Origin of the sequence: Alkalihalophilus lindianensis, assembly GCF_032843265.1 — a bacterium.
Classification (GTDB): domain Bacteria; phylum Bacillota; class Bacilli; order Bacillales; family Bacillaceae_D; genus Alkalihalophilus; species Alkalihalophilus lindianensis.
Genome location: NZ_JAWJBA010000001.1, coordinates 1,031,723 through 1,086,370 on the forward strand (window position 1 = coordinate 1,031,723; position 54,648 = coordinate 1,086,370).

The following is a 54,648-nucleotide window of genomic DNA, read 5'->3' on the forward strand; positions in this document are numbered from 1 at the left end:
AACCCTCTAACAAAAGCCTCTATCGCCATTGAAGCGTCTGTCTCGAATGCATCTTTAAATTCATTTGCAGACATCCCTGAAATTCTCGCGAAATCATTTAGCTTTTGTCCGCCTTCATCTACAGCTCCAGCCATTTCAATCATTACACGTGAAAATGCCGATCCGCCGGCTTCTGCATTGATCCCTACAGAAACTAATGCGGTAGATAACGCCAAGATATCTGCTTCAGTCAAGCCGACCTGATTACCTGCCCCTGCTAACCGTAGTCCCATTTCAGTTATCTCAGACTCTACAGCAGCAAAGTTATTACCTAAAGCAACTATTGTTGAGCCAAGTCGATCAAAGTCTTGTTGGTTCATACCAGTGATTGTAGCAAGCCTTGCTAAAGCCATAGCAGCTTGATCACTTGATAAATCTGTAGCGACTCCTAAATCTACCATCGTTCTTGTAAATCCAAGAATTGCTTCATTTTCAATACCTAGTTGTCCAGCTGCCTCTCCAACACGCGCTATTTCTGTTGCAGCAGCAGGTATTTCCAATGCCATATCCCTAATTCCTTGTTTCAAGACGGCAAATTCATCTTCAGTTGCATCCACTGTTTTACGAACCCCAGCAAATGCTGATTCAAATTTAATAGCTGCTGTTGCAGACGTCCCTGCAAGTGCAACAATTGGTGCAGTTATACCCGCTGTTAACCCTGTTCCTACACTTTGTAGGTTCCCCCCAAGCGACTGAGCTTTACCAGAGAAGTTTTCCAAAGCGTTTGAAGCTGTTGCCCATGAAGATTCTTGATAAGCTAACTCTTTGGAAACCTCCCCTATTTCGTTACCTAAGTTGTTGTAGGATCCAATGGCACTATTTAGCTTCGCTCCTGCTTTTAAAGCGGCATCTGATTCAGCTCCATGAGCAGTTACTAAAGCATCGTATTGGTTCCTTAATTGTTGTACACGCACCCCTTGAAGGTCATATTGTTTAGTCAATCCTTCTTGACGAGCTTTCAACCGGTCAGCCGCAGTTCCTAAAGTGCCAAAACTAGAGGTTGAAGCACGCATTTCACTTCTTGCCAATGATAGTCTTGCATTTACATTTTTTAATCCTTTATCTAATTCAGTCCCATCTAAACCTACACGGACCATTAAATTCCCTAAATCTTCACTGCCTAACAAGTTCATACGACCTCACCCCCTAAAACACCGCGTCTATAGGAACCACTTTCGCATTTTGCTTTTCTTTGTTCCGTTGGTATGATGGATCTTCTTGTTTATGTTGATGTCTTATTAAGTCATAAAAAAAATCGACATCCATATTGTCGATGTCGAACAATGACCATTTTTCCATTAAAATAATACAATCATCTTTTAACCGGTCTAGCCTTTGACTCACTGTTATTCTTGCGGATCCGTCACTTCTGTATGTTCCTTCATTTCCGCTAAGAACTTCCCCATTTCTTTTTCTTGTTTCTCTAATTCTTTTTTAGTGGGGTAACCAAGTAAACCAACGCCAATCACCTCGTACCAAATATCATTAATACCAATGGCATTTAACCCATTTTCTACCTGATCAGCTGTAAATTTATGATCAAAAGCTTCAACTAGAAGGGCTACTCTTAAATCAATCGCTTCGATTTGCCCAACTTCTTTTTCTTTAAATTCTTTTTCCATTTCAAGGGCTTTTCGGTGAATCTTGAGGGGGACAAAATGTTGTGTGAAAGTTTTTTCTTTTCCTTCGATAGTTAAAGTTAATTTCAATGCTCTTTTCATGATAATTCCTCCCAAAGTTAAAAGGCACCCGCGTTAATCGAGTGCCTTTGCTCTAAATTTAGTTTTCTGGTGTAGTGTTCAATAAAGAGAGATCAAAGACTTCCTCAAAGAATAGATCTTTAAAGTCTGCAAACTCTTCAGCATCGGTATCACCCGTAATTTTAAATACTTCATCATAATCTCTGCGAATAAAAGTACCTGTAATTGAGGCGTCTTGGAAATTAGGTTGCTGAGTTTTAGTGTTCAACTCATTAGATGGGATCGAAAAGCGACCTTTGGTTAACCAAACAAACTTCTCTTCTCCATTCGCTTTGGTGCCCTTAAACCCAAAAGCTACCCAAGGTGGCGTTACATCTTGCTTATAAGCAATAACGCCTTTTGTTAAAGTTTGACCAAGAATTTCAGCTAAGACTTCATCTATAATTTCATTTGTCCCCACAGTTAAAGTGGTTTCACCAGTTTGAGTGATTACATCGATAGGACCATTATCAGCATACTGAGTAGCTGATTCTTGACCTGTATTAACACTTGCAGAAATAGCTGGGGCAAACGGTTTAACTTCCCCGTAAGTAGCACCAGTCTTATCATCTGTATCAAGTACGGAATAAACAAGATCTCGCAAACCTACCATAGAACTTCCTTTTTTCATTACTCATTCCTCCTATAGTTCAAAAACGTTGTTGTATCGCAACGCTTTCCTTATCACTTTATTTTCTTCATCAAAAAACGAAGCCACTCCGCTACGTCCGTAACCAAGTGACTTCATTACTTCATCAATTTTTCTTTGTAGTGGGGCAGGGTCCCCTTTAGTCCAGAGGTCGATTTGAACAGGAATACTACTTGCAGTTGCTGAATTATTTGCAAAATGAACATCTGCATTATCTAATTCAATTACTCTAATATAAGGATAAGCTTCTGAATGACCACCAGGCACATAATATCGATGGATTTTCCACCACTCAGACGTAACTTCTAGCAACACAGCCAACTCTTGATCTTCTTCTAAAACATCAATAATATTTGCTTCCATGCTGATCATCGGAGTTTCAACCCCTTTTTCAGCTCGCTCATAATCGCAACTTTAACCAATAATCTCGAAAGAGAGGACGCCCTGCTTATAAAAGCGTTTGGTGGCATTTTGATGGTCCCAAATTCTAAAAACTTTGCTCTCCAAGCAGTTTTTTTCCCTGGTCCTACTAAGACTATCGCAGTCCCTTCTCTTACTCTTCTAATTCCTGACATGCCCAAATCGTCACGAATATGAACATAGCTTTCACCATTGATATCAGATACCGGCACCTCTTGTTTCATTCTTTCTAAAACAATTGTAGCTCCCGCCTTAACAGCACGTCCCTCTACACGCTTATAGCCATTACCAAAATCACTCAAGTTCTTTAAGACTTCTTCGAATCCCTCAACTTCATCACTATTATGATTCATTAATAACAACCCCTTTGCATTGCAAAACGGTTTCCCTTTTATATTGAAAATCAGGCTTTACTTCCTCTATTTCAAAATGTTTGTCTTTAAACGATACTAGCATCCCCGGCTTAATCCCCTCTACATATCGAATTTCAAAGAAGATTCTAGCCTCTGCCCTTTCAACCGCAACCTTAAAAGATTGCCAGTTTGTAGGTTCAACTACAGCAGACCAACACTCGTAAAAAGTAGAGAATTTCTTTTGAACTATCTTTGTAACAGGATTTCTAAAATTCTCAAACGACCCTATAGCAATTCGATTACGATATTTACTTGGATTCATCTGGGATCACTCTCATTTTTAAGACAAGGCTTTGGATACCATAAGGTAAATCTTTAGTAGTTGCATGGGATCCATCCTGAACTTGACCTCGATTTTCATACCAATGACTAACAAACATACCAATTAGTAACTTGTATCTATACTCATCAGAAAGAGAGATAGGCACTCCCATATCTTTTGTTTCCTCAACGGCAGAACCAATAAGACTTTTAAGGAATTCATCCTCAAAAGTCCCGTCGATTCGCAAGTGACTCTTTACAAACGGCAATGTGGAACTTATAACTTCTTCCAAGTTTATTCACCGCTTTCTGCTTGTGTTTCGTCCGTGGTCACCGAAACAGCTTCACTGAAGCTCGAGATCGCCCCATTTAAGGCTATTGCCCTCACTTGGTACTCATAGGTACTAGAAGGATTTAAACCGCTCTCTGAGAACGTCAGACCCTTACGCAAGCCTATAAGTTCTCCGTCCCTATAAATCTCGTACTTGTCAATACCCCCACTATACTCAACCGCTTCCCAAGATAAGCTCACGGAACTATCAGTCTTGGAAGTGACCGTTAAGCTTTGGGGAGCCTTAGGGCGTTTCTGTTTTAGCGATACGGAATGCCGATTTTAATTTGATTTGATGGTCCATCCAAGCTGTAATAACAAACTGTTCAATACCTGTTTTTACATCCTTGTCACGATCGTAAAGTACATTTAGATCATAGTTGTAGTGAGAATACGAGAAATCACCAACAACAGGATCTACTGCAGAATCTGAGAAGGTAACTGGCTTCCCTAGAATTTGCTCTGGTTGCGCTGTATATAAAGTTGCATTTCCATTCGCTAAAAACTCAATAATGTCAGAGTAATCTTGATAGGTCATAACAATCTTTGCATTCTCACGGTAATCTTCATGTAAATCCGCAATTGCTTTTCGAATAGCTTGATACATATTTGCACCATTCACAACTTTGATATTGTTTTGAGGATAATAAAAGGACATATGCTCTTCTCCTGATTTAGGAGTAGTAGCAAATGCAACTTTCTTTTCTTTAGCCGCTACACCTGATTGGAGCGCACGATCTACATGACTAACTAAATTAGTATGCGTACCATTCAATACAGTTTCTGAGATGCCGGCGAATACCTTGAATTTGTGACGACCAAATGAAACAGTATCACCAGTAGCCTTTAGCTCTTTGGCAGTCTCCTTATCAGCGATAAAGTCATCATCATCTAAAGCAAAATTCAATTTAGGAATTTCAAGGTTAGTGATTTGCGTAAATGTAGACAAGTCACGTAGTTGATTTTTCACGAATGGTTCAACGATGATATCTGATGAAACGGTTTTAGGAAGGAATTTACCTCCACCTGTTTGACCATCATCACCTAGCGCCTGATAAACCTCGTTGGAAACTGGTTGCTTATTCATAGTAGAGCGAATAAGTTCAGCCTTAGCTTGAAGTACTTTCTGTTTCGGATCTTCAGGATTATTTTTTTGTTGAAAAGCTTGTTGTTGAGAAAACTTAGCTTTTTGTTCAGCCTCTAGACTGTCATGTTGCTCCTTCACTACATCAAATCGCATTTTCAAATCATCACGAGATCTTTGCAAAGCAGTGATGTCATCCATTGTTGCGCTTGGATCAATAGCTTTTTGTGCCAGGTTATCTTCAGTCTTTTTTAACTGCTGACCAATCGTAGCCAAATTTTGTTTTAGTTCAAATAGAGTTTGTGCGCCAAAAAATTGTATTTTTGTTGGTAAATAAGATTTTTTACATGCCACTTTCTTTTCGATAGCTTTGATTTGTTTTCCCATTAGTACATTCCTCCAGAGATTAAATTCAATTCTTTAATATTCGCTTTTGCTTTTTCTGCTATTTTTTGACGCTGGGACATTTCTTCGGCTGAGATAGTTCTATCATTCTTAGCTTGTAAACTACTCGGTACATTTTTGTACTTAGCAAAAAGTTCTTGGTTGGTTGATGCTGCCATTTCATTCTCTTGTTCAACTACGTCACAAAGTCCGTACGTTTTAGCTTCTTCAGCCGACAACCATGTTTCATTATCAAGTAATTGTTTCAAAGTTTCTTCATCGAGTGAATCACCTGCCTTCGCTAAATAGCTTTGAATAGCAGAAACGCTAATGCGATCTAAATCTTCAGCGATTTTCCTTAACTCTTTTGCATTGCCCATAGCAAAAGTCCACGGATTATGAATCATCATCATGCTATTTTTAGGCATAAAAATAACGTCACCGCTCATGGCGATAACGCTTGCTATTGATGCTGCTAATGCATCGATGTGGACATTAACCTTTGCTTTATGCCTTTTTAGCATGTTATGAATGGCTACTCCTTCAAATACACTTCCACCCGGTGAATTAATATATAGATTTAATGTACTAACATCACCTAAACTATCAAGGTCTTCTTTAAAACTAGAAGCTGAAGTATCTTCTTCATCCCATTGGTATCGAACAATATCTCCATAAATAAAGATATCCGCAGACGCACTATTATCAGTAGACAATTTCATTTCCCAGAACTTTTTTTTGGTTACATTATTAAAATTATTTGCTGACATAAAATAATCATTCATCTTTTGCTCCTTCTGAACCTTTTTCATTGTCTCTCACCCCCTTTCTCTCACGTGGATCCATTTCTAGTGGATACATATCTCCACTAATCCATAACTCTGCTGCTTGGCCTCCTCTTGGCGGTAAATCCTCCCACCTTCTAACTTCATCACGGTCCATCCAGCCGTCTCTTAATGCGCCGTGATAAAAATCTTTTCGCGACTTTGAATCACCACGAAGAAGGCCTCCTACGTTAATCTTAAAATAGTGACCTCCCTGACGATCGCTTTGAGTTAGCAACTTACGATTGAATTCTTGTTCGTACTGCCTAACAATGGGGATCAATGTCATTTGTACAAATGTAAGCATTAATTGTTCATTACTTGAGTAGCTTTGACCCTCAGTGTCATTTAAAAAAGTGACTGGCATGTTGAAAACATTCGCAACACGGGATCTTGTAATACGTTCTGAAGTGAATGTATCAGCCGCAACATATTTCCGATCGATAGGATCGATTTCTACACCAGGCTCGGTAAACAGAATACCTCCATTGTCTTGGTAGAACCTCTTAAAATCAGCAATGACTTCTTTACGCTTCTCTGTATCAATATTAGCTGCATATTTTACAACAAAAGAGTTTGGAGCACTCTCCATTTCTTTCAAACTAAATTCACGTACTGCCCGGTCATAATCAATGGTGTTTTGTAGTACCTTTATTGGGTTAATCCCTTTTAACCCACTAGCACCTACGATGTGTTTTAAATGCAGTACGTCTAAATTATGAAAATAGTAAGTTTGTGATTCTCCAATAATTTTGTACCACAATTCTTGTGATTCAGATTCTAATATCGGTTCTACGGCCGAGGATTCTACAGGAGTTAATCGAGTTACTCCCCCTCTGATATCTCTCTCAATAACTGCGTACGCATTACCACTTTCATTTCTCCTAGTTTCCATTAATCTCAAAAATTCGAATGAAGTCATATTAGGATTTGGAGTAAGCGTTAGAATTTCAGAAGCTTGGTTCGTTACTAAATCATAATCTCTATGGAGCTTTATAGGCATTGACGCTAAGACATTTGATAAACGCGATACAACGCTAAAAATGGTTTCGTTTGTAGCTAATTTTGAGTTATCAATACCCCAAAAAGTACGACCGGCCCAATTGGAAAGATCGAAGGTCGCACCAGCCCATTTAACTGCAGCCATCGCTACTACACTTTTGAATTTGTTATACCATTTCAATTAATCACCCCCTTAATAGATCAGCCATTGAAATAACCTCAACTCTGTCTCCCTTTGGTTTGCTCACCAGGAGCTTCATAACCTCTGTGTGAGAGTTGATAAAAGCAGCAAAGCCATCAATCTTTCTATAACGGCTCTGTTTTTGTGGCAACTTGTTTCTATTGCTATCTTCTGCTAATTTGACATTATTCACATACCATCTAAAGAGACGATTCTTATTGAAGATAACATTCCCATCTATAAAAATTTCTTTAGCATTATCAACGGCTGGACCTAATGTTAAATAACCCTGTCTAACAACTAATGTGTTAAATCCATAATCTTTTAATGACTCGACTAAACCAAATGCTTTTGCGGGATCATACGTAATCAACTGAATGCTGTAGACCTTCGATTGTTCAACGAACCAATTAAAGATGTATTCTTTTTTGACATATTCACCAGGAATAATGGTTAACAGTCCCATTTCCTCGTATTCTCGATAAGGTATTTTTTCATTGTCTTCTATAACCTTTTTCTCTGGTATCCACGTGTGAGACAAAACAACCACTTCACCAGTTTCAATCACCGGAAACTCTAAACAGGCACTTGTAAAATCCTCTGAATCTGATAAATCAAAACCTCCAATGCACGTCTTTCCTTTTAATTGCTCCATATCTATCGATTTTTCATTGTTCTTGATAGTTTGGTAATCTAGAAAAGATTGTTGAGTGCTGTTCACAAAGAAATTGAATTGCTTTGCAATAAAATCACTTCGTTCTTGAGGTGTTCGTTTATCCTTTTTCCAATCTCCGATTAATATAGGCAAATCAAGTGAGACACCCATATTAGGGTTTGCTTTAATCCATTCCTCAGGTTGATCAAATTCGTTTTCGTCATCAAGCTCAGCCATAAAGTAAAAAGTACGATCGTCTTCTACAGCCCCATCTAGCACCTCATCAGCTTGACTGTAATAATCTACTAAAGGACCGTCTAATTGGTATCCAGCGGTGGTGATATAGAGAATCATTGGTTGTTTACGAGATCCGCGTGATTTTTTAATAACATTGATCAACTTATAGTCCACAAATTCGTGTATCTCATCAAAAATGCCTAAATGAGTATTAAGCCCATCTAGCTTCTTACTGTCTGAAGCTCTTGGTTCGATCCGTGATTTGGTCTTATCATAAAAAATACCTTTTTGATTTTCCCGATACCGTTTACGCAATTGGGGTGAACTCTGGACCATGGCTCGGCTTTCATCAAATAATTCTCCCGCTTGTTGCTTGGAGTTAGCTAAAACATAAACACGGGCGCCATTTTCTTTGTCTTTACTTACTGCATAATTAGCTAATCCACTGATCATCGTTGTTTTTCCGTTTTTCCGACCAATAAAAATAAGACCTTCGCGAAATCGTCGAACGCCTGTATCTCGATGGACCCATCCATATAGTGAACCCATAACAAAATGTTGCCATGGTTGCAGAACTAATTTCTTTATGTCGCCTTTTGATGGCTTGCAGTACTTTTCGTTAAAACGAATTGGCCTAAGTGCTTTTTCCTCATCAAAAACGTATGGAAAATCGTCTGTTCCTGCTCTTTTTAGATCATTTAAGTGTCTTTTGCAAGCCAAAACAACCTTTTTACTAGCCTTAATCCTTCTCCCGACGACCTCTTCTGCATACCAAGTTGTTAAAACGCGGTCAGACGATTCAACTAAGATATAACCGGATCTAATCTGTTGTTCTCGCCAATCTCCATACCATTTTTCTAGTTTGATCGGATTAAGACTAAGTAAATTAAATTCATTAGAAGTCGTCGAAGTCATCATCGTCGTCTCCGCTATTATTACTAAGTCCACTGTTTAACCTTTTTCTTTGAGCAGGTGTCAAACCTAGAGATTTTAATAGATTGTTTAATGTTTGAACAGTTTTAGTGAGTTCAATTGATAAGGGGTTTTTAACCAAATTCGTAGCCCCTGCTTTATTAGTATGCTCAAACATTAAATCACTTTTCTTGATTTCTTTCTGTAGTCTCCGATAGAACTGGTGAGTTTCAATATATAATTTTATGAGCTCTTCATCTGACTCTAAATAAGATTCACCCAGATATTCTCTAATTTTTACAGCAGTAGGTATGGCCATAGGATACCCCCCTTTCATAAAAAAATCACTAGCGCAACAAACGAAGCTCCCCAGTCGGTCTGTAAAATTATTTCTTCTCAGATTCAAAGCAGGGGGGCTAGTCTATTCTTTCATTATTTGCACTTATCTCCACCACTCTCACCCCTTTTCTCTTTTTGGTTGACTTCTTATTCATTCCTCTCTCTGGATGAAGCTTATTATGACATGCCAAACAGACACTAATAAGATTATCAATGTCTAGTGCAAGCTCTGGATACTCTTTAAAGTGTTTCATGTGATGAACAGTAGCAGCTGTTTGAATGATCCCTTTCTTCAAACATAGAACACAAAGAAAATCATCACGAATTAATACAACTTCTCTACACTTTCTCCATGCAGACGAATTATAGAATGCGGTAGCTTCCTTATCTCGTTTGTATCGATCATAGTAACGACGACTGCTCATGTAACCTTGAGTTGATCCCTGGCTTCTTTGATAAGTACTTTATATTTATCTTCAGGTAGACTACCTACGTTCTTGTATGCACAATCATAGTTCTCTTGTAAGTTTGACAAGGTGGATAACATTGTATCAAGAGTCCCCGCTTCATCGTTAAGTTGTGTTAGATACTCGTGTAAGGTTTCCGTATAAAGGCGAAGCATGGTTGCTTCCTGCTGGAATACCTTATCATTAGCTTCCTTAGCTATCATCTTCTTAATAAACTCCGTCTGCTGTTTAGTTACCTTTGGACGTTGTTTCTTGTTCATTTATCTTCTTCTCCTAAAAAGAAAATAGTCTAGCAGATTTCATTTGCTAGTTTTCTTTATATATTTTCTTTAATATTTTCTTTAGAGTTTGCGCTCTAATGAAGGAAAAAGTTTGTCTGTCCTCGGATTAGAGGGCAGTACTGTACCCTAATTAGAGGACAGTTCTATACCCTACGTAGAGGACAGTCGCACTATACTCTAATTAGAGGACAGTCAGAATGATCGACGTTTGATTGCTCCACCTGGACCACGCTTGTAAGTATCTCGGTATACACCCATTAATTCTTTGTAGTTAGGCTCTTGCTTCTTCTTTTTCCGACGTCTACGTTTCTTCTTTGCTAATTCACTGGATAGATTCACACGATCAGCTCCTAGCCTATTAGAATGTAGTTCCTTGTTCTTAACGGCAACTCAGTTACAGCATCATAAAAAGCACCACCGATGAAGATCAGTAGTGCTGCAGCTGTGTATTTAATTAGGCTTTTCTTTTTCATAAGCATCACCTCTAGGCATAATAAAAAGACCAACCCGAATGGATTAGTCTTAGCTTTTTAGCTACGAACCAAAGCATGGTATTTCTTATAGATTTCCTCTAATTCTTGAGAATCAGATACACCAAAATGGTTTATATGAATTGCAACTAACTCCATAATAAGATCATATCGGTTTCTGCCTGCAGTATTATTATTTTCCATTTTTTCACCACCTTCCACCTACCAATTCGACAAAAAGTATCAAACTCCTGCATAGTTATCTAGTTCAAAATAACCTATGCTGAATTATTTACTCCACATAAAAAAGCGCTACTTTAGCGCTTTTTTATTACACTGCGTATGTTCTCAGGGTAGTCTTATATTCTTCAAAAATAGACTTTGGTACATCACTAATATCCGTAAGCTTCCTTTTATCAACCTGTTTGTTTATTGCACGCTTCTTTCTCACTTTAGCAACTTCAGCATCATTGCTAATTTGATGAGCAATATCTTCCAACATCAATTCTATTAGTAATCCCACAGCGACAGGGTATTTTAAAATGAAAATACCCATTATAGATAAAGCTTTTTTGGGAGACTTTGAAAAAGAGTTTACCGCCCAAATAAAGTGGTAAAGAAATAATGCTAAAGGAAAGAATAGAGAGAAGTATTTAGCTCTTCCAATTAGATGAATATTATTATTTTGCAATTTTTTATAAGTACCCACTACCAAACCTATATAACATGCGGTCATTAGAGTAGGAATGGCGATACTCAACAAATTATTCATCTTATCACCCCTTCTAGTTATTTTCAGTACCAGTTTTACTTGGATGACTTTTACCAATCTCTTTATGGAACTGTACCCTCTCTGCCATAGGTTCAATCCTCTTCGTTCTACTGAGCGCTTTCAAACCATCTCTGTGTTCAATTTCTTCTTGAGAACTGTAACCCACCCAATCGTAAATTCCCATAACCACATAAACTGCACCAGAACAAGCTACTATAATTTGGAACAATGGATTTAAAGTTAAAAATTCGAGGTTTAAATTCGAGAATGAAAAGCCCATACACACCGCAGAAATGAATAACGCACTCCACAATCCTAACATCTTTCGTTTCTTATTCCCTTCAAGTAGAGGTGCATGACCGCTGTAATCTAGTGCAAGTGGAAGTAAGAAAAGGAGGATTGCGCCAAAAAATGTTGTTTCGCTTGTTGTGCTTGTTATAGTCCCAAAGAATGCTAACCATATTATAATAATCAACAAAGCCCGGAAACCATAATGATAATCATAGCTAGCCCTCAATATACCCAACACCTTTAATTATTGTTAGGTATATAATACCATATTCTAGTTAAGTATTAACAATTATAACAAATTTATTTCTTATTTTTAAATTTTATTTTTAAAAGAGCACCCGCTCAAAAGAGCAGATGCCAAACTCTGTACATAATGTACACTCATCAATTGATTTGTGGTCTTTCCCACCGTCAAGACTAAAACTTAGAAATGGACTTGCAGGATCCATTTGCTTATCGAATGATCAATAGCAGCTGCTTCTTGAACCATTTTCGATAATATAAATTTACCACGGTTAAATCCTAATGACATAAATGTCTTGTTTAATTTTTTCGCTTTTTTTGTTTAATTTCTTGATAGAAGTCGGCAACTTCTTAATTCACATTAAAATAAAAACCCTCATCCCATATGGGACAAGGGCTCAACCTAGTTTTTGTGACCTCTTATTAAGATCATACTTCGGGTCACATTTCAGGTCACATTTTGATTTAATTATTGCTAACTATCACGTAAAAAGTCACAAAAAAACGTAAATAGTTTTTAATAAACAGGATTATTCAGGAACTACCTGTTATCGATTGTCTCTGGATACATGTCATGATTCATTAATCTGTAGTCCGCAATCTCTTCATACTTTGTCCCTTTTCTCCCGTAGTTACAGTAAGGATCAATACTTATTCCACCTCGTGGAGTGAACTTAGCCCAAACTTCGATATACTTCGGATCCATTAAATCAATTAAATCGTTCATAATAATGTTGACACAATCTTCATGAAAGTCTCCGTGGTTTCTGAAGCTAAATAAGTAGAGCTTAAGTGATTTACTTTCGACCATTCGCTCACCGGGGATGTAGCTAATGTAAATTGTCGCGAAATCAGGCTGTCCTGTTTTTGGACACAACGACGTGAATTCTGGACAATTAAACTTTACAAAATAATCACGATTAGGATGCTGATTATCAAAAGCTTCCAGGATTTTAGGATTGTACTCAAAATCGTACGTCGTCCCTTGATTTCCTAACAATGTAACGCCCTCTAAATCTTCATCTTTACGACCACTCATTGAACATCCTCCTTATACCCCTCGCTTGTTGCCCCATACTAATGTATGCAACTGCGGAAGTACTTTTACGTCATTTAATTCAGGTGATTCGACTGCTTTATCAATTAACCATTCATACCGCTCAAGTAAACGTGAGAGAAGCGAATCATTCTCTACAGTATCCACTTCGTCATTTCCTACTTGAAGATACATTGGCACTTCAGGATACCTTTTGTGAACCTTCTCAGCATACTGAAGATCCTCTTCATTGAAAATAACAACTTTTAAACTGCTATTGTAATCTTTAAGACGCTCTATATAAGTATCTAACTTCTCAAAATCCGTTTCCATTTTAGAACTCGGTGGTTTTGGAGAGATCGTTACATCATCTACATCCTGCATCCAATCCTGCCAAATCGACCCTTGAGTTTCAACCGCGGTTTTAATGCCACGTTCTTTTAGCATGCTAACGAGTTCACCAATTCCTTGATGAATCGCTGGATTTCCTCCAGAGATAGTCACGTGAGAAAACCGGTCTCCACCAATTTCTTTTAGCTGGGATACGATATCGGCGGCCGATAACAGCGTACTTTTACCAGTCCCATCCCAAGTAAAGCTAGAGTCGCACCAAGAGCATCGATAATCACATCCTCCTGTGCGAACAAACATCGTCTTTTGACCAATCACCATTCCCTCACCTTGAATCGTGGGGCCAAAGACTTCCATTACCGGTATACGTTTCACTTTAAATCCTCCGGCTTCGGACGATAGACGACATAACTTGTAGGTGTTTCGCGCACAAGAACTTGCAAGCATGTAGGATTATTGGTCAACGTATTAAGGTGAGTTTGAACCGTTTCCCATATTTGCTTAGCTACGACTTCCGTAGTTGGGTTCACGTCTTTATATTCCGGATGCTCATTTAATAAAGAATGATCGTATCGTTTATGAATTAATGTTTTAATATCTTTAAAGTTAATCAAGAAACCGGTTGAGTCAAGCTCATCTCCGGCAATCGTTACATTTATAAAATACGTGTGTCCGTGCGTATATTGACAAGCTCCAGCATGTTCATCATTAATAAAATGAGCGGCTGCTAAATGCATATCTTTATTTAATTCAAAACGAAAGGTATGCGGCACTTGAGGATAGAATTGTTGAAGCATTACTCATCACCTGCTACTTTCGTTTGTAAATAATCATTTAACCCTTTATTCCGTAACACACAAGATGGACACTCTCCACATCCATCACCGATCACGCCATTGTAACAAGTGAGCGTTTTCTCTCTAATAAAAGAGAGCGCACCTAGGTCATCGGCTAGTTTCCATGTTTGTTCTTTGTTTAGCCACATTAACGGTGTATGAATGACAAATTGCTCATCCATCGATAAGTTTAACGTGACATTCAGTGATTTCACAAAAATATCGCGACAGTCCGGATACCCACTGAAGTCTGTTTCACACACACCAGTAATGACATGCTTTGCTCCAATTTGCTTGGCGTAGATCGCAGCAAAAGATAAGAATAATAAGTTACGCCCCTCCACAAAAGTAGAAGGTAATTCACCATCTTCTCCTTCTTTTACTTCAATATCAGAACGTGTAAGAGCATTTGCGGATAATTGATTAATCAGCCCCATGTCTAACACATGAAATGAAACGCCTAGTTCAGCAGCAATCTCTCTAGCACATTCAATTTCCTTTGAATGTCTTTGACCATAATCAAACGTTACGGTTGCTACTTCTTTAAATTCTTTTAGGGCCCAAAATAAACACGTTGTGCTATCTTGTCCACCACTAAATACAACGACTGCTTTATCTTGTTTCATTACTCTAGTTCCCCCTTCATGATTGAAGAAGAACGAGCATTCGAAAAACTCCTCGCACCCTTATTGAGTGCGATGCTAAAAGCCGTAGCTCATTTGTTAGTAGAAGCACGGCTCCGTTCTCATATTCATAAATTACCCTACATAGGTACATTCTATAGATGAGAAACGAAAGAAAACCGCATCAAGCAGATGCCGTTTGCCTTATAGTTTTTTATAGAGGGAGTTTGCGAACCTCTTTCACGATCAGCGTGAATGTTTCTTCTTACTTACTTTTAGCGTTTACTATCTTACCATAAAACGCATGAGAGTGCTCATTCTTTTCAATCAGTCATAATGTTGGTAAAATAGTGAAGAATGAAATAATACATACATGAAATGAGGATGACAATAATGACAACCTTTCAAGAAAATCTCGAAAAATACGCAGAGCTTGCTGTTAAAGTAGGCGTTAACATCCAGCCTGGACAAACACTTGTCGTTCGTACCCCCCTTACAGCCGTCAATCTTGTAAGACTAGTCGCTAAAAAAGCCTACGAGGCGGGAGCTAAGCATGTCCAAGTCGAGTGGGCAGATGAAGAAATCACAAAATTGAAATTTGAGCTTGCACCTGATGATGCTTTCAACGAGTATCCAGAGTGGATTGCTAAAGGTTATGAGGAATTAGCAAGCAATGGAGCTGCTTTTTTAAGCATTACAGGATCTAACCCTGACCTTCTAAAAGATGCTGACCCAGAGCGAGTTTCGAATGCAAACAAAGCAAGTGGAAAAGCAATGGCAGGTTTCCGTTCGTACATTATGGCTGACAAAATCAGCTGGTCAATTGTTGCTGCACCATCAAAAGAATGGGCTGAAAAGGTGTTTCCAGATGCGAAAGGTGAAGATGCGATCCAACAACTTTGGGATGCTATCTTTGCTGCAACCCGTATTCATAACGAGAACCCTGTAGCAGATTGGAAGACACATCTTGCGACACTAGATGAAAAAATGGTTGCGTTAAATGAAAAACATTATGAAGCGCTACACTACACATCAGAAGGTACCGACTTAACGATTGAACTACCGGAAACTCACCTATGGGTAAGTGGTGGTAGCACGAATAAAGATGGTGTAGATTTTGTTGCAAACATGCCGACTGAAGAAGTCTTTACTTCAGCTAAGAAAACAGGTGTCAATGGAACCGTCTCTAGCACGAAACCATTAAATTATGGTGGAACAGTTATTGATAATTTCTCTCTTACATTTAAAGATGGGAAAGTGGTTGACTTTAAAGCAGAGCAAGGCGAACAAACACTACAACGTCTTCTGGATTCGGATGAGGGTGCGCGTTTCATCGGAGAAGTTGCACTTGTGCCGCATAAATCACCGATCTCTGATACGAACATTCTTTTCTATAACACACTATTTGATGAGAATGCATCCAATCACCTCGCCATCGGAAGTGCATATGCATTCTGCATCGAAGGCGGAAAAGAAATGGATAAAGAAGAACTTGAGAAAAACGGCTTAAATACAAGTAACACTCATGTTGATTTCATGATCGGTTCAGCAGAGATGAATATTGACGGGATTACAAAAGACGGTAAGCGTGAGCCAGTCTTCCGTGATGGCAACTGGGCGTTTTAGTTAAAAAAGCTGATGAGATATCCTCTCATCAGCTTTTTTCTATAGTTCTTCTTTTACCGTCACTTTTACTTTAGGTTCATTCTTTCCTGCTTTCTTCGCTTTACGTAAGTAATACACAAGAGCAACTCCACGTACAAAGCCTTTTAAATTCTTTTGGCGTCCTACTTCCGTTCCTCTTTTAACGTCATCCATTTTTGCACCTGTATAATCGGCTAACGTTTCAGTTAAATGATGCGTAGCTTGACCCGCATCTTCTACCACATCAAAGATCGGATCTAACTTACTCACTTTGTGATTGACGTCCATTAATGTTTCATTGGCATTATACAAAACAAGTTTCGTCTCACTTGTAATGTCATCCAAACTTTTCTCTGCTTGAGAGATTGTTTTTGCCGTGTTATCTAATGTTTCCGTCAACTTTTTTAATACAGGAACGAGTAAACCGACTAATACTGCAAATCCAATCGCTAAAATTAATACACCAATACCTAACCAATCCATATGTATCACCTCTTCTAATAGTTTAACCTTTACGGTTGTTCACGATACTGATCGACCATTTCTAAAAATTCAGCAACCCACTCACCAATAATCGGTAGTGAAATCATTTGGGTTAAAATAAATATGAGCAAACCAATAAATATAGCTGTTCCAATTGTTAACCCAACACCCCTTGCCACACCAGCTAGCAAGTTCACTTTAATCACTTCTTTTTTGTTTGTAAAATGATAAGCCATGTCCTTTAAACGTCCATTGGTGGTCATATCTTCTAGCTTGTCTAATAACTTCTCGAACCGTTCATTCTCATCATGACGCTTTTCATCATCCCGGTGTTTAGGAGGAAGCTTCCTTTGTTCTTGTTCTTTTTTCAGACCCATCGTAACCCCTCCCTTCAGTAAAATCGTTCAACTTTTGTCTTAAGTAATACATACCCTCCTATATGTTGAAATAAACCAAAAACCCCTCTACGCTCTTTTTAGCGAGAGAGAGGTTTCATTTACGCCCACTTACGATCTTGCGTAAAGGAAATCGTAAGCCACTGTGTATAACCGATGCCCTTCATTTGGTGGTCCATTTCTTCACGAATGAGATCATGTTCTTTGACTGTTTGCGCGTTTGAAGAAGCATCAAGGATAAAGTCAATTTCAATATATAATTTTTCTCCTACTTTAGAAGTTCGAGTGACTGACTCAACAAATTGATATTTTTGCTCCATCTCTTTAACTAAATGATGAATATGGGATTGAATTTGAGGGGCAGGCGACATTTCGAGTACTTCACGTACATGGTCGCGAATCATCACATATGGTAACTTTAAACAATAAAGAGAAACAAGTAAGACCATTAACGGGTCAATATACACCACATAATGAACGTACTTTGTATAAGTTAGGAGTGTAGCAAAAAGAAAGCCTAGTAATACCGCTACACTTAAAAGGGTATCCATTAACCATTGCTTCTGTTCTGCTTCAATAAAGCCTGATTGACTGTTTCTAGCTCTTTTTGTAAGGAAGAACAATACGACTAAACAACCGAGCGTTGAAAGTACAGAATAAGCCAATGCATATCCAGGTGCCACCTCTCTCCCTCCGTTTAGAAGATCGTAACCTGAAGAAATCAATGCGACAACACATAGTAAAAGGATAACCACATATTTAGCTATAATTATGATCGGTTCAATGACTTCTTTTCCGAAAGGGAATCGTTTTTCATCTCTTTTTTTAATGTAGGTTGCTCCTAGTAACGATAAAAGTGACAAAACCACACTAATAAAGGAATATCCCCCATCAAATAAAATCATCTGAGAATCAATCATCAATCCCCAGACCACACCTATTACAGCAAATAGGAGCGCACCATATACTGATAGCATTAATACGCCTTTTTCACTCATTTTAGCACCTCGTTATTTTAATCATGACTGAATGTCAGTCATTTTTAGATTGTGTTAAGCTAATGAATCTCATCAGCTTATTGCACGTTTAATAAAATGATATAAATCTTGTTTATATAAATTCAATTCTTCGTCTTTTTTTGGTTCATCCGTTAAGAAATAATTTTCTGCCGATTGTTCAATTAACCCTATAATAAAAATGGCTTGATGAGAAATCGACTTTCGTTGTGCTATTTCTTTTGTAGTGATGGCCTTCTCTAATTTCTTTTCAAGCCACAGGTAATAAGGTCGATAAATATCTTCCCAACGTTGAAAAGAATCGTAGTAAGCAATGCCTGAATAACAAAATTTGATTACTTCTTTATTCCGGTCAGTCAATTTAAATGTCTGTTCGATTAACACATCAATAATTCGGTCAATCGAATCGTTCTCTTTCACTTCACTTTTTATAAGCCCTAATTGTTCTTCCAGTATCCGCTCGGCAATAGCGGGGACAATCGCCCCTTTTGAATCAAAATACAAATAAAAGGTCCCTTGAGCGACCCCAGCACGCTTAACGATTTGCGAGATCGAAGCCTTCTCAAACCCTTTCTCTTTCATTTGTTCAAATGCTGCATTTAAGATTAGTTCATACTTCGTTTCTTGTTTTTTATTCATTAACGCCTCCAAAAACGACTGACTGTCATTCATTTTTTATTATAGACTATTCCTCCTCTCTTTTCAATAGAACTGCTTTTGCAACCATTCTGATAGAAATGATGAATGACGCACATACTAACCGTAAAAGGAGGTTGTTCTTATGAGTTCGCCTTATTTGTGTCCCAGTTGTAAAACAAACCGCTCTCGCTTTAACTTAATTCAGCAAGTGGCAACATCTGTAAAACTGAACCCCCAAGATGGATCATTAATGGAGCAATACAGTCAAGATAAACTTGACCCCTTTCATACTCCGTACCGTGGTCCAGAATTAAAGGTTCAATGTGGCTCATGTGGATTGATTGAAGATGAAAGAATGTTCATCAAACGTGCACAAGCATAGAAAAAAGCGAAGCCGCAGCTTCGCTTTTTATTGTGTGAATGGGATCATGGAAAGTGCTTGCCTGCCTAATAAGAAGCTTCCAATCGCATAAGCTTCGGCCTCTTCACGAAAGTGGTTCGATTGTTCCACCCCGTCATATACATGGAGATGATAGGGTTCATATTGTGGTGACTCGTGAAAAATTTGGTTTAGGAATGTTGCTGTTTGGTTTAAGCCGTGATTTCCGCGATACATCACTTCATAAAATGAAATGAATCCATGCATCACTCCATTATAACGCAGTGCTCGAACAGCTACCCCGTGCTCAGCCAAGCGCTTTGCATACGCTTCTCCCTCATCTCTCAAAGGATCAAATTCTGCCGTTATGACAAGCGCAGGAGGCATTTTGTATAAATGTTCAGCCTCTAGTGGAGATGTGTACGGAAGAGCCCATGTATTCTCATCAGGTGTATACGAATCTCTAGCCCTCATCATCACATTTCTAGAAAGGAGATAATATCCACTATCATATACACCTCTTGAATCAAATTCAACATCTTGAAATGTGGTTAGAGGGTACAGTAGCGCTTGTGCAGCAACCTCTGGCCCCTTACGATCTCTAGCCATTAATGAAACAACCGTTGCTAAGTTTCCTCCAGCACTATCTCCGACTACAGCGATTTTGGAAGGATCTCCCCCGAATTCCTCAGCATGGTCATATGCCCATACTAAAGCATCATAACTATCTTCAATTGCAGCTGGGAATGGGTGCTCAGGTGCTACTCGGTACCCAACAGCAATCACAATACTTTTCGTTCTTGCAGCAAGTGTTCGCACGATATTATCATGAGTATTAATATCCCCATAGCCTTTCATGAAGGCTCCACCATGATAATAAAGAATGACTGGATGGTTTTCCCCTTGAATAGGTCGATACATTCTTGCCTCTATCTCACTACCATCACTCACCGGAATGGCTATCTCTTCTCTTGTAAAAGTAGGACTCCCACTTTGCACGAAAAATTTAGGGGGTTTCATATCTGATGTAACTAAGTTGTGATGAACAGCATGCAGGAGAACAGCTGTTTTTGGAGGAACTTTACCTGCTTCAGTATACGTCCACACATGCACAAATAAAACAACGATCAAAGCTAACATATTTAGCGTGAGAACAGTAATTAATAGACCAAATTTCAATTTATGAAAAACGGAAGGCATGAAACACGCTCCTTTTAACTGACTTTTTCAATTCTTTTGTTTTATTATATCAGAAAAAAGTTTATATTTACTATAATTTTTGATAATTATTTTATACTTTTACATAATTAGTACATAATTGTACATATTATGCGTTGATCTATTATATGATGATTGTCCCCAAAGAGTGAAAAGACCCTACTATATGTTTATAGTAGGGTTGTTCTCACTTATTCCAGTTTTCTTTAATAAATTCGTCTCTGCCGGATTTCTTTCGGTCTAGTTTATATTCTTCTTTATGTGTTTTATAATATTTTTGATGCTTCTCTTCAGCAAGGTAAAACGTTTTAGCAGGCAAAATCTCTGTCACAATCGGCTTTTTAAAGCGACCACTTTTTTCAATTTCAGTTTTTGTAGCTTCAGCTTGGACCCTTTGTTGCGATGTGTAATAAAAAATAGCTGTGCGGTATTGTGAGCCTCGGTCCTGAAATTGTCCATGCGGATCAGTTGGATCTATTTGAGGCCAATAAAGTGATAGTAACTTATCATAAGAAAAGAGATCAGGATCATATGTAATTTGTACGACTTCATAATGTCCAGTCTCACCTGACTTTACTTGTTGATACGTCGGATTATCGGTCTCTCCACCACTATAGCCTGACAACACTTCAAGAATGCCAGGTTGTTCATCAAATGGCTGCACCATACACCAAAAACACCCTCCAGCAAACATTGCCTTCTCTCTTTTTTGAAACATTAGCACACCTACTTCCACTTATTGTTGTAGTAGTATATCACAAACTTTAGACAACCCTCACTTAAATTGCTCATTATTTATTGTCTAAGAGCTTGATAAGTGCTTTTTCTTTCGCTTTGGCTTCAAGCATAATATCAACCTTATGATCGCCAATAAGGATAAGCATTCTTTCAAAATCTTCTTCTCGAATGTAATCTGCATGTGCTGGGTCATTCTCTGCTTTCTTCCCAGAACTAAGATGCATTTTGGGTCGAAGTGCGGTGTGCTTCCATGTAGAAAGAACTTCTTCGATGATGGGTTCTAATTCGCTCATAGTACGATTGAAGCATAATTCATGATGAAGATCAAAACAGATTGGCACACCGCATTGGTCATGGATTGAGAGCACATCACAACTATGAAACGTTTTATCATCATTTTCTAACCGGAGTAGAGAACGAACTTTATCTGAAAGTGTTAAATAGGATTTGATAAAAGCTTCTTTGGCTGCTTCTTTATCTCCATACGCCCCACCTGTGTGAATAATCATATCACTTCCGCCAATCCGTTCTAAAAAGTCGGCATGGTATTCTAAATCTTTTATTGCATTTTCAACGACATGTTCTTTTGGCGAATTTAGAATCGTATATTGTCCAGGATGCATAGATAGGCGTAAGCCATGTGCTTTTTGGAGCTCTAAGATTTCCGAAAGATTCTTTTTTACCTCTTCATCATCTTGCCACCTCCACGTCATTTTTGAATGAGTGGCAAAAGGAACCATATCACTACTCACCCTAAAAAAAGTAATATTGTTCTCAATGTTCCACTCAATGACCTGCTTCAGCATAGCGATATTTGCTAATGTTAATTCCTTAATTTTTCCCATCCCTTCTTTCTCCATGGTTTGGAGACGACATGTGCGAAATCGAGTAGGGATCGTCATATTTTGGCAGGCATAACCGATCTTCATTACTTTCACCCCTCTTCATTATTAGCCTCCTCTCAATAGAATCAACCTCTTATGAAGTAGGCAAACACATAAAGATGTGACTGCATAGGATGAGATTGATATTGAAATTAGGGGAGGATCTATTAAAATGAATAACCAAAATGATTATCAAGTCCCACAAATGATCAGTTCTGTTGACCCTTATGTCGTACAAACGCTTCAATCTGTCATGGGTGCTGACGTGGTCATTGAAACAACTCGCGGAAATGTTCGTGGAACGGTGGCCGATGTTAAGCCTGATCATGTTGTCATAGAATCTAGCTCTTCTACCTTTTTTGTGCGTATTCAACAAATTGTTTGGATCATGCCAACCTAATTAGGCGGAACGAGGATCTTCTCCGTGTGTGTGAGAAGATCTTTTTTATGCAACAGATTAACGCCTCAGCATAGGATGAAATAAATTCCAATTATTGGTGATGTCGATGAAAAAGAAAATCCTTATTTTTTGTGACCCTGGTATTGATGATACGATTGCGCTTATTTACGCTTTCTCAAATCCTGAACTAGAGGTAGTAGGAATTGTTGCTGATTATGGCAATACAAGTCGGCGCTTTGCCGTTCGTAATGTTCAGTATTTATTGGAATTACTTGGACGTACAGATGTACCTGTGTTCTCAGGCGCAGAACGGGCGTTAAATGGTGAAGACCCTGTATTGCAACCGACCATTCACGGTGATTATGGTCTTGGACCGTTCACACCCCCTAATTCAGAGGATCGGTTAAAAGAGAATTTTTATGAGATCATACCTTTACTCATCAAACATAAAAGTGATCTTACAATTGTCACACTAGGCAGATTATCGACTCTAGCGACTCTTTTTCTTCTTTACCCTAATTTGATGAGAGCATTCAATGATTATTATGTAATGGGAGGCGCTTTTTTTGTACCGGGTAATGTTACGCCTGTTGCAGAAGCCAATATTTATGGGGACCCGATTGCAGCTCATGTTGTGATGAAATCCGCTAAAAATGTCACCTTATTTCCTCTTAATATAACCGATCATATTTTTATTACACCTGAGCTTGCGAAACAACTAGATGTGCCTGGATGTGGAGATATCTTATACCCGATTCTTGATTTCTATTACGAATTTTATAAAACACAAATTCCTGATATTGAAGGCAGTCCTGTTCATGATTTAATTCCAATGATCGCTTTAACAAACAGCGACTGGTTTACCTATCAAAATTATTTAATTTATGTCCAAGAACAAGCTGGTAATGCTAGGGGCTTAACCATAGCTGACATGCGACCTTATGAAACACTCCCCCCGGCCCCCATACACCGTGTTGCGACCAAAATGAATGATTCCCATTTTGAAGAACACCTCATTGAGATCATAACAAAAGCCAGCAGATAGTTAATCTGCTGGCTTCACTTTACTCTTTTTCACTTTGTTGTTCTTCATAAACAAATTCAATCTCATCTAACTTACGGCTATACTTCACTTTCAAGTCAAGATGCTTGAAATACCAAAGATCTTTTTCTTCGATAAAAAAAGTAATCCCATCAAGTTCAGCTTTTGAGCCGATTTTATCCGGTGGGTCCTGACTAATACCAAGTGAAAAGCCGCTTTGGATATTTCCACATCCGCCGTAACGTGCAAAAAAGCGAATAAACTCTCCCTCACCTTTTAAGTTGAATTCCTCTTTAAACCAAGTTAGTGCAGGTTTTGTAATTTGAATGTCCAAACTTTTCACTCCTAATCTATATCGAACGGATCCATTGTAGATTTAGTGTAACAAGAAAACGTTGAAAATGTCCATTTTTTCGGTTCCAAGGTTGAATTACGCCTAAAATCTTTCCTTACAGAAACATTTTTGTTGTTCACTGAATAAGTTGTAGTAAAGAAAAGGAGAGATCGGTATGGGAAGTAAAAAAAGAATCATTCAATATGCTTATCTACTCACCAAAATGGGTGCTCTCAATGAAGATCAAAAAGATCAGTTATTAAAGGAATTAAAAAAACAAAAATAAAACGTGAAGCAGAAGCTTCACGTTTTATTTGAATCCTTTTCCTTTAGTTAAAATACAAGGAACACCTTTTCCTATTGCTCCCGGTGCATTCATCTTCTCTACATATGCCATCCCCCTTGAACAAGGAGTCTTGCACTTTATGCAGGTCTCAGAAGTGACCGATTTTAATGTATAAGCATATTTTTCGCTTGCCGTCTTTTTTGGTACATGTTTTGCTTTTGAAGACTTTTTCTTGGCTGCCATCTTATCGCCCCATTTTTTGCTAAGATGATGTATCTTATGCAAACTAGGCGAATCGGTGAGCACTTACCTATCGAACAAATGAATCGATCGTTTCAACAAGCTCAACGATCTCAGGCTTACTAATTTGCTTGTCAGCCCCGACTTTCTCCCCTTTATGATAAAGGTCCGTTGTAATTAAAGAAGAAAAAATAATCACTGGAATTTGTTTTAAATGTTCTTCTTGTTTGATTCGAAGTGTTAGATGATGTCCGTCCATTTGAGGCATTTCAATATCGGTAATAATTAAGTCCACTTTAAAGGTTTGATCTTCTTTCACTAACCCCTCTAAATAATCCCAAGCTGCTTTCCCATTTTCAAAAAAAGACAGTCGCTCGTAGCCAGCTTCTGTTAAGGTGTCTTGAAGAAGCTTTCGTAATACAGCGGAATCTTCTGCTATAACAATTCTTTTCTCGGATCGATCGCGTGGTCCTAAATTCTTTACTTGTTCCACACTTAACCCTGTCTTCGGATTAATATCAACGACGATTTTTTCAAAATCTAGTAATAACGACATTTCACTTTCAAGCTTCACAATGCCGATCGTGTGACTTTCGGCATTTAATGAGAGTTCACTTGGCTTCTCAATTTGTTCCCAAGAGATACGATGAATACGTGAGACGCTGTGTACATGAAAAGCAACTTTCATTTTATTTAATTCAGCTACAATCAATTTGTCTTGATCTGGTTCATTAGATGGTGATAGGTTCAATACTTGTGCAAGATCAACCACAGGAATAACTTCTTGTCGTAAACGTATAACCCCTTCCACATGCCGATGAGCATTCGGTGTAGCTGTAATCGGGAGAGGATTAATAATTTCTCTTACTTTAAGAACATTGATTCCAAATGTCCCATTAGCCACTTTAAACATAACAACTTCTAATTCATTTGTGCCACTATCTAGTAAAATGTCCGTATGCCCGTTCATCTCATTCCTCCAAATTAGGTAAATCTATGACTTTTTATATTGTAAGTGTATAGGATAAAAGAACGAGTAAGCAAGATTTATTTCAAAAAGAAGAGCCTACAGTATTGTAGACTCTTCCAAATCCGTATTAAACGTTTGTTTCAATGTCACTCTCTTCACGTAGTTCCGCAACGATTTGATCACGTTGTGCCATTTGAGCTTCTTGAACTAACTCAGCTTCAATGGTATCACGTTGCTCTTCAAATGAAGGAATTTCTTCAGCGCCAGCTTCTTCTGCCATTTCTACTTGTTGATCATAAGCAGTTTGAAGTTCTTCTTCAGAGATCTCTGGTGCTTCTGTTTGGCCTTCAATGTATTTTTGAACTTTGATTTGTCTCTCAAAGTCTTCACGAATGTCATCAACGGTAAAGCCTTGTTCTTCTAACAATTGCTCAAGTTCTTCTTCTGAACCAATCTGTGCTTGTTGCATGGCCATTTCTAGTTCAGCGTTTACTTCTTCTTCTGATACTTCTACATCTTCAGCAGCTTGAATTAATAAACGGTCGTCAATTAACCCGTCAAGAATGACAGTTTTTAATTCTTCAAGCATTGCTTGTCCTTCTTCATCACTAAAATCAATGCCAAATTGAGAATACATCATCGCTTGTGATTCAAGCGCATTAACGTAATCGTCTTTGTTAATATCTTCTCCATTAACAGTTGCAACTACTTCTGGAATATCCTCTGTATCTAAAGATAACTCACTTGGCTCTTCTGTTTCTGGATGTTCAGCTGCCTCATCAGTTGTTTCCTCTGTTGGTTGTTCTGTTTCGACTTCTGTCTCTTCGTTGTCTCCACATGCTGCAAGCGTGATAGCTAAAGCAATAGCCGCCATGCCAAGTCCTAATTTCTTTTTCATAAGTAAACCCCTTTCTTATCTTAAAGCATGTGATGATTGTAACATAATCCAAGCCAATCTACATGCTTGTACGCTTTTATCGACCTATACATTTATTACTCTTTAGGACCATTATGAAAGTTTGTCAAATTAAAATCTGATTAAACCTTGATATAGTAGGTCCTTCTATCGATCATTTAATAGATATTAAAAAATTATGTAATTGAATAAATTTATTAAGTCTATAAGTAAAAGACATTAATGGGTACTAGAACTCATTAATGTCTTTACTTTAACAGCAATCCTGTCCGCCACCAACCATTACAAGACCTTCGCCTTGTTCAGTCTTCTGCATATCAAGCGTTAGAGTCGCCACTTGATCATAAATTCCTTCTTCAAAAGCAACATCAATGCCATTAATGACTTCACGTTTATCAGATTCTGCCGGCTCATCCAGAGCTAGCCCAAGCTTAGGACCTCCTCAGCCCATGCCTGCAAAAACAACACGAATCGTTTTTAAACCGTGTTCAGCCATTGTTTCTTCAAGAAACGATCTTGCACTATCTGTAATATTCATCTCTTTCACCTCACTTCGTTGTTAGTATACTCCATCAGCCTCTATTTTTCATCCCTTAACTTCTGATTCTATTTTGGTAGCATTCGTTTAAAGTTTTCACCAGCAAAGCCTTTGACAACCTCTTCAGGATAATACTTGAGAAGTTGATTGATTAATTGATCATACTGGCCCGAATGTTCAAGTTGATCGATATGTACAGCGATCCCATCGAAATCCGATCCAAATCCAATATGGTCTCTAGCACCTAAACTGCATAAGTGATCAATATGAGTGATCAAGTCAGAAATGGTCGCTTTTTCATTACCTGTTACAAAAAGAGGGTGAAATACAACTCCAATATACCCTTCCTTTTTAACGAGAGTTTGGATTTGCTCATCGTTTAAGTTTCTAGGATGATCACAAAGCGAAAGGGCATTCGAATGACTAGCAATCGGGTAGTCAGCCAGCTCCATAACTTCCCAAAATCCTTTGACACTTAGATGAGACACATCCGTCAGCACAAGGTTCTCATTATTTAACTGGACTACTTCTTTGCCTAACGTCGTCAGCCCTGCCCCACGCGCTTCGCCAATGCCATCCGCGCATAGATTTGCCTGGTTCCATGTCAATCCAACTGATAAGACTCCCAACCTGTAGAGAGTTCGTAATTTAGTCAGATCATCCCCTATCGAATCTAAGCCTTCTAGCGTTAAAATAGCCCCAACTTCATTGTCTTTGATTGAATCAAGATCAGACCAGCTTTTAACCCATCTCATGTTCGGTGTTTGTAGTACTTTTTCATGAAAAAGATCTGCTTGCTCTAATGCTGCTTGAAATTTTTGATCACTTTTAATAAATGGTTCCACAAATATAGCAAAACATTGTGCAGCGACACGACCAGCTTGAAGGCGGCTGGCATTCGCTTCTATCGCGGGATCATCAAAGAAGGACCTTGATGGTTTTTCCCATAGCTTTAACAATGCATCACAATGCGTATCGATAATTCTCAAGCTTCCCCCTCCTTATCTACTCACCTTTTGTGTGTTTATCTCATATATATACTAGTAAGTACTTGCATTTATAGGAGGGATTTTCAGTGTCTGAAAAAGAATCATGGTCCAGAAAGCTCCCTCAAGGCTATCAGGACATCTTAAAATCGATCGACGACTTCTTCCAACAAACCCATGAAAGACTGGTTGATCACCCATTATTTTCCCAAACCATCCCTATCAGAGTGAGCAATCAACGATCACAAGTATTGATTGAAGCTGAATTGCCGGGTGTAGATCGAAAGCAAATTTCACTCGATGTCTATAACCAAGGCATTCATATAAAAGTGTGTGAACAAGAAGAATTACTCATTCAAGAAGACAAGACCCGGACAGAAGAAAGGCAGCAATCCATTCGTATTCGAGAACGATTTATCCCACTAGGCTTTCATCTATCCCAATCGAATGTGATTGCCCATTACAAGAACGGTTTGCTTTCTATTCGTATTCCGATCACCCACCAAAGAATTGATATTCAATAGGAGGAATCATTATGTATCAGCCAAATCCACAATGGCCATCTCCCCACCATCATATGCCTTATTACCAGCCTTATCATAGTCCTCCCAATGGCCATATGAATTATATGCATCATCAGCCTAAGCCTAAAAAACGAGGATGGAAACAAGAACCTTCCATTCCACCAGGTTATCAAGGATTTGGGCAACCACAGTCATGGAGCCCTAAGAAACCTTCATTAATGAAGTCTGCCTTCACTGGAGAAGATGGAAGTTTTGATGTAGGAAGAACGTTTCAAACAGTAGACCAAGTAGTTAAAACCGTGCAACAAGTCTCACCTATTGTTAAACAAGTTTCCCCACTTGTTAAGCAAATGAGTGCCTTATTCATTAAAAAGTAATGATTACACTTTTTTCATAGTCAGACCATAAGCGAGTGTTTGATTGGCATTAATTAATTTGATTCCTTGTGAAGGAACAACATCCACTTTTAAGTAATCACCAATTTCTTCTTCTGCTTTTTGGTCGTAAATAAACGAAATTCCATTGACGTTAATTTCTACATCTTCTTTGCCTCGCTCATCCAGAGCGAGGTAAAACTCTATCATCGTACTTCACTCATATGTATCCCGTGCAACAATACGTACTGATTTTTTCGATCGATCTAATTGACTTAAATACGTTTCACCTCGTGCGGTTAAAACAACATTCATTCATTCATTTCACCCCCACTCCTTATTTCTTCTTATCAGTGTATAAGATTGACTGCTCGTTGTAAAACATCTACAAAAAAGAAAAACAACTCACAATCGAGTTGTTTCCACTATTTCGCTATAGTTGGTGTTCGATCATTCATAAACTTAAATACCATTAACCCAACTGCACCAACAAGAGCACTTACTGTAAGACAATAATAGAGAGCCTCTAGACCAAATCCATCAATCATCCATCCTCCAAACAACGAACCAAAGATCCCAGACAATCCGAAGAATGTGGTAATAAAGAGAACATGCCCGGTTGCTTGAAGGTGTTCAGGAATTAATTTATTCACAAATTGAAACCCAGCAATGTAAAACATTCCAAACGTAACGCCATGAGCCAGTTGTAAAGGTAGGATCATCCATGGTGCCGTTGCTAATCCCATAAGTAACCACCTGATGCTATATATAAAACCGGCTACTGTGACAAACGTTAGTGGTTGCCACTTCTTAAACCATAGCGGACTTGTAGCAAAAACGAGCGCTTCTGCCGAGACTCCGATAAACCATGCCCAGCCAATTAACGATTCAACACCGCCAAGGTCCACAATATATAAGCCTAGATAACTATCATTCGCTCGGTGGGTAATCGAAATGAAAACGACAAATAATAAAAATAACATCAATTTACGATCTAGACCTATTTTTAGCGCACTGATGATGGTCACTGGCTTGTTTGTACCTTTAACATCCTTAATCGATAAAGCCATAATTAATGCTAAAGTAGCCATTATCAGCATCGGAATCATTAAGTGATCGACGCCGATAACTAGTAATACATAGCCGGTAAGTAAGGATGTCGTAGCAAATCCAAGTGATCCCCACATTCTTATACGACCAAAGCTCACACTTTTTAACGTGGCCGTTTTTTGTGACAAGCTATCTCCTAGAGCTGTTAATGGAGACAAGAATAGAAACAAGATAAACATCATCACAAGATAGCCATAAAATTGACTCATAAACATAAAGCTGAACGTAGCTACAACGACTCCACATGCACTAATGATGATCATTCGCTTTATTGTTTTGTACTTATCACTCATATAACCCCAAAACGGTTGGGCAATAATTGTGGCAAATGGACCTATCGCCATTAATATTCCTACTTGATTTCCACTGAGACCATCTGCTTGGAAATACAACGGTATATAACTCATCACAATCGTCATTGTCGAGTAGGCAAAAAACAAATAGGCCATTAACCGATACACTGACCGATACTCCATCTAACCCTCTCCTAACACTATCATTCCTTTAATAGAATACTCCCATTGATTGTCATTTACTAGTGCAAAAGGAAATATCACTATTTTCAGTCTAGTCTCAACACAAAATAAATACAGCTTCTCTTTGGAAGAGAAGCTGCATGAAGGGTTAAGATGTAAATGTTAAAACTTCCTCTAATTCTTGATTGCCATCATATAGAGATATTTTACTCGGTTTTTCTTCCACGGCTAGTTCTTTTGCTTTATCGATCGCTTCCATCTTTGTATTATAAGAATGAACCGGTGAAATGTCTTCGATCTTCACCATCCATGCTGAGCTATCCTTGTTTGGTACGACACTATATTCTTTCATAATTAACACTCCTTTAAAACGTTATGACTCTTTTTCTAAGAGGCTAGCACTTCTCCGATAATTTCATGTCCCTTAGCTTTCGTAAAATTCTTATGAATGACTTTTACATTACGATAGGTTAAATGTTTCTCAAATTCAGCAACAGCCTCATTTGAACCTGATAAATAAATCGTATCCCAGCCAGCTCGCTTCGCTTTCTTCTGAATAACTTGAGCCAGTTGCTTGAACCAGCGTTGTTGGTTTGCTTCAAAACGTTGGTCATACTGGTCTTTATGCGTTGCACTAGAAGCTGTACGGTCCGTAGAAGCTGTTCCCTCATATTCTTTCCAATCCTCATCATCAATGTCCCAGCTATACGTAAATTCTTGATTAACTTCTCCTAGACTGGTCTCAATAGCCAGAACATCAAGCTTCTGCACGACAAGCACCCCTACCTTTGGAAAATCAGTCTGAATTTTTTCTAATTGTTCAATAGCAGGATGCTTTTCCCATCTAAATTCATTTTCTACTGGAACATTCAATTGTTTAATTTGCCACTCGCCTGTTGATGAACCTAGAAATACGAGACTTCGTGTTAAAGTCGTTTGCATATCCGGAATTTCCTTAAATGCAATTTTTTTCAGCTTTTTATAGGAGGCAAGCTCCTCGTCATTACTTGCTTGAATATACTCTTCAAGTTTACTTAGACCATTTTTTAAGCGGATCTTCCATTCCCCTTTTTTCTGGTCTGTACTTGATTGATCCGTGTTTAAGTAGATTGTTAAACATCCATCTTCACAACGTTGTTCCCGTAATTGCTGGAGTTCTTTTTCTAATGCCATGTACGTTTAGTCCTCCTTTAATTTGGGAGAGTATATTCTCCAATGTTAGAGAACTATAACCTAAATTTTTAGTAATTAAACCTTATTTTTGTAAACAAAAATAAAATGGAGACATATGCTCCATTTTACCTGTTTATAATAAGTTATTTTGTTCAAATAAAAACGTGTATGGAATATCGACAAAGACAAAAGCATCATCAGAGATCGGATAAGAATAAGTTCTTATATGTTCTTCCTTTTCAATATCAGCATACAGATCAGATAAAATCCCTCTTTTTTCAACATTCATTCGAACAATGTTTTCAAGGAAATATGGGCGCCAACTCCAGTTTTTATAGCGTCCCTCTTTTAATAACGACCAGTGGCCATTTGGATCTTTTTCAATGTTAGAAGAAAGTTGAAAGCCATCTTGATTGCATACATAAATCCGAAACGCATAATCGCTACAATCTTCAGCGATTTTTGTAACCACTTCATCATATGTATCATCTGCTTCAATTCGTTTCATTGTCTGTTTAATTTGTAAACTTAAATCATTAGTTAACGTTAATTGAGCTTCCATTTTCTTACGCTCAAAGGTAATAAAATGCTGAAACTCTTTTTGAAGTCTTTCTTTGCATGAGTCTTCTTCGATAAAGTCAGCTTTTGGCATACCCATATAAAAGCCTTGATAATAACGGCCTCCATTGCGCCAAGCATAATTTAACTGATTGAACGTTGACACACCTTCAAATAACAAAGTAGCCCCAATTTTTCTCGATAGCATACGAAGAGAATGATGCACCTCACGATAGAGATGTGGTAATGAATTATTTTCTAAAAAGCCGGTATCTACTTTCACAATATTCGGTGAGAGCATCGCAATCCGCTCTAGATTACTATTTGATTGTCCTACATTATCAATCGCAATTCGAATCCCTAGGCTCTGAAGGTAGGCTAGCAGATGTTTACACTCTTCCACTTTATCGAGAATTTCTTCTTCTTTAAATTCAATCACGATTTGATCTTCTCTTAATCCTTGTTTTAAGAAAGGGTTCAATGACTCTAAGAGGCTCTCGCCATCATCTTTTAATAAAAGATCAATATCATTGTTGAAAAATAATATACTTGCTTGATTCGACTGTAAATACTTAGTGATTGCAAGTTCTTGTAGATGTTCCTGTATTTCGAAACGATACTCATCTGGTATCGTTTTATCTTGAAAGAACCATCCCAAGCTCTCGACTCCATTTTCAGTTTGAAATCTAGCGAGCACTTCATAGCCAACTACTAATTGTTTATCGGCACTTACAATCGCTTGGAAGTATGGTACAACTCGATCTTTATTCATCATGACGTCTAATGGATCCAATATGCTCACCCCCAAAAACACCTTCTACTTTGATAATTATACCATATTTAAAATAGAAGTGATTTAAGAGAGATTCGCTAGTTTTATGAGCTTGATCGATCCTTTAAAAAAGCAAGGATCTTTCTTGCCACATCCTTAGGACGTTCCTCTGATAGTAAATGACCAGTTTTTGTAAAACAAAAAAATTCTGCATGGGGTAAGTCTTGTGCTAGCCGCCTCCCGATTCTCTCAGGAATAATCCGATCTTCATCCCCCCATAAAATCAAACAAGGCTGAGTAATTGTTTGCAATTCCTCTCTACCAAGATCACCTTCTCTTGTTCTCATTAACCCAACCAGCCCATCACAAAAATGGGGATCTGCAAGGGGTAAACTATATTCTTCGATCGCCTCTTGAGTGATCGCTTTTTTATCATGAACAACTTGGGTAAACATTTGCTGCACATTTCGCTTCGCTATCCACCAACGCATCGCTCGTTTGGCAAATGGAAAGTAAGAGGCATAAATAAACCGTCTTTTTACTCTCTTTAAGTAACCAGAACTTGATAACAAAATAATAGAAGAAATTAAGCTTGGCTTTGTTCTCGCAGTATATAAGGCGACTTGCCCACCCATTGAATGACCTACAATCGTGACATTTTTTAATTGAAACAATTCCATTAATGAGATGACAAGGTCTGCATAACTTTGAAAGGAGTAACAAAACTTCCCTTGCTTCCCACTCCGACCAAACCCTGGTAGATCCATACAAAGAACTTCATAATGCTTGGTGATATAAGGAATTAAGTAACGAAAACTATAGCTAGAAGAAACAAATCCATGAATAAAGACTAATGTACCTCGCTTTTCTTTTCGTGCAAAATACCGTTCGTAATATAGATCCGTCTCCTTTAAATACACAACCGATTTCAAAAAATGTTCCCTTTTCATATCCCATCCCTCATCTTAATTAATCTTTGTGTTGTTTCACTCGCTTTTAAAACATAATATAGTAGGTATATTGACCTGCGACGTGTCAGTTATAAAGGGGGACCACTAGTTGTCTGTTTATAAAAATTTCGTAAAGAATGTAGGGATCTATTATCTGTTCGGCTCTCTAATAGTAGTTATCGGCGTAGGCGTTGTATTAATACCAACGACCCTTTCTTTAGCAGCACGGGATATTCTTCCTATAGGGGTTGTTGTCTTCCTTTCTTTTTTAACGATGATCTCCATTGAGTTTTATTTTTTAGACGCCATACGAAGCCTATCAAGCATATTTTCTTAACTGAAAAGCCTACATTTCAAGAATTGAAAGCAGCCTATTATCAGATTCATCGTTTTCCTAAATTGACTGGATATCGAATTCTTGGACCTCATTTAATTGGCATTAGTGTGCCTGCAATCTTACTTACGACTTTTATTGAAATTGAGCTGCTTCATATCCCTTATGAATACATTTTATATGGGTTAGTTTGTGCAATCTTAATTGCTGGTATGCACGCCATGATTGAGTACTATCATACATCTAGTGCTATTTTCCCACTTTTAGATCATGTTCAACAAGAAGCGCTCCAACGGTATAACCAAGAACTCACATTAGAAGGGGAAACATTAGTTTCTTTAAAAACAAAATTTCAATTAAGTGCATTGTTATTTGGCGCCTTCCCTTTACTTCTTTTTAGTTTGGCTACACAGATGCGACTTAGTCAGGGAGATGCCTTACTAATCGAGATCTATTGGATTTGGTCTATGCTTGTTTTACTAGTAGGGTGCGGATTATCTTTGTATGGGGCAAGACTTTTGTTTTCGATTTGCAACAGCCTTTAAATCAACTGCATTCGAAAATGAAACAAGTCCAGGAGGGTTGCTTTACTGTCCGGGCATCCGATTATTACTCAGATGAATGAATTGATGGGGAAACTAATACCTGGAGTACGTTCTCATCATGAGAAGGCCTTAACGATTCTACAATAAGGAAAAGGGACTCAATGGGATGCCCAGTTTGTTGACTACTTTTGTGTGTGGTTGATAGATAAACACCAACTAGAAGTCTCATCTCTCTTCACACATTCATAAAACAGAAAAAGAAAAACCTACTAAGCGTAGGTTTTTCCCGTCTTAATACTCACTTAAATCATAAGGTGTCTCTTGGTATACATAGTAGTTAAGCCAGTTGGAAAAAAGTAAATTCGAATGTGCACGCCATCTTAGTTTTGGCGCAGCCTCTGCATTATTTTGTGGAAAATAATTTTCAGGCAAAGAGATATCAAGACCTCTTTCCACATCTCGTCTATACTCATCTTCTAATGTACATGTATCATATTCTGAGTGACCTGTTACAAAGATTTGTTTGCCATTTTTAGCTGCCACTAAATAAACGCCCGCCTCTTTTGACATACTTAAGATATCAAGGTCAGGGACCTTTTCGATCTCATCAGGAAGAATGTCTGTGTGTCTGGAGTGGGGAGCTAAAAATTCATCATCAAAGCCACGCATTAACTTTACATTTGGTTGTTCAATACTATGGGTAAAAACGCCAAACAATTTCTGCTCCAGCTCGTACTTTCTTACGCCATAATGATGATACAAGCCAGCTTGTGCACCCCAACAAATATGTAGAGTGGATGTAACGTTTGTCACGCTCCAATCCATAATCCGCTTGAGTTCATCCCAGTAATCAACTTGTTCAAATTCAAGCTTCTCAATTGGAGCACCTGTGATAATCATTCCGTCAAATTTCTTTGACTGAATCTCTTCAAATGTTTTATAAAATGAACGAAGATGCTCTTGTGGTGTATTTTTTGAAACATGGGTATCTGGATATAAAAAAGATACATCTACTTGCAGGGGCGTGTTTCCCAATAAGCGTAATAATTGCGTTTCGGTCGTCTCTTTAATCGGCATCAAATTCAATATGATAATTTTCAATGGTCTGATATCCTGTGAGTAGGCACGGCTCTCATCCATTACAAAAATGTTCTCAGCGTTCAGTACTTCTTTTGCAGGTAGGTGATCTGGAATCTTGATAGGCATAGATCTCGGCGCTCCTTTTCTTTAATCACTAAATGATAAAGAGATATCCTTCATTAAAATAAACTGTTAAACTAAAATTATAACGATTGTTTTAAATTATCACAAAATTCAATGTTAATCAATCATTTAAGGAGATGTTAGATGATGAAAATTCGAATTGAGTGGATCTACCGTATACCTAAAGGAAATCGCACCTTTTTTATGCAGTCAGAGTTTATGACTCTTAACGACGTTCTTCTTCTATCATCTGACTTAGAAAAGAGTGGACGATTAAAATCGATTGAGTACTTCGATCAACAAGATCGTAGTTGGACAAAGAAAGAACTAGATAAACTATCGAAAATCCATGAAACGGAACCACAAGATGTCAGTGTCTATGTAGATGGTGGTTACGATAAAAACACGAAATTAGCTGGATTGGGTATTGTCATCTATTTTACCCAACATCAGAAAAAATGGCGAATCCGTCGAAATGAACAAATTGAATACATAACAGATAACAACGAAGCAGAGCTTGCGGCGATGCATGTAGCGATGCAATTATTAGAGGAAAATGAGGTTAGACACCAAACGATTACTCTCTACTCAGATTCACAAGTAGCCGTCAACCAAGCTTCTGGAGAATGGCCTAGCTATGAAGAAAACTATCGTTTATGGTTAGATAAAATAGACGACTTGAAGGAAAAAATGAAGCTTGAAGTTCAGTATGTACAGATTGAACGTAAGGATAACAAAGAAGCCGACCAACTTGCGAATCAAGCATTAAGTGGGATTGAGATTTTCGGGAAGAAGGAGCGTTCAACCTAAAAAAAGCGACTCACTAAGAGTCGCTTTTACTTATTCGCTGAAGAAGAATTTCAGCATATTGATCTGCTAACCTTGTGACACCGAGCGGTTCTGGTACACGACCGTATTCTTCATCGTGAAAATCAGATCCACCTGTAAGCAACAATTCTGCTCCTGTATTCGCCTCAATTTGATTCACTAACGTTAAGTACCGTTGAACCGTTTCGGCGTTATGATCGCGATGGAATACCTCAATTCCATCTAAGCCCCACTCGCGCACCCATGACTCAATTTCCTCGTCTAATCCGTAATAATCGGCATGTGCCACAACGGCAACCCCATTATAGCGATGGATAAAGTCAATGGCCTCTTTGACCGTCATCTCTTTTTGCTTTTCGACGAATCCAGGTTTCCCTTCGGCTAGAAATTGATCAAATGCTTCACTAACAGAATCGACATACCCCGCATCAATCATTGCTTTTGCCACATGAGGTCGTCCAATGCTTCCGCCATCAACATGCTTAAGCACATCGGTACGAGTTAGCTTCACGCCAGACTTGGATAATTTATTTATCATCTGATTCAATCGTTCGCTTCGATATTGCTGTTGTTCACCAAGAAACGCTAGCATTTCAGAATTCTCATACTCAATCCCATAACCGAGAATGTGAACGCTTCTACCCTGAATTTTCGTCGAAAGCTCAATACCAGGAATAACGGTTAACCCTAAGGAACGTCCTACTTCTATTGCATTAGGAACCCCTTGAACCGTATCATGATCTGTTAGAGCAACGATTTTCAGTCCGACATCGTAACATTTTTTCATCAAATCGTCTGGAGAATAGTTTCCATCTGATGCAGTAGAGTGCATATGGAGATCACTATCTTTATTTATTGCCATCTACTGTACAGCTCCTTTTATTCGTCTAAAGTAATTGGCCAAGTTACTTGGCCTGTTCTTAGATGATCCGTATACACCAACTCATACTCTTGTTCAACAGGAACCTCAAAGCCAATTTCCCCGCGGTTTTTACGTTCCGGGTGAAGTTGTCCACCTAATATACCTTTTGTTTCAACTCTTGAAGAGTGTGAATAGGCATAGCCTTCTGAATCAACCAAGGTCACTTTAAATAAGGTGAATTCCTGAACATTTGATCCTACATTTTCAAGAGTTAAGTCAATGATCACGTAATGATTATCGTTATTTTCAATTGGTTCTGTTCGAACGTTGTTTACAGTCATTTTTAATCCATTGATTTCTTTTGTTTGTTCCCCGCGTTCAACACTACCCATGCTTTCTTGTCCATCTAAGCTAGAGGTAGGTATACTACTAAATGAGTAACCCCCTACTAAAACAAGTAGGATCAACAATGCCGCTAATAATACAAATTTGCCTTTCATCAAGCTTTCCTCTCCTCAACCGGTGTTCATTTCATTCTTTAACAACCTTTATACGATATGCTGGAGTGAAAAGTTTCATGACTTTTCTTATCTCCACCAGCTATCAAAGATCGTAACAGGTAATTGACGTTTATGTTCCGTCATACGGTATCTAGCCTCAATCTTTTCTACAATAGAAGCCTCTACCTCTTTACCTTCTAAATAATCATCTAGATTATCATACGTCATTCCTAATGCTTCTTCATCAGGAAGACCTGGCTTATCATCTTCTAAGTCCGCAGTTGGAACTTTAACATAGAGTCGTTCTGGAGCTTCTAATGTTTTTAGAAGTTCTTTTCCTTGTCGCTTGTTTAATCCGAACAACGGGGCAACATCACAAGCGCCGTCTCCATATTTTGTGAAGAATCCTGTGATTGCTTCTGCACCATGGTCCGTTCCAATAACTAGACACCCATAATGAGCAGCTAAATCAAATTGAACTTTCATACGTTCGCGTGCTTTCGTGTTTCCTTTGTTGAAATCAGTCATTTCTTGACCAGTAGCTTCGTTGAAGGCTGCTTCACTCGCATCAACAGCTGCTTTAATATTAACCGACTTCGACACACTCGGATCGATAAACTCCATCGCAAGATTCGCATCATCTTCATCATGCTGAATACCGTACGGCAATCTCACCGCAATAAATTGATAGGTCGAATTATTAGATTCAGCATTCAGCTCATCTACTGCTATTTGAGCTAATTTACCAGCTAACGTAGAATCCTGGCCTCCAGAGATCCCAAGAACATATCCTTTTGTGTTTGATTTCACTAAGTAATCTTTAAGAAATTGAACCCTTGTTTTAATTTCTTCTTTCGGATCAATGCTTGGCTTTGTATGTAGTTCTTCTTGGACTTGTTGTTGAATAGTAGCCATGATAACCCCTCCTCATTTACTTCTATAGTAAGTATTCCTATTATACCAATATCTCAAACTTAAAGTTTGTCTAAAACACGAAAACGAGAAAGCTGTTTAAGCATTCCCTCTTTTTTTAGAATCTCATATTGGGTTTGACCGACCAAATCAAAATGAGGGTAGCGATCATGACAATCAAGCCACTCAGGCTTCAAGCCATAATTCCTACCCCAGCTTACTAGCTTTTTCATATCTGAACAAGCGACTTTGGTAACAGATGTCCATCCCGGAAATCGATCATCAATCCAGTAGTGAGTTAAAAACGCAATCTCGCCCCGATCAGCCTTTTGTTTCCATGCTTTTAGCTCTTTCCTTGTAATCCCAAATGCCAACTTGCTAACACCTCATTTGCTCTTGTTTACCTTATCATATCACGGCAAACCATTTTTTTCTTCTAACTTGCTTTTTTTCTTTATCCTTTTGTAGTAAGCGAATTTTATGCATAACATCATCTTTTTTTGACGTGGAAGGTGTGGAGCTTGAATCGGTTAGTTTCAATTGAGACCCAGTCACTTCAGATTCAACCATTCTATCTAATGATTGCACAGCGAGCTCCCGAACATCTGGGTTATCTGATTGCATTTGTTTGACGACATACGAGAATTTTTTCCAATTCATTTCATTTTGATTATTCTTCATCATACATCTTTCCCTTCCATGATTTTCTTTATCAATAGATTCCACAAAAATGAAATGGACCCTTTAAGAGATCTTGTAGCAATTCGTCTAGTTTTACTGACGAATAAGCAACTTTTGTCCGTTTATGGAAATTGATAAGAAAATGATAGAAACGAAAAAAGAGCAAGGCATCTGCCTCACTCTCCAACGACTTATTTGTAGCCATTTTCTCTAGCTTGTGCTTCATCTTTCATTTCAGCATCGAATGCTTCAATACTCTCTTGACGATGAGCGTTCTTCTCTTTAATTTGTTGCTTCTGCTCATCCTTCATATCTGTGTTCGCCATTGATTCCTCAGCAGCTTCGATATTATGCTGAGTGTTTTCTTTCATTTGCTGTAATTTTTCAACATTGTCTGCACGATTATCTGGTTTTGCCATCAAAAATCCCTCCGCAAAATAAGATGTGGTACGTCCCTTAGTATGGAAGCCCACAATTATTTCATACGAGGATTTATGATTTTTTTATTTTTTCGTACGCTTCATGCCAAACAGGAAGTTGTCGTTTGATGGAAATCGGTCTAAATGAATCCTTTTTGACACAGCAATGTGTACTTTCACCGGTGACACATGTCTGCCCTGCTTCATTTATAATTTCATATCCATACACGACCCGAATCCCGTCATAGCGTTCTACCCAAGTCTTCACCGTTACTTCTTCCCCGTACGTTGCCGGGTGCTTATAGGATACTTGGATGTCCATCACAGGCGATAAGATCCCCTCTGATTCCATCTGTGCATAGTTAAAGCCAATTTCCTTAATAAGACGTGTTCTCCCTAACTCAAACCAAATGACGTAATTTGAATGATGGACAATACCCATTTGATCCGTTTCTGCATACCTTACTTCAACATTCGTTTCTGAAATGAACATTCTCTACCCCTCCATATTTTGCACAACATCTATATCTTCACGTGTAATTGTTTGTAACATCTCTTTATTCATCTGTCGTGTATCTTCTTCCATTAAGCGACTTGCTTGAGCTTGAATGAGTGAATCGAGTAACCCCGCTACATACCTCCCATTACCTGGATGCCCTTCACTGGGAACTATAGTATGAAGCATCGCTTGTGCATCACCTTCAAACGTATACCCTAGTTGGTCTGCTCTCATTGTCATCATTTCTCTTAATTGATCTCCGGTGAAATCTCGAAATGGAACGGTATTTTTAAAGCGTGAGCGTAAGCCAGGGTTAATCGATAATAATTGTTGCATCTCATCTTTGTAGCCTGCCATGATAATTACTAGATTTTCTTTATGAATTGTCATTTCTTGTACGATGGTTGCTAATGCTTCTTTTCCAAAGTCATTTTCCCCGCTAGAGCTTAGTGAATAAGCTTCATCAATGAAAAGAACACCACCAAGTGCATCTACAATTTTTTCTTTTGTTTTAATGGCTGTTTGGCCTACATAACCTGCAACAAGGTCTGCTCGACTGACTTCCACAACATGTCCTCGTTTAAGTAGACCTAATTGATGAAGTGCTTTGGCATAAATTCTAGCCACAGTTGTCTTTCCAGTGCCTGGATTCCCACTAAAAATCGCATGTAGCTCAAGTGGACTTGTCTCTAAATCGTGGTCCCGTCTTAGCTGTTGAACCTTTACAAACGAAGTTAACCGCTCAATTTCTTTCTTTGCATCACTTAGTCCAACAAGTTCATCGAGCTGCTCAATTGGGTTCGCCTCATCTACGCTTTCATTCTTTTCCTTAGCTTCAAAATCCCACGCTTCTAGTAATAAGAAGTCATTGGAATTTGCCTGATCGAGTGAGACGGATGCCCCTTTTTGAAAAATGGCATCTAGCACAATGTTTTTAACCGTTCGCCCATTTCCAAATGACTCATCTACTTGCTGCTGCTCAATTCGCTCTTTAAGAGTGGCAATTGCCCCTTCAGTTATAACGTAATCATTATCAATTGCCACTTGCTTAGCCATCTCAATCAGCTCGCTTGTTGAGTAGTTTTCAATATGCACATGGTTTTGATCTGGAAAACGACTACGAAGGCCAGGATTGGCTCGAAGAAAATTTCTCATTTCCACAGGATATCCTGCTAATATGACAGCAAATTTCCCTTGATATTTTTCACTCGTCATAGCAGAGACAAGTGTATCAATAGCGGCTTGCCCGTAATCTTGTGTTGTTTGACCAGCACGCTTTAAGCTATAAGCTTCATCGATAAACAAGACTCCCCCTAGAGCTCTTTCGATCGCTTGAGTCGTTTGTTCCTCTGTTTGACCGATATAGCCTCCGACTAATTGAGAACGATCGACTTCGTACACCTCAGGTCGCTCGAGCAAGCCAAGTTCATGGTAAATAGTGGCGATAAGCCTAGCTAATCGAGTTTTACCTGTGCCAGGATTACCGGTTAAAATCATATGTAGGCTCAGTTCGTCTTTAAAACGAAAACCTTGTTCTTTTCTTGCCTTTTGATATTGCAGAAACTGATAAAGCTTAGCGATCCTCTTTTTAACATCTTCTAAGCCGATCATGGAATCGAGCTCTTCAAGCGCCGTTTGTGACTTCTTTTCAGGCGCAAAAGATTCAAGCTGACTTTCCCATTCCTTTTTAGCCGATTCAATCTGTAACACCGCATGATGAATTTGCTTAAACTGGGCCGCAGAATAATAGATCCCTGTTAACGAATTCGCATATTCCTTAGTAGCAGATTCAATAACAGAAAAAGGCTCACGGAAGGCAGCATAGGTTTGCTGCAACGTTAAAATTAAGGATTCGTATGGCGGTTCCTTTGTGTATTTAATGGATTGTTCAGCATCTGAAAAATGATCGAGCATTTTTTCATCCAACTCAAAAAATTGTGTAGCTAGCTCATGGTACAATTCGGCTGTTTTTTTCTTAGCACTGCCATGGTCCGTTTCACGTATAGGTGGAAACTTGGTAGGAATCGGCAGTTGTCTGCATTCCATTAAGATCTTTTTCAATCGAACGGTATGGGCGATTTCATTTGTTGGATTGAATGAAATAGCTTGATTCATCCACTCCATCACTAAATGATCATGAGCAGACTCCACTCGTTCCATTCTTTTTGCCGCAAGTCTTGCATACAGTTCTGACGTCATTGCATCGGTCTGTTGAGTAGCTTCTTCCTCTTTTAGTTGTTTAATTAATTGAAGCGCGGTTGCCTCTTGAAATTGCTTGGCATCCTCATCAACCTGTATTAACCACTTTTCAATCTGATCTATTGTCCATTTTTCTTTCATCATTACTGCCTCACCTCGATCTCATGCCAAACATTTTAACACTTTAGCCGTTAACTTGCATTCCTTAGCTTTTTTGGTCTCACTTTACGCACATACGTCCCTACATAGACTCCGCTTAATACAAGTAGCGCACCAACCATTGCTGATGAAGTGAAAGTCTCTCCTAAAAATAACGTCGCCATGATAACGGCAGACACAGGCATCACATTTATGAATATAGACGCTTTAGCAGCACCGATTTGTTGGATCCCGTAGTAGTACATAATAAAACTAACCACTGTTACTAACACACTCATATGAGCAATCGATAACCATGCTGTCGGACTCGCATGTAAAATTGCATCCCAAGGCTGTTCAGCTAGTGAAAAAGGGAGTAAAAAGAGGGTCCCAAAGGCAACAGCATAAGTAGTCGATACAATCGGACTGTATTTTTTTAAGACGACTCTTCCTAGCACACTATAGAGTGCCCAACTAATAACGGCCACTAATAAAATGAGGTCAATGGGTTCAAATTGAAATTGAGTAATGATTTGAATGTTTCCTTCGGTCACGATTAAAACAACGCCACTTAGAGCAAGAATAAGCCCTATAATTTGTTTTTTTGTAATCTGTTCTTTTAAGAATACACCTGAGAGCAAAACGATTAACATCGGATTGGCCGCAATAAAAAGGGAACTCTTAATCACAGGGGCGTGCTTACTTGCTAGAAAGAAACAAATATTATAGATCGCAATTCCTGTTAAACCGAGTAAGGCAAACATGCCCCAGTCTTTCTTTGTTGGCTTTGGTCTATTTTTCTCAAGCAGCCACATAATTGGAAAAAGTAGAATAGCTGCACCTAAAAATCGTAAAAAGGCAATCGTTGAAGGCTCGAAGCTTTCAATCGCTAATTTACCTGCGATAAACGCACTTCCCCAAGTTGCGGTTGCAAGAGTGAGCATGGCATAAATCAGCCATTGTTTTTTTCTCTCCACTCTTTATCACCTCTTTTTTCTTCCCATTGTACTCCTTTTCTTCGTTAAACGAAATAATCATTTCATGGTAAACAGAAAAAAAGCGCTGATCATCACATTAATGACAATAAACGCCTTCTTCCATTACTTCTCTAGCATAGGTTTCGATGACCGTTCCATCATCTGAAAGAAAATCGATAGGATGTTGGTCGTTCCAAAGCTCATTGCTAGAGGTCGTATTAATAAACACATTTGCCTCAAGCTCTGCAATATAAGAGCCACCTTCGTAATGAATTTGGACACGCGCTACATCTTCTGGTTGACGAATCATTCCAAATGTCACATACGTATAATCATACGCATCATGATGCCAATTTCCATTTTGAACGCGGAATGTACGAATCTTTTGCTCTTCATCCGTGATGGCGGTTCCCCCAATGGTAAGCATTGAAGCAGGTAATCGTTTAAAACCATCTGAGGTCACCTCAATCATTTGCGCAACAAGATCAGAATCATTTACGGTATAAACAACCATTTGCCTATTCGATTCAAGCTCTTCTTGCTTTAAAATCGCGATCTCCGTCTCTTCTGAATAACTTGCTTTGATCGCATCATAGTCTGTTTCATAGACGGTATCATCAATCACGGTATCTTCAGGTGTGGCACTTACCATCAGTCCACTATACACGAGTATACTAGCGATTAAAAAACCAGCTAATCCTCCCCAAACCTTATGTGATTGGAGAAGAATAAACATCCCTCCTATGAACAAGAAAAGACCAGCCACAAGAAGAATGCTAGATGATGTATTTAGATCAAATTGCAAGGTTTGATTGACTAATATTGGCTGATTCAAGAACAGTTGAATCAATGGTGAAATTTGTTCGGTCTGAAGCGTTTGGATCACTTCATGCGGTGGTGTTTGCTCTGTCATAAAAGCCGTCACAGCTAAAATGAAGACCGCAATGACTGATTCCATTCGAAACGATGATTTCATCGATCTGGCATGCCCATGCTTTTTTATCCTTCGAAGAAGCAAACTATGGCGAAATCCAAATAAAAGTAAAGGAACAAATAAAATATGTTTAATGACCAATAATTGACCGTACGTAATCATCCATGAATTCACATATTCCGGTACGATATTACCCATTAACAGAAAACCGGTTAACGTAATCGCTCCTACACTTAAAGCTGCTAACGGGGAGTACCAAGCTGCAAAAGCAGCAGGATTCTCCATAGGATGCTTTGCGAACCACGCCACCATAAGCAAGGGACCGATCCACAATGAGGTAGCCAGCAAATGAATTGAATTTGAAAGAAAACCGCTGATTCCCGTCAGTGATGCTGCATGACTCGCCCATCCTGATAAGCCGATTAAAAGGAGAACGAGAATGAATTTACAAATGATTAGTGGAAGTTCCTCGCTTGTCTTTAACGTTAGGACCACTAAAATACTCGCTATAAGCAGACTATAAAATGCTGCCTGACCTGCTGAGTATGTTAAAAAGACTGTATAGATCGCTTCAAACCATCCAACTTGAAACTGTTGTACAAGAACGGTTACAACCTTTGTCACAGGCACAAGAAGCGCCAATGGAACAAGAAAAGTCATCACGAGTAAGACTCTTTTTGAAACGTGAATCCTCGGACGTCTTTGATCAGGTATCACATCTAAAAGGTGATAACCTGTTAAAAAAAGGAGAGCAATGAAAAGGAGAAGGTTACTTACTTCCGTCATTGTCGACTTCTACCTTTTCTTCTCAGTGCAAAGAAAATGAAAATGGCTACCGATACAGCAGCAATGATGAATAGTTGTGAAACGGTGGACTCTTCTACCGACCCTGCGTTCTCTGCTTCACTTTCATTCCCCGTTGCATCTTCTAGGATTTCCTCATTGTCTTCTTCCAACCGTTCCTCTTCTTCCTGCGGTGTTTCTTCGATCTCAGCTTCGTTTACTACCGCTTCATCCACTGAAAATGAATAACTTCCTTCTGTTTGGTGAGTATCCGCGCCCATTGCCACCCAATCGACTGTGTAGGTCCCTGCTTCTAATGGCGACTCGAGTGCGACGTACATTGAAGGGCTTTCGATCAGGATATCTTCTACCCTGATCTCCTCTTCCCCATCTTTTGTGACCGTTACCGTACTAAACTGCTCAATCCCGCCATTAAAAAGTAACTGTAATTCATCAATTGCTTCATGAACAACTTCTCCATCGGCTGGAGACGATTCACTCACATATGAATGAGCTAATGCATAAGTGGGAGTGATCATGATTAAGCCCCATACAACAAGTATTAACAATTTTTTCATGTGAACCTCCAATTACCAAGTATTCTACTATGATTAATATACTATTATTCTTCTTTACCGTAAACTCAAAAGTCATAAATCAATACGATACGTGAAATTAATAAAAGGTTAATGCTTTTACGAGTAAACGATTTATGAGAAAATAGACAAGAATCTATTGCCGGAGGAAAATTGATGATCAAAAAAGTTTTCATTCTTAGTAGTTATGCACTTATTGCCCTTCTGATCTATTTGTACGGGGAATCGCTATTACATTGGATACGTGAAGGTGGTACAAATTATTTACTTTTAACAGCTATATTAGCGACTTTATTTGCTTTATTTCCGATCATCCCTTACCCGATTATCGGTGGAGTATTGGGTGCCGCATATGGGCCATTATTAGGTAGTTTAATGACATGGATTGGGTCCTCTCTTGCCTCCATTATTATGTTTTCATTCGTAAGATATGGGTATCAAGACTGGGGGTTACGACTACTCCAGCGTTACCGGTCCCTCAATAAGATCACAACTCTATTTGAGCGTAACGCGTTCATGACGATTTTTATTACTCGTCTCATTCCAGTCATTCCCTCAATCATCGTTAATATTTACTCAGCACTTAGTCGAGTACGTTTTCTATCTTATGCGATTGCCTCATCACTTGGCAAAGTACCATCCATGATTTTGTTTGCTGTCGTTGGAAATTCATTTGTTAATGATCCTAGTCAGTTAATGATGATTGCCTTTTACTACTTGCTATTCCTTGTCGCTATCTATAGCTTATACAGGTTATGGCAGAAATTCGCTCAAACAAAAGAGAAGCTCCCTGAATTATAGGGAGCTTTTTTGATCTGTCGTATATACAATGATTCGCTTACGTGCCTTAAGGATGCCCATGGCAATAAGAGACCCTAGAAAAGCACCTAATGTGTTTAAAATCAGATCATCAATGTTAGCAACTCGATGAGTAAATAAAAATTGGCTAGATTCGATAAAGAGAGAGATAACAAAACCAATAAGCGTAACGAGCCCAACAATCCGAAATTTCCTAAATAGCATGGGAAGTAAAAAACCTAAAGGCATAAACATCACAATATTCCCCACTAAAATGCGAATGGGAGCAATCATGTCCGGGCTATATACAGCAATTCTATAAATACTTCGAAATGGAATTAAGTTGTAATTTCTTCCTCCTGGAGCTGCTGAGCCAAGTGAAGCCCCGTAATTCCAGGCAAGGAGGGTTACATAAAATAAGGCCAGCAAATAGAGGATGAACAGAACAGAAAGCCATTTCTTTTGTTGCACGTACTTCATGGTGCCAACACCCTTCTTGACTTCTATTATCTTCTATTATTGAACCTATACCCTCTTTTGACAAGCTCTTTTCATCGACAACATTTTTTTCATTTTTTTAAACAGACATGACCTATATTACGCCTAGAAAATGAAAAAGCCTAAAGACTTGTAAAAGTCTTTAGGTTACTTTTATCCTTTTGGAGGTACATAATCAGGTTGCTCGTTACCTTTTGTGTTCATTTTCTTCCCTTTATTTGTGGGCTCTTCTCGCGGTTGAGTTCCTAGATGATTCGGTCGATATTGATTAAATGCAGTCGATTTTTTCATATTGAATCCCCTCCTACTAAATAGGATGGCATCGAACACGCAATGCCATACTGGAAAAACTTCGTTACTTAATGGCGTGACGCTGTTCCCACTTATCCTCTAGTTTTTCCATTAGTTGTTTGTTATTTAAGATCTCTTCTTTGTTTTCTCTCACTAATTGCTCAAATGATACTTTTCTGACTTTTCTCAATCGAAACACTCCTCTTTCTTTTTTACCAGTTTGGGGAAAAAGGAGTATTTTTATACCTATTATCTGCCCTTTTTTACTTGGTTCGTTGTTTGCTTAGGGCTAACATAGACATTTCCAGCCTCATCAATCGTCATAAAAAAGATTTCCTTTGGATTAGCGTACCCTTCCTTATGGATTAGTTCTCGCAGCCAATCCATGGTACCAAGATTTTTTAAGTTTGCTTCAATAATGTGACCGTCTTCGATTACGACTGTGGGATATCCCTTATTTGGCGTCGTTTGTTTTAAATCATTAGGAGTTGCTGAATCGTAGGCTGATTTTTTGATAACACTTATTTGCCCATTCATCTCAAGGACAGCATAATCGACTTCACTTAAATCACTGGCTCCATTTAGGCGCATATCCATCATAAATGATTCAAGTGTAATCTTGACCTTTTTTAGCTGCTGATGCAAAATAACTCCATTTCTCGCTAAAATAATTGGCTCGTCTTCAATCACCCTTCTAAAGCGAGGCGTTTTGAGTGCGATCAAGCATAGTGATAAATGCAGACCAGCGATCGTAGCAGCTGCTACCATAGGGCCGGTAAGGGGCACAGAACCATCCGATAAAGGTTCTCCTAAAATATCACCGATTACGACTCCAAAAATAAAATCCAGGGCATCAATCGAACCCATTGAACGCTGTCCAACGATTTTCACGATAAGAAAAATATAAAGATAGACAATGGCAGCACGTACTAAAAATCCATAGATCGGTAAAGACTCAGCTCCACTCCAAAACTCCACTACTGCACCTCCTGACTCTCATTCATGAGATAAAACCGAAGAAGGATCTTCGGTTTTATCTTCTCACATGTTTATGATTGTTCTTGCTGTTCAGGTGTATTTGTCCCTTGTTTGAATTGTGGTTCTTCATTCAATACTTGGGAATACCTACCTTCTAGTAAGGTTAGGATGTTTTTTTGCTGCTCGGCTAGTTGCTCAAACAATTGCTTCGCTTGTTCGTTTTCTGTTTCTAAACTGAATTCCGTCAAGCTCGATTGAACCGATTGCGCATTGGCAATCGCTTGTTGCATTTGTGTTTGTACAGTCATTTGATCACCTAATTATTGTTATTTTTATTCATTTTGTTTGCTTCTACTTCTGCATATGAAGCAAATTCAGTATCTGCATGGTTTTGCTTTCCTTGTTGTTTTGCATTGTTATTACGTTGTGCATTCGCATTGCCCTTTTTTTGACGACCCATTGAACTCATCTCCTCTTTGTATAGTGAAACGTGCATTTTCTAGTGTGTGCTATCAGCAATATTTTATGTTTATCTTTTTTAAAACAAATAAGCCACTTGCTAGGCAAGTGGCTTATCGTTTTTCTTATTGATCTTTATCTTTTTTATCGTCTTTTGAAGAGTGAACAATTTGTTCTAATAGCTTCAAGATATCGTCTTTCGATAAAGCGTCTGCTTCTTTCTCTTCTTTTGGAGCAGCTTCTGTTAAATCCAACTGCTCTGGTAATTCATTTGAATCTGATTTAGGAGCAGTCGTTTCGTTGACAGCTTTTTCCTTGTAACCATATTCACTCACTCGCTCAGTTTCAACGATTGGCGGCAAGGATCTTGCACGATCATCCACTTCACGAAACTCTCCTTCAACAGTCACATAACGTCTTCTTCTTGTTTCACTATCAAATAAGCTATAAACAACAGGTATGACAAATAGTGTTAAGAACGTACTACTCACCAAGCCTCCAATTACGGCAAGGGCCATAGGTTGTTGTAGCTCAGCTCCCTCTCCAATTCCAAGTGCTAGAGGTACCATTCCTAAGATCGTTGTAAGAGATGTCATTAAGATTGGACGAGTACGATCTTTTACAGACACAACAAGCGCTTCAAATGTCGTCATCCCATCTGCCTTACGTTGATTGACATAATCGACCAACACGATCGCATTATTCACGACAATCCCTATCAGGACAATTAACCCAATAAAGACGGTCACACTTAGAGCTGTTTGCGTAGCAAGTAAGGCTAAGGCTACACCAATAACAACTAATGGTACGGTAAACATAATCACAAATGGCATTTTAAAGGATTCAAATTGTGCGGCCATCACTAGGTAAATAAAGATAATCGCCAACACAATCGCAAGAGCCATACTTCCAATCGAGTCTTCAAGTAACTCTTGTTCACCACCGTAGCTAAATGTTGTTTGGTCGTCTAGTTCAACCTCATCTACAGCCTCTTCTACTAAACGGCTAATATCACCTAAATTCGTTGATGTCGAGTAAAAGACGGTGAACTCTACTGCCTCTTCTTGTTGCATACGTTGAATCGTTGCAGGGCTTTCGCCATCTATAATTTCAGCAACTTCACTTAAAGCAACAAATTCACCATTTCCATTTTGGAGCTGAAGATTTTCAAGTGCTTCTAGATCTTCTGTAAATTCTGGATCTAGCTGAACAAAAATATCATACAAATTATTATCTTCAGTTTGCAATGCAGATGCTAATTGTCCACGTGTTAAATCATGGACTTGTTGTGCGATCTGAGCAGGTGCTAACGCATTTTCACGTGCTAACGCACGATCCACTTCAATTTGAATTTCAGGCGTTGTTTCTTCAATACTTAATTCAAGATCACGCACTTCACGAATCGTCAGTAACTCTTCTTCAAGGGCTTCTGCTGATTCGTACAGTCTCTGTGAATTAGGATCACTAATCGTAAATTGGAGTGTATTCGCTTCAGTCCCAAGAGATCCTACTGTAGATAACGAAATTTCAGCATCACGATCTGCACGACTCACGTCTGATTCAATTGATTCAATAAAGTCACTTGTTGAAATCGTTCGTTGATCAAGAGGTGCCATTGTAACGAAAATCTGAGCTTCGTGCCCACCTGATGATCCCCTCATGACATTTTGATCACTTGAACCTGCCGTCGTTACAAAATCGGAAATTTCACGGTAATCGTTTAGTACTTCTTCTACCGCTTCCACCGTTTCCTGTGTCCGCTCAACCGTCGTACCTTGTTCAAGAGCAATGTCCACTGTAAAGTTTCCTTGATCACTATCAGGAATTAATTCAGTTCCTACATTCGTTAATCCAAAGCCACCTACAACGAGGAGAATGAACGTAATGGCAAGAACGACAAAACGATGTGTTAATACCCAACGAATCGAACGGTCTATTCCACCCATAAAGGAGGATCGCATTCGTTTTGCTTCTCGGTTTTCGTTTGGTTTCTTTAATATACGGCTTGCTATCATCGGTACAACTGTTAAGGCAACAAGTAATGACGCAAGTAAACTAAATGATACAGCGAGTGCAAATTCTCTAAATAAATTTGCTACAAGTCCGCTTATAAAAACAATTGGTAAGAATACCGAAACAGTCGTTAGCGTTGAAGCAATGATTGCTCCGGATACTTCTTTTGTACCTTCTAACGCTGCTTGTTTAGGTTTTTTGTTCATTGATAGATGTCGGTATATATTCTCGATCACGACAATCGCATTATCAACTAGCATCCCAATTCCAAGTGCTAATCCACCTAGACTCATTAAGTTCAAGCCGATGCCAGCAAAGTAGAGAAATGCAAATGTGACAATGATCGAAAATGGTATTGCAATCCCGACAATTAAAGGTGTTTTCAAGTTACGAAGGAAGAAAAACAAGACGAGCATTGCTAAGATTCCCCCGAAAATAAGGGCATTTGTTACACTAACAATTGCACTATTGATAAAATCTCCTTCATCAAAGAGCATGACTGTATTTAAATCTTCATACTTTGAGTCCTCAAGCAAATCATCTAAACGATTATTGACCGCATTAGAAACTTGAACTGTGTTTGATTCTGATTCTTTCATAATCGTAAATTGAATCGCTGGCTCTTGGTTTGCTCGTGTAATTACTTCGGCATCACCTGTTGTAATCTCCACCGTTCCAACGTCTTCAATAAGAAGATCATTTCCATCTGTTCCAACGCCTACGACTAATTCAGCAATTTCTTCAACAGAAACCAATTCACTAATCACTCGTGTCGTTAAGCTTAAGTCACCATTTAATACGGTACCACCAGGCATAGAGGTGTTATGTGATTGAAGGGTGGAAACAATATCTTCTTGAGTCAAGTTATTTTCGGTTAATTCATCTTGATTTAATTGAATTTGTACTTCTTCAATCATACTTCCTGCTTCATCAATGTTTGCTACACCAGGAACCTTTGTTAATTCAAGTCTTAGGTCATCTACTAAATCTTGAATCTCTAGAATCTCGTCCTCACCGGTGATCGCAAGCTGCATCATTGGCATCATCGAGGGGTCAAACTTTAGAAAGCTTGGTTCATTCGCATCATCAGGTAGAGGAGTTTGACGAATCGTATTAATAATATCGAGTTCGACATCATCAATCGATGTCGTCCAACTAAACTCAAGTAAAATCAACGTCATCCCTTCACTAGTCGTTGAACTAATTTTATTTAGGCCAGACGTTGTGGCCAATTGATTCTCAAGAGGCCTGGTCACTTTATCCTCTACCTCTTCTGGACTTGCTCCAGAATAACTTGTTACGACTGCCGCAACAGGCGGATTAATATTAGGGAATAGTTGCAGAGGTAAATTAGTAATCGAGACAAAGCCGAAAATTAAAAAGATAAGCATGGCCACAATTGTGAATTTAGGCCTGCGTATTGAAAAATTTGTCATGTTTTCTTTTACTCCTTTTTGTGATAGCCAGGATTTTAATGGGTTCTATCGTAAACAAGCCCTACATTTTCCTTATGTAAAAGGTATGTGCTTGATTTTTTAATCCCCCTTGAATAGTTTAACTACTTAACTGTTTTAATCCTAAATGATTTTCAAAAAGAAGGCAATTACTTTCCCTTCTCCCTAGCAAAAGTTCATCATTTGTCCTTTTTTTCTTTCATGATGATCTCATCAAGTTTTTTTAAGGTGTCTCGTACATGATGAAGATCTTCGATTGGTAACTTCGTCAAATAAATCGTCATCATTTTCTGTTCAAGCTTAAACAATTCATGTTGAATTCTTTGTCCATTTTGCCCTAATATTAAATTCATCTCTCTGCGATTATCGTGATTGATTTCACGAATAATAATATCTTCCTCTTCTAATTTCGTCATCGATTGACTCACTGCACTTTTGGAAATCTCAAAGTACTGGGCGATCTCAGATATTGTCGTTTCAGGCTTCTTTAAAATGAGAAATAAGATCGCTACCTGTCGCTTTGTTAAATGAAATTCATTCAATATTTCTAAATCTGGGATAAAATGCTTCCCGATATTCCTCATTAAATCGTCTAATTCAATTAACACCTTTTTGTATTCTTCCATCCTCACCAACTCCAGCTTCCTATTCCAGTTCATTTTTGTACTAGGTTGATTTTAACAAGCTTTATTGTAAAAAGAAATTAATAACAAAAAAACAGCCCGCCATAAGGCAGACTGTTTTCGTATTATTACGCTTTAATTTGAGCAAATTTACTGCGTAATACCATTTGTAGGATTCCACCGTGACGGTAGTAGTCCATTTCAACTTCACTATCAAAGCGTACAAGAACATCAAACTCTTTCTTGTTGCCATCTTTGTCAGTTGCAACGACTTTAACCATTTCACGAGGGCGAACCGCATTTGTAATTTGTACGTCGAATGCTTCTTCACCAGTTAATCCAAGAGATTCAGCGCTATCGCCATCTTTGAATTGAAGTGGAAGAACACCCATTAATACTAGGTTACTACGGTGGATACGCTCGTAACTTTCAGCGATAACTGTTTTGATACCTAGAAGGTTTGTACCTTTAGCAGCCCAGTCACGTGAGCTACCCATACCGTAATCTTTACCAGCAAGAATAGCTAGACCTGTACTTGTTTCTTTGTATTTCATAGCCGCATCATAGATCGGCATAACGTCACCGGTAGGCCAGAATGTTGTAAAACCACCCTCTGTACCAGGAGCAATTTGGTTACGGATACGGATGTTAGCAAATGTACCTCTCATCATGACATCGTGGTTACCACGACGAGAACCATAAGAGTTGAAATCTTTCGGCTCAACGCCTTTAGAAATCAAGTATTTACCAGCAGGAGTATCTTTACCAATTGCACCAGCAGGAGAAATATGGTCAGTTGTTACAGTATCACCGAACTTACCAATTACACGTAAGCTTGATAATGGCTTGATATCTTGTGGATCTTTAGAAAGGTTCTCAAAGAATGGAGGGTTCGCAATGTAAGTAGAATCATTATCCCACTTATAAAGCGCATCATCCGTTGTTTTGATTTCGTTCCAACGATCGTTGCTATCAAATACATTATTGTATTCGCGACGGAATAGTTCAGGTGTTACTGTTTCATTAACAACTTCTTTAATCTCATCAGATGTTGGCCAGATGTCTGCAAAGAATACATCTTTACCATTCTTGTCTTGACCAATTGGATCATTTTGCAGATCAATATCCACTGTTCCTGCAAGTGCATATGCAACAACAAGTGGTGGAGAAGCAAGATAGTTCGCTTTCACTAATGGGTGAATACGTCCTTCAAAGTTACGGTTACCCGATAGAACAGAT

73 protein-coding genes, 1 pseudogene and 1 riboswitch (2 of these 75 only partly in view) are annotated in these 54,648 nt (G+C 38.5%); of the genes and pseudogenes, 10 read left to right on the forward strand and 64 right to left on the reverse strand.

From position 1 onward, the window contains the following. The 24 genes and pseudogenes from RYX56_RS05680 to queC form a co-directional block, all read right to left on the reverse strand. On the reverse strand, positions 1-1,172 hold the 5' end (the start) of the coding sequence (locus RYX56_RS05680; protein ID WP_317121095.1) for a phage tail tape measure protein. Its footprint begins 3,220 nt before the window's first position; only the first 1,172 of its 4,392 coding nucleotides appear in the window; the start codon lies at positions 1,170-1,172; its stop codon lies off the left edge, out of view. 213 nt (positions 1,173-1,385) lie between these two features. Continuing rightward, positions 1,386-1,760 (reverse strand): phage tail assembly chaperone G, encoded by a 375-nt coding sequence (gene gpG / locus RYX56_RS05685; protein ID WP_317121096.1) that lies wholly within the window; start codon positions 1,758-1,760, stop codon positions 1,386-1,388. 58 nt (positions 1,761-1,818) lie between these two features. Beyond that, entirely contained in the window at positions 1,819-2,409 is a 591-nt protein-coding gene (locus RYX56_RS05690; RefSeq protein ID WP_317121097.1) for a major tail protein, read from the reverse strand. 12 nt (positions 2,410-2,421) lie between these two features. Next, the gene (locus RYX56_RS05695; RefSeq protein WP_317121098.1) at positions 2,422-2,799 is read right to left on the reverse strand and encodes a hypothetical protein; all 378 of its coding nucleotides are present in this window, start codon (positions 2,797-2,799) and stop codon (positions 2,422-2,424) included. Further along, entirely contained in the window at positions 2,796-3,200 is a 405-nt protein-coding gene (locus tag RYX56_RS05700) for an HK97-gp10 family putative phage morphogenesis protein (protein ID WP_317121099.1), read from the reverse strand. The genes RYX56_RS05695 and RYX56_RS05700 overlap by 4 nt, the downstream gene beginning before the upstream one ends. Beyond that, positions 3,190-3,522, reverse strand: coding sequence for a head-tail adaptor protein (locus RYX56_RS05705; RefSeq protein ID WP_317121100.1), 333 nt, complete (start codon positions 3,520-3,522; stop codon positions 3,190-3,192). The genes RYX56_RS05700 and RYX56_RS05705 overlap by 11 nt, the downstream gene beginning before the upstream one ends. Next, complete coding sequence (locus RYX56_RS05710) at positions 3,509-3,814, reverse strand: head-tail connector protein (RefSeq protein ID WP_317121101.1); 306 nt, start codon at positions 3,812-3,814, stop codon at positions 3,509-3,511. The genes RYX56_RS05705 and RYX56_RS05710 overlap by 14 nt, the downstream gene beginning before the upstream one ends. Before the next feature lie 2 nt (positions 3,815-3,816). After that, positions 3,817-4,083: pseudogene (locus RYX56_RS05715) on the reverse strand (fibronectin type III domain-containing protein); the annotation flags it as partial. Between the two features lie 13 nt (positions 4,084-4,096). Next, the gene (locus RYX56_RS05720) at positions 4,097-5,323 is read right to left on the reverse strand and encodes a phage major capsid protein (RefSeq protein ID WP_317121102.1); all 1,227 of its coding nucleotides are present in this window, start codon (positions 5,321-5,323) and stop codon (positions 4,097-4,099) included. After that, a complete protein-coding gene (locus RYX56_RS05725; RefSeq protein ID WP_317121312.1) occupies positions 5,323-6,090 on the reverse strand; it encodes a head maturation protease, ClpP-related in 768 nt (255 codons plus the stop codon). Before RYX56_RS05725 ends, RYX56_RS05720 begins: the two co-directional genes overlap by 1 nt. Before the next feature lie 7 nt (positions 6,091-6,097). Beyond that, complete coding sequence (locus RYX56_RS05730) at positions 6,098-7,327, reverse strand: phage portal protein (protein WP_439108455.1); 1,230 nt, start codon at positions 7,325-7,327, stop codon at positions 6,098-6,100. A gap of 4 nt (positions 7,328-7,331) precedes the next feature. Then, on the reverse strand, positions 7,332-9,137 hold the full coding sequence (locus tag RYX56_RS05735) for a terminase large subunit (RefSeq protein ID WP_439108465.1): 1,806 nt from the start codon (positions 9,135-9,137) through the stop codon (positions 7,332-7,334). Then, positions 9,115-9,450, reverse strand: coding sequence for a phage terminase small subunit P27 family (locus tag RYX56_RS05740; protein ID WP_317121103.1), 336 nt, complete (start codon positions 9,448-9,450; stop codon positions 9,115-9,117). Before RYX56_RS05740 ends, RYX56_RS05735 begins: the two co-directional genes overlap by 23 nt. Positions 9,451-9,547: 97 nt before the next feature. Further along, positions 9,548-9,895: an HNH endonuclease signature motif containing protein gene (locus RYX56_RS05745; protein WP_317121104.1), complete on the reverse strand. Its 348-nt coding sequence runs from the start codon at positions 9,893-9,895 to the stop codon at positions 9,548-9,550. Continuing rightward, complete coding sequence (locus RYX56_RS05750) at positions 9,892-10,197, reverse strand: hypothetical protein (RefSeq protein ID WP_317121105.1); 306 nt, start codon at positions 10,195-10,197, stop codon at positions 9,892-9,894. The genes RYX56_RS05745 and RYX56_RS05750 overlap by 4 nt, the downstream gene beginning before the upstream one ends. 213 nt (positions 10,198-10,410) lie before the next feature. Further along, complete coding sequence (locus RYX56_RS05755; protein WP_317121106.1) at positions 10,411-10,557, reverse strand: hypothetical protein; 147 nt, start codon at positions 10,555-10,557, stop codon at positions 10,411-10,413. Between the two features lie 11 nt (positions 10,558-10,568). After that, positions 10,569-10,691, reverse strand: coding sequence for a hypothetical protein (locus RYX56_RS05760; protein ID WP_317121107.1), 123 nt, complete (start codon positions 10,689-10,691; stop codon positions 10,569-10,571). A gap of 57 nt (positions 10,692-10,748) precedes the next feature. Then, entirely contained in the window at positions 10,749-10,892 is a 144-nt protein-coding gene (locus RYX56_RS05765) for a hypothetical protein (RefSeq protein ID WP_317121108.1), read from the reverse strand. A gap of 127 nt (positions 10,893-11,019) precedes the next feature. Beyond that, positions 11,020-11,460 (reverse strand): hypothetical protein, encoded by a 441-nt coding sequence (locus RYX56_RS05770; RefSeq protein ID WP_317121109.1) that lies wholly within the window; start codon positions 11,458-11,460, stop codon positions 11,020-11,022. A 13-nt stretch (positions 11,461-11,473) separates the two neighbouring features. Next, positions 11,474-11,977, reverse strand: a complete 504-nt coding sequence (locus RYX56_RS05775) for a hypothetical protein (RefSeq protein ID WP_317121110.1) — start codon at positions 11,975-11,977, stop codon at positions 11,474-11,476. A gap of 558 nt (positions 11,978-12,535) precedes the next feature. Next, positions 12,536-13,033, reverse strand: a complete 498-nt coding sequence (queF, locus tag RYX56_RS05780) for a preQ(1) synthase (protein ID WP_317121111.1) — start codon at positions 13,031-13,033, stop codon at positions 12,536-12,538. A gap of 12 nt (positions 13,034-13,045) precedes the next feature. Continuing rightward, on the reverse strand, positions 13,046-13,756 hold the full coding sequence (gene queE / locus RYX56_RS05785) for a 7-carboxy-7-deazaguanine synthase QueE (protein WP_317121112.1): 711 nt from the start codon (positions 13,754-13,756) through the stop codon (positions 13,046-13,048). Further along, complete coding sequence (gene queD / locus RYX56_RS05790; protein WP_317121113.1) at positions 13,753-14,178, reverse strand: 6-carboxytetrahydropterin synthase QueD; 426 nt, start codon at positions 14,176-14,178, stop codon at positions 13,753-13,755. Before queD ends, queE begins: the two co-directional genes overlap by 4 nt. Then, positions 14,178-14,843: a 7-cyano-7-deazaguanine synthase QueC gene (gene queC, locus RYX56_RS05795; protein ID WP_317121114.1), complete on the reverse strand. Its 666-nt coding sequence runs from the start codon at positions 14,841-14,843 to the stop codon at positions 14,178-14,180. The genes queD and queC overlap by 1 nt, the downstream gene beginning before the upstream one ends. A 197-nt stretch (positions 14,844-15,040) precedes the next feature. Then, positions 15,041-15,084, reverse strand: a riboswitch (PreQ1 riboswitch). A 149-nt stretch (positions 15,085-15,233) separates the two neighbouring features. Here queC and RYX56_RS05800 point away from each other — a divergent pair. Continuing rightward, positions 15,234-16,466, forward strand: coding sequence for an aminopeptidase (locus tag RYX56_RS05800; protein WP_317121115.1), 1,233 nt, complete (start codon positions 15,234-15,236; stop codon positions 16,464-16,466). A 39-nt stretch (positions 16,467-16,505) separates the two neighbouring features. Here the strand turns inward: RYX56_RS05800 and RYX56_RS05805 are convergent, their stop codons facing one another. The 4 genes from RYX56_RS05805 to RYX56_RS05820 all read right to left on the reverse strand — a co-directional run bounded on the left by RYX56_RS05805 (position 16,506) and on the right by RYX56_RS05820 (position 19,017). Beyond that, complete coding sequence (locus RYX56_RS05805) at positions 16,506-16,967, reverse strand: DUF948 domain-containing protein (RefSeq protein ID WP_317121116.1); 462 nt, start codon at positions 16,965-16,967, stop codon at positions 16,506-16,508. A 29-nt stretch (positions 16,968-16,996) separates the two neighbouring features. Then, positions 16,997-17,344, reverse strand: a complete 348-nt coding sequence (locus RYX56_RS05810; protein WP_317121117.1) for a DUF5665 domain-containing protein — start codon at positions 17,342-17,344, stop codon at positions 16,997-16,999. Positions 17,345-17,463: 119 nt separating this feature from the next. Next, entirely contained in the window at positions 17,464-18,360 is an 897-nt protein-coding gene (locus RYX56_RS05815) for a cation diffusion facilitator family transporter (RefSeq protein ID WP_317121118.1), read from the reverse strand. Positions 18,361-18,432: 72 nt separating this feature from the next. Further along, on the reverse strand, positions 18,433-19,017 hold the full coding sequence (locus tag RYX56_RS05820; RefSeq protein WP_317121119.1) for a TetR/AcrR family transcriptional regulator: 585 nt from the start codon (positions 19,015-19,017) through the stop codon (positions 18,433-18,435). 142 nt (positions 19,018-19,159) lie between these two features. On the opposite strand from RYX56_RS05820, the gene RYX56_RS05825 reads away from it, so the two are divergent. Then, positions 19,160-19,399, forward strand: coding sequence for a DNA alkylation repair protein (locus RYX56_RS05825; protein ID WP_317121120.1), 240 nt, complete (start codon positions 19,160-19,162; stop codon positions 19,397-19,399). A gap of 27 nt (positions 19,400-19,426) precedes the next feature. Here the strand turns inward: RYX56_RS05825 and RYX56_RS05830 are convergent, their stop codons facing one another. The 3 genes from RYX56_RS05830 to uvsE form a co-directional block, all read right to left on the reverse strand. Next, a complete protein-coding gene (locus RYX56_RS05830; RefSeq protein WP_317121121.1) occupies positions 19,427-20,596 on the reverse strand; it encodes an alpha/beta hydrolase in 1,170 nt (389 codons plus the stop codon). Between the two features lie 205 nt (positions 20,597-20,801). Further along, entirely contained in the window at positions 20,802-21,332 is a 531-nt protein-coding gene (gene msrA, locus RYX56_RS05835) for a peptide-methionine (S)-S-oxide reductase MsrA (RefSeq protein ID WP_317121122.1), read from the reverse strand. Between the two features lie 73 nt (positions 21,333-21,405). After that, a complete protein-coding gene (gene uvsE / locus RYX56_RS05840) occupies positions 21,406-22,281 on the reverse strand; it encodes a UV DNA damage repair endonuclease UvsE (RefSeq protein ID WP_317121123.1) in 876 nt (291 codons plus the stop codon). Positions 22,282-22,408: 127 nt separating this feature from the next. Between uvsE and RYX56_RS05845 the strand changes: the two genes are divergently transcribed. Continuing rightward, complete coding sequence (locus RYX56_RS05845; protein WP_317121124.1) at positions 22,409-22,636, forward strand: YuzF family protein; 228 nt, start codon at positions 22,409-22,411, stop codon at positions 22,634-22,636. A gap of 106 nt (positions 22,637-22,742) precedes the next feature. Continuing rightward, positions 22,743-23,681, forward strand: a complete 939-nt coding sequence (locus tag RYX56_RS05850; protein ID WP_317121125.1) for a nucleoside hydrolase — start codon at positions 22,743-22,745, stop codon at positions 23,679-23,681. Between the two features lie 19 nt (positions 23,682-23,700). Here the strand turns inward: RYX56_RS05850 and RYX56_RS05855 are convergent, their stop codons facing one another. The 6 genes from RYX56_RS05855 to RYX56_RS05875 all read right to left on the reverse strand — a co-directional run bounded on the left by RYX56_RS05855 (position 23,701) and on the right by RYX56_RS05875 (position 27,951). Next, complete coding sequence (locus RYX56_RS05855; RefSeq protein WP_317121126.1) at positions 23,701-24,012, reverse strand: HesB/YadR/YfhF family protein; 312 nt, start codon at positions 24,010-24,012, stop codon at positions 23,701-23,703. 310 nt (positions 24,013-24,322) lie between these two features. Beyond that, positions 24,323-24,541, reverse strand: a complete 219-nt coding sequence (locus RYX56_RS05860; protein ID WP_317121127.1) for a hypothetical protein — start codon at positions 24,539-24,541, stop codon at positions 24,323-24,325. Positions 24,542-24,608: 67 nt separating this feature from the next. Further along, the gene (locus tag RYX56_RS05865; protein WP_317121128.1) at positions 24,609-25,508 is read right to left on the reverse strand and encodes a chemotaxis protein; all 900 of its coding nucleotides are present in this window, start codon (positions 25,506-25,508) and stop codon (positions 24,609-24,611) included. A 127-nt stretch (positions 25,509-25,635) separates the two neighbouring features. Then, complete coding sequence (locus RYX56_RS05870; protein WP_317121129.1) at positions 25,636-26,406, reverse strand: SurA N-terminal domain-containing protein; 771 nt, start codon at positions 26,404-26,406, stop codon at positions 25,636-25,638. Between the two features lie 271 nt (positions 26,407-26,677). Continuing rightward, positions 26,678-26,962 (reverse strand): iron-sulfur cluster assembly accessory protein, encoded by a 285-nt coding sequence (locus tag RYX56_RS25805; protein ID WP_369293539.1) that lies wholly within the window; start codon positions 26,960-26,962, stop codon positions 26,678-26,680. 68 nt (positions 26,963-27,030) lie between these two features. Beyond that, the gene (locus RYX56_RS05875) at positions 27,031-27,951 is read right to left on the reverse strand and encodes a dipeptidase (protein WP_317121130.1); all 921 of its coding nucleotides are present in this window, start codon (positions 27,949-27,951) and stop codon (positions 27,031-27,033) included. An 86-nt stretch (positions 27,952-28,037) separates the two neighbouring features. Here RYX56_RS05875 and RYX56_RS05880 point away from each other — a divergent pair, with 86 nt between their 5' ends. After that, the gene (locus tag RYX56_RS05880; protein ID WP_317121131.1) at positions 28,038-28,472 is read left to right on the forward strand and encodes an Hsp20/alpha crystallin family protein; all 435 of its coding nucleotides are present in this window, start codon (positions 28,038-28,040) and stop codon (positions 28,470-28,472) included. Between the two features lie 11 nt (positions 28,473-28,483). After that, the gene (locus RYX56_RS05885) at positions 28,484-28,849 is read left to right on the forward strand and encodes a YppG family protein (RefSeq protein WP_317121132.1); all 366 of its coding nucleotides are present in this window, start codon (positions 28,484-28,486) and stop codon (positions 28,847-28,849) included. Between the two features lie 3 nt (positions 28,850-28,852). Here the strand turns inward: RYX56_RS05885 and RYX56_RS05890 are convergent, their stop codons facing one another. The 6 genes from RYX56_RS05890 to RYX56_RS05915 form a co-directional block, all read right to left on the reverse strand. Beyond that, complete coding sequence (locus RYX56_RS05890; protein ID WP_317121133.1) at positions 28,853-29,056, reverse strand: hypothetical protein; 204 nt, start codon at positions 29,054-29,056, stop codon at positions 28,853-28,855. Between the two features lie 215 nt (positions 29,057-29,271). Beyond that, positions 29,272-30,432: an MFS transporter gene (locus RYX56_RS05895; RefSeq protein ID WP_317121134.1), complete on the reverse strand. Its 1,161-nt coding sequence runs from the start codon at positions 30,430-30,432 to the stop codon at positions 29,272-29,274. 148 nt (positions 30,433-30,580) lie between these two features. Beyond that, positions 30,581-30,784, reverse strand: a complete 204-nt coding sequence (locus RYX56_RS05900; protein WP_317121135.1) for a DUF2188 domain-containing protein — start codon at positions 30,782-30,784, stop codon at positions 30,581-30,583. Between the two features lie 35 nt (positions 30,785-30,819). Beyond that, complete coding sequence (locus tag RYX56_RS05905) at positions 30,820-31,605, reverse strand: VLRF1 family aeRF1-type release factor (RefSeq protein ID WP_317121136.1); 786 nt, start codon at positions 31,603-31,605, stop codon at positions 30,820-30,822. A gap of 133 nt (positions 31,606-31,738) precedes the next feature. Next, complete coding sequence (locus tag RYX56_RS05910; protein ID WP_317121137.1) at positions 31,739-32,956, reverse strand: EAL domain-containing protein; 1,218 nt, start codon at positions 32,954-32,956, stop codon at positions 31,739-31,741. An 83-nt stretch (positions 32,957-33,039) separates the two neighbouring features. Further along, positions 33,040-33,885 carry an alpha/beta fold hydrolase gene (locus tag RYX56_RS05915; RefSeq protein WP_317121138.1) on the reverse strand — a complete coding sequence of 282 codons (846 nt, stop codon included), beginning with the start codon at positions 33,883-33,885 and terminating at the stop codon, positions 33,040-33,042. Positions 33,886-33,994: 109 nt separating this feature from the next. Here RYX56_RS05915 and RYX56_RS05920 point away from each other — a divergent pair, with 109 nt between their 5' ends. Then, on the forward strand, positions 33,995-34,222 hold the full coding sequence (locus RYX56_RS05920; RefSeq protein WP_317121139.1) for a hypothetical protein: 228 nt from the start codon (positions 33,995-33,997) through the stop codon (positions 34,220-34,222). A gap of 23 nt (positions 34,223-34,245) precedes the next feature. Further along, positions 34,246-34,764 (forward strand): hypothetical protein, encoded by a 519-nt coding sequence (locus tag RYX56_RS05925; RefSeq protein ID WP_317121140.1) that lies wholly within the window; start codon positions 34,246-34,248, stop codon positions 34,762-34,764. A gap of 291 nt (positions 34,765-35,055) precedes the next feature. Here the strand turns inward: RYX56_RS05925 and metA are convergent, their stop codons facing one another. Beyond that, the gene (metA, locus tag RYX56_RS05930) at positions 35,056-35,970 is read right to left on the reverse strand and encodes a homoserine O-acetyltransferase MetA (protein ID WP_317121141.1); all 915 of its coding nucleotides are present in this window, start codon (positions 35,968-35,970) and stop codon (positions 35,056-35,058) included. A 141-nt stretch (positions 35,971-36,111) separates the two neighbouring features. Here metA and RYX56_RS05935 point away from each other — a divergent pair, with 141 nt between their 5' ends. Beyond that, entirely contained in the window at positions 36,112-36,777 is a 666-nt protein-coding gene (locus tag RYX56_RS05935) for a reverse transcriptase-like protein (RefSeq protein WP_317121142.1), read from the forward strand. A gap of 13 nt (positions 36,778-36,790) precedes the next feature. Here the strand turns inward: RYX56_RS05935 and RYX56_RS05940 are convergent, their stop codons facing one another. The 11 genes from RYX56_RS05940 to RYX56_RS05990 all read right to left on the reverse strand — a co-directional run bounded on the left by RYX56_RS05940 (position 36,791) and on the right by RYX56_RS05990 (position 46,277). Next, positions 36,791-37,657 carry a PHP domain-containing protein gene (locus tag RYX56_RS05940; protein ID WP_317121143.1) on the reverse strand — a complete coding sequence of 289 codons (867 nt, stop codon included), beginning with the start codon at positions 37,655-37,657 and terminating at the stop codon, positions 36,791-36,793. Positions 37,658-37,674: 17 nt separating this feature from the next. Then, complete coding sequence (locus tag RYX56_RS05945) at positions 37,675-38,157, reverse strand: DUF4352 domain-containing protein (RefSeq protein ID WP_317121315.1); 483 nt, start codon at positions 38,155-38,157, stop codon at positions 37,675-37,677. 87 nt (positions 38,158-38,244) lie between these two features. Then, entirely contained in the window at positions 38,245-39,072 is an 828-nt protein-coding gene (gene nadE / locus RYX56_RS05950; RefSeq protein WP_317121144.1) for an NAD(+) synthase, read from the reverse strand. A gap of 59 nt (positions 39,073-39,131) precedes the next feature. Beyond that, complete coding sequence (locus RYX56_RS05955; protein ID WP_317121145.1) at positions 39,132-39,443, reverse strand: hypothetical protein; 312 nt, start codon at positions 39,441-39,443, stop codon at positions 39,132-39,134. A gap of 34 nt (positions 39,444-39,477) precedes the next feature. Then, complete coding sequence (locus RYX56_RS05960; protein WP_317121146.1) at positions 39,478-39,753, reverse strand: hypothetical protein; 276 nt, start codon at positions 39,751-39,753, stop codon at positions 39,478-39,480. Between the two features lie 188 nt (positions 39,754-39,941). Continuing rightward, positions 39,942-40,169, reverse strand: a complete 228-nt coding sequence (gene tlp / locus RYX56_RS05965; RefSeq protein WP_317121147.1) for a small acid-soluble spore protein Tlp — start codon at positions 40,167-40,169, stop codon at positions 39,942-39,944. Positions 40,170-40,242: 73 nt separating this feature from the next. Continuing rightward, positions 40,243-40,662, reverse strand: a complete 420-nt coding sequence (locus tag RYX56_RS05970; protein ID WP_317121148.1) for an acyl-CoA thioesterase — start codon at positions 40,660-40,662, stop codon at positions 40,243-40,245. Between the two features lie 3 nt (positions 40,663-40,665). After that, positions 40,666-43,011 (reverse strand): AAA family ATPase, encoded by a 2,346-nt coding sequence (locus RYX56_RS05975; RefSeq protein ID WP_317121149.1) that lies wholly within the window; start codon positions 43,009-43,011, stop codon positions 40,666-40,668. 47 nt (positions 43,012-43,058) lie between these two features. Then, positions 43,059-43,982 carry a DMT family transporter gene (locus tag RYX56_RS05980; protein WP_317121150.1) on the reverse strand — a complete coding sequence of 308 codons (924 nt, stop codon included), beginning with the start codon at positions 43,980-43,982 and terminating at the stop codon, positions 43,059-43,061. Between the two features lie 97 nt (positions 43,983-44,079). Further along, positions 44,080-45,702 carry a CopD family protein gene (locus RYX56_RS05985; protein WP_317121151.1) on the reverse strand — a complete coding sequence of 541 codons (1,623 nt, stop codon included), beginning with the start codon at positions 45,700-45,702 and terminating at the stop codon, positions 44,080-44,082. Further along, positions 45,699-46,277, reverse strand: coding sequence for a copper resistance CopC family protein (locus RYX56_RS05990; protein WP_317121152.1), 579 nt, complete (start codon positions 46,275-46,277; stop codon positions 45,699-45,701). The genes RYX56_RS05985 and RYX56_RS05990 overlap by 4 nt, the downstream gene beginning before the upstream one ends. A 174-nt stretch (positions 46,278-46,451) precedes the next feature. Between RYX56_RS05990 and RYX56_RS05995 the strand changes: the two genes are divergently transcribed. Then, positions 46,452-47,096, forward strand: a complete 645-nt coding sequence (locus tag RYX56_RS05995; RefSeq protein ID WP_317121153.1) for a TVP38/TMEM64 family protein — start codon at positions 46,452-46,454, stop codon at positions 47,094-47,096. Here the strand turns inward: RYX56_RS05995 and RYX56_RS06000 are convergent. The 9 genes from RYX56_RS06000 to acnA all read right to left on the reverse strand — a co-directional run. Next, positions 47,091-47,573, reverse strand: coding sequence for a VanZ family protein (locus RYX56_RS06000; protein ID WP_317121154.1), 483 nt, complete (start codon positions 47,571-47,573; stop codon positions 47,091-47,093). The genes RYX56_RS05995 and RYX56_RS06000 overlap by 6 nt on opposite strands. 171 nt (positions 47,574-47,744) lie before the next feature. Further along, positions 47,745-47,882: an acid-soluble spore protein N gene (locus RYX56_RS06005; protein WP_317121155.1), complete on the reverse strand. Its 138-nt coding sequence runs from the start codon at positions 47,880-47,882 to the stop codon at positions 47,745-47,747. A 64-nt stretch (positions 47,883-47,946) separates the two neighbouring features. Further along, a complete protein-coding gene (locus RYX56_RS06010; protein WP_439108457.1) occupies positions 47,947-48,081 on the reverse strand; it encodes an FbpB family small basic protein in 135 nt (44 codons plus the stop codon). Between the two features lie 50 nt (positions 48,082-48,131). Next, positions 48,132-48,860, reverse strand: a complete 729-nt coding sequence (locus RYX56_RS06015; RefSeq protein ID WP_317121157.1) for a DUF421 domain-containing protein — start codon at positions 48,858-48,860, stop codon at positions 48,132-48,134. Positions 48,861-48,931: 71 nt separating this feature from the next. After that, on the reverse strand, positions 48,932-49,168 hold the full coding sequence (locus RYX56_RS06020) for a DUF1657 domain-containing protein (protein WP_317121158.1): 237 nt from the start codon (positions 49,166-49,168) through the stop codon (positions 48,932-48,934). 8 nt (positions 49,169-49,176) lie between these two features. After that, entirely contained in the window at positions 49,177-49,320 is a 144-nt protein-coding gene (gene ypzF / locus RYX56_RS06025) for a protein YpzF (RefSeq protein ID WP_317121159.1), read from the reverse strand. Between the two features lie 124 nt (positions 49,321-49,444). Beyond that, positions 49,445-52,768: an efflux RND transporter permease subunit gene (locus RYX56_RS06030; RefSeq protein WP_317121160.1), complete on the reverse strand. Its 3,324-nt coding sequence runs from the start codon at positions 52,766-52,768 to the stop codon at positions 49,445-49,447. A 197-nt stretch (positions 52,769-52,965) separates the two neighbouring features. Then, a complete protein-coding gene (locus RYX56_RS06035) occupies positions 52,966-53,412 on the reverse strand; it encodes a MarR family winged helix-turn-helix transcriptional regulator (protein WP_317121161.1) in 447 nt (148 codons plus the stop codon). A gap of 125 nt (positions 53,413-53,537) precedes the next feature. Next, on the reverse strand, positions 53,538-54,648 hold the final stretch of the coding sequence (gene acnA, locus RYX56_RS06040) for an aconitate hydratase AcnA (RefSeq protein WP_317121162.1). It continues 1,613 nt past the right edge of the window; only the last 1,111 of its 2,724 coding nucleotides appear in the window; the start codon falls outside the window, past its right edge — the gene reads right to left on this strand; its stop codon occupies positions 53,538-53,540.

What these genes read in the sequence shown, in the direction of transcription:
- gpG (WP_317121096.1), bottom strand. Translation starts at nt 1,760, where the DNA reads ATGAAAAGAGCATTGAAATTAACTTTAACTATCGAAGGAAAAGAAAAA.
- RYX56_RS05690 (WP_317121097.1), bottom strand. Translation starts at nt 2,409, where the DNA reads ATGAAAAAAGGAAGTTCTATGGTAGGTTTGCGAGATCTTGTTTATTCC.
- RYX56_RS05695 (WP_317121098.1), bottom strand. Translation starts at nt 2,799, where the DNA reads ATGATCAGCATGGAAGCAAATATTATTGATGTTTTAGAAGAAGATCAA.
- RYX56_RS05700 (WP_317121099.1), bottom strand. Translation starts at nt 3,200, where the DNA reads ATGAATCATAATAGTGATGAAGTTGAGGGATTCGAAGAAGTCTTAAAG.
- RYX56_RS05705 (WP_317121100.1), bottom strand. Translation starts at nt 3,522, where the DNA reads ATGAATCCAAGTAAATATCGTAATCGAATTGCTATAGGGTCGTTTGAG.
- RYX56_RS05720 (WP_317121102.1), bottom strand. Translation starts at nt 5,323, where the DNA reads ATGGGAAAACAAATCAAAGCTATCGAAAAGAAAGTGGCATGTAAAAAA.
- RYX56_RS05725 (WP_317121312.1), bottom strand. Translation starts at nt 6,090, where the DNA reads ATGTCAGCAAATAATTTTAATAATGTAACCAAAAAAAAGTTCTGGGAA.
- RYX56_RS05735 (WP_439108465.1), bottom strand. Translation starts at nt 9,137, where the DNA reads ATGATGACTTCGACGACTTCTAATGAATTTAATTTACTTAGTCTTAAT.
- RYX56_RS05740 (WP_317121103.1), bottom strand. Translation starts at nt 9,450, where the DNA reads ATGGCCATACCTACTGCTGTAAAAATTAGAGAATATCTGGGTGAATCT.
- RYX56_RS05745 (WP_317121104.1), bottom strand. Translation starts at nt 9,895, where the DNA reads ATGAGCAGTCGTCGTTACTATGATCGATACAAACGAGATAAGGAAGCT.
- RYX56_RS05750 (WP_317121105.1), bottom strand. Translation starts at nt 10,197, where the DNA reads ATGAACAAGAAACAACGTCCAAAGGTAACTAAACAGCAGACGGAGTTT.
- RYX56_RS05760 (WP_317121107.1), bottom strand. Translation starts at nt 10,691, where the DNA reads ATGAAAAAGAAAAGCCTAATTAAATACACAGCTGCAGCACTACTGATC.
- RYX56_RS05765 (WP_317121108.1), bottom strand. Translation starts at nt 10,892, where the DNA reads ATGGAAAATAATAATACTGCAGGCAGAAACCGATATGATCTTATTATG.
- RYX56_RS05770 (WP_317121109.1), bottom strand. Translation starts at nt 11,460, where the DNA reads ATGAATAATTTGTTGAGTATCGCCATTCCTACTCTAATGACCGCATGT.
- queF (WP_317121111.1), bottom strand. Translation starts at nt 13,033, where the DNA reads ATGAGTGGTCGTAAAGATGAAGATTTAGAGGGCGTTACATTGTTAGGA.
- queD (WP_317121113.1), bottom strand. Translation starts at nt 14,178, where the DNA reads ATGCTTCAACAATTCTATCCTCAAGTGCCGCATACCTTTCGTTTTGAA.
- queC (WP_317121114.1), bottom strand. Translation starts at nt 14,843, where the DNA reads ATGAAACAAGATAAAGCAGTCGTTGTATTTAGTGGTGGACAAGATAGC.
- RYX56_RS05800 (WP_317121115.1), top strand. Translation starts at nt 15,234, where the DNA reads ATGACAACCTTTCAAGAAAATCTCGAAAAATACGCAGAGCTTGCTGTT.
- RYX56_RS05805 (WP_317121116.1), bottom strand. Translation starts at nt 16,967, where the DNA reads ATGGATTGGTTAGGTATTGGTGTATTAATTTTAGCGATTGGATTTGCA.
- RYX56_RS05810 (WP_317121117.1), bottom strand. Translation starts at nt 17,344, where the DNA reads ATGGGTCTGAAAAAAGAACAAGAACAAAGGAAGCTTCCTCCTAAACAC.
- RYX56_RS05815 (WP_317121118.1), bottom strand. Translation starts at nt 18,360, where the DNA reads ATGAGTGAAAAAGGCGTATTAATGCTATCAGTATATGGTGCGCTCCTA.
- RYX56_RS05820 (WP_317121119.1), bottom strand. Translation starts at nt 19,017, where the DNA reads ATGAATAAAAAACAAGAAACGAAGTATGAACTAATCTTAAATGCAGCA.
- RYX56_RS05825 (WP_317121120.1), top strand. Translation starts at nt 19,160, where the DNA reads ATGAGTTCGCCTTATTTGTGTCCCAGTTGTAAAACAAACCGCTCTCGC.
- RYX56_RS05830 (WP_317121121.1), bottom strand. Translation starts at nt 20,596, where the DNA reads ATGCCTTCCGTTTTTCATAAATTGAAATTTGGTCTATTAATTACTGTT.
- msrA (WP_317121122.1), bottom strand. Translation starts at nt 21,332, where the DNA reads ATGTTTCAAAAAAGAGAGAAGGCAATGTTTGCTGGAGGGTGTTTTTGG.
- uvsE (WP_317121123.1), bottom strand. Translation starts at nt 22,281, where the DNA reads ATGAAGATCGGTTATGCCTGCCAAAATATGACGATCCCTACTCGATTT.
- RYX56_RS05845 (WP_317121124.1), top strand. Translation starts at nt 22,409, where the DNA reads ATGAATAACCAAAATGATTATCAAGTCCCACAAATGATCAGTTCTGTT.
- RYX56_RS05850 (WP_317121125.1), top strand. Translation starts at nt 22,743, where the DNA reads ATGAAAAAGAAAATCCTTATTTTTTGTGACCCTGGTATTGATGATACG.
- RYX56_RS05860 (WP_317121127.1), bottom strand. Translation starts at nt 24,541, where the DNA reads ATGGCAGCCAAGAAAAAGTCTTCAAAAGCAAAACATGTACCAAAAAAG.
- RYX56_RS05865 (WP_317121128.1), bottom strand. Translation starts at nt 25,508, where the DNA reads ATGAACGGGCATACGGACATTTTACTAGATAGTGGCACAAATGAATTA.
- RYX56_RS05870 (WP_317121129.1), bottom strand. Translation starts at nt 26,406, where the DNA reads ATGAAAAAGAAATTAGGACTTGGCATGGCGGCTATTGCTTTAGCTATC.
- RYX56_RS05885 (WP_317121132.1), top strand. Translation starts at nt 28,484, where the DNA reads ATGTATCAGCCAAATCCACAATGGCCATCTCCCCACCATCATATGCCT.
- RYX56_RS05890 (WP_317121133.1), bottom strand. Translation starts at nt 29,056, where the DNA reads ATGATAGAGTTTTACCTCGCTCTGGATGAGCGAGGCAAAGAAGATGTA.
- RYX56_RS05895 (WP_317121134.1), bottom strand. Translation starts at nt 30,432, where the DNA reads ATGGAGTATCGGTCAGTGTATCGGTTAATGGCCTATTTGTTTTTTGCC.
- RYX56_RS05900 (WP_317121135.1), bottom strand. Translation starts at nt 30,784, where the DNA reads ATGAAAGAATATAGTGTCGTACCAAACAAGGATAGCTCAGCATGGATG.
- RYX56_RS05905 (WP_317121136.1), bottom strand. Translation starts at nt 31,605, where the DNA reads ATGGCATTAGAAAAAGAACTCCAGCAATTACGGGAACAACGTTGTGAA.
- RYX56_RS05915 (WP_317121138.1), bottom strand. Translation starts at nt 33,885, where the DNA reads ATGAAAAGGGAACATTTTTTGAAATCGGTTGTGTATTTAAAGGAGACG.
- metA (WP_317121141.1), bottom strand. Translation starts at nt 35,970, where the DNA reads ATGCCTATCAAGATTCCAGATCACCTACCTGCAAAAGAAGTACTGAAC.
- RYX56_RS05935 (WP_317121142.1), top strand. Translation starts at nt 36,112, where the DNA reads ATGATGAAAATTCGAATTGAGTGGATCTACCGTATACCTAAAGGAAAT.
- RYX56_RS05940 (WP_317121143.1), bottom strand. Translation starts at nt 37,657, where the DNA reads ATGGCAATAAATAAAGATAGTGATCTCCATATGCACTCTACTGCATCA.
- RYX56_RS05945 (WP_317121315.1), bottom strand. Translation starts at nt 38,157, where the DNA reads ATGAAAGGCAAATTTGTATTATTAGCGGCATTGTTGATCCTACTTGTT.
- nadE (WP_317121144.1), bottom strand. Translation starts at nt 39,072, where the DNA reads ATGGCTACTATTCAACAACAAGTCCAAGAAGAACTACATACAAAGCCA.
- RYX56_RS05960 (WP_317121146.1), bottom strand. Translation starts at nt 39,753, where the DNA reads ATGATGAAGAATAATCAAAATGAAATGAATTGGAAAAAATTCTCGTAT.
- tlp (WP_317121147.1), bottom strand. Translation starts at nt 40,169, where the DNA reads ATGGCAAAACCAGATAATCGTGCAGACAATGTTGAAAAATTACAGCAA.
- RYX56_RS05970 (WP_317121148.1), bottom strand. Translation starts at nt 40,662, where the DNA reads ATGTTCATTTCAGAAACGAATGTTGAAGTAAGGTATGCAGAAACGGAT.
- RYX56_RS05975 (WP_317121149.1), bottom strand. Translation starts at nt 43,011, where the DNA reads ATGATGAAAGAAAAATGGACAATAGATCAGATTGAAAAGTGGTTAATA.
- RYX56_RS05985 (WP_317121151.1), bottom strand. Translation starts at nt 45,702, where the DNA reads ATGACGGAAGTAAGTAACCTTCTCCTTTTCATTGCTCTCCTTTTTTTA.
- RYX56_RS05990 (WP_317121152.1), bottom strand. Translation starts at nt 46,277, where the DNA reads ATGAAAAAATTGTTAATACTTGTTGTATGGGGCTTAATCATGATCACT.
- RYX56_RS05995 (WP_317121153.1), top strand. Translation starts at nt 46,452, where the DNA reads ATGATCAAAAAAGTTTTCATTCTTAGTAGTTATGCACTTATTGCCCTT.
- RYX56_RS06000 (WP_317121154.1), bottom strand. Translation starts at nt 47,573, where the DNA reads ATGAAGTACGTGCAACAAAAGAAATGGCTTTCTGTTCTGTTCATCCTC.
- RYX56_RS06005 (WP_317121155.1), bottom strand. Translation starts at nt 47,882, where the DNA reads ATGAAAAAATCGACTGCATTTAATCAATATCGACCGAATCATCTAGGA.
- RYX56_RS06020 (WP_317121158.1), bottom strand. Translation starts at nt 49,168, where the DNA reads ATGACTGTACAAACACAAATGCAACAAGCGATTGCCAATGCGCAATCG.
- ypzF (WP_317121159.1), bottom strand. Translation starts at nt 49,320, where the DNA reads ATGGGTCGTCAAAAAAAGGGCAATGCGAATGCACAACGTAATAACAAT.
- RYX56_RS06030 (WP_317121160.1), bottom strand. Translation starts at nt 52,768, where the DNA reads ATGACAAATTTTTCAATACGCAGGCCTAAATTCACAATTGTGGCCATG.
- RYX56_RS06035 (WP_317121161.1), bottom strand. Translation starts at nt 53,412, where the DNA reads ATGGAAGAATACAAAAAGGTGTTAATTGAATTAGACGATTTAATGAGG.